53 protein-coding genes (1 of these 53 cut by a window edge) are annotated in these 57,671 nt (G+C 38.3%); 8 read left to right on the top strand and 45 right to left on the bottom strand.

Annotated features, from left to right (window positions below; translation table 11 throughout):
* From DAHG_RS21430 to DAHG_RS12955, 20 genes are all read right to left on the bottom strand, one after another.
* Positions 1-806: hypothetical protein (locus DAHG_RS21430; protein WP_022938757.1), on the bottom strand; the 806-nt coding region annotated here is incomplete at its 3' end.
* A 272-nt stretch (positions 807-1,078) separates the two neighbouring features.
* On the bottom strand, positions 1,079-1,231 hold the full coding sequence (locus DAHG_RS20955) for a FeoB-associated Cys-rich membrane protein (RefSeq protein ID WP_022938758.1): 153 nt from the start codon (positions 1,229-1,231) through the stop codon (positions 1,079-1,081).
* Positions 1,228-3,237: a ferrous iron transport protein B gene (feoB, locus tag DAHG_RS12875; protein WP_022938759.1), complete on the bottom strand. Its 2,010-nt coding sequence runs from the start codon at positions 3,235-3,237 to the stop codon at positions 1,228-1,230. The genes DAHG_RS20955 and feoB overlap by 4 nt, the downstream gene beginning before the upstream one ends.
* On the bottom strand, positions 3,215-3,463 hold the full coding sequence (locus tag DAHG_RS12880) for a FeoA family protein (RefSeq protein WP_022938760.1): 249 nt from the start codon (positions 3,461-3,463) through the stop codon (positions 3,215-3,217). The genes feoB and DAHG_RS12880 overlap by 23 nt, the downstream gene beginning before the upstream one ends.
* Before the next feature lie 191 nt (positions 3,464-3,654).
* Positions 3,655-4,506, bottom strand: coding sequence for a prephenate dehydrogenase (locus tag DAHG_RS12885; protein ID WP_022938761.1), 852 nt, complete (start codon positions 4,504-4,506; stop codon positions 3,655-3,657).
* The gene (gene aroA, locus DAHG_RS12890) at positions 4,499-5,767 is read right to left on the bottom strand and encodes a 3-phosphoshikimate 1-carboxyvinyltransferase (protein ID WP_022938762.1); all 1,269 of its coding nucleotides are present in this window, start codon (positions 5,765-5,767) and stop codon (positions 4,499-4,501) included. Before aroA ends, DAHG_RS12885 begins: the two co-directional genes overlap by 8 nt.
* A gap of 1 nt (position 5,768) precedes the next feature.
* Positions 5,769-6,785: a 3-deoxy-7-phosphoheptulonate synthase gene (aroF, locus tag DAHG_RS12895; RefSeq protein WP_022938763.1), complete on the bottom strand. Its 1,017-nt coding sequence runs from the start codon at positions 6,783-6,785 to the stop codon at positions 5,769-5,771.
* A gap of 13 nt (positions 6,786-6,798) precedes the next feature.
* Positions 6,799-7,815 (bottom strand): 3-deoxy-7-phosphoheptulonate synthase, encoded by a 1,017-nt coding sequence (aroF, locus tag DAHG_RS12900; protein ID WP_022938764.1) that lies wholly within the window; start codon positions 7,813-7,815, stop codon positions 6,799-6,801.
* A complete protein-coding gene (gene aroQ, locus DAHG_RS12905) occupies positions 7,812-8,255 on the bottom strand; it encodes a type II 3-dehydroquinate dehydratase (protein WP_022938765.1) in 444 nt (147 codons plus the stop codon). Before aroQ ends, aroF (DAHG_RS12900) begins: the two co-directional genes overlap by 4 nt.
* Positions 8,236-9,483: a shikimate kinase gene (locus tag DAHG_RS12910; protein WP_022938766.1), complete on the bottom strand. Its 1,248-nt coding sequence runs from the start codon at positions 9,481-9,483 to the stop codon at positions 8,236-8,238. The genes aroQ and DAHG_RS12910 overlap by 20 nt, the downstream gene beginning before the upstream one ends.
* Before the next feature lie 2 nt (positions 9,484-9,485).
* Positions 9,486-10,571 (bottom strand): chorismate synthase, encoded by a 1,086-nt coding sequence (gene aroC, locus DAHG_RS12915; RefSeq protein WP_022938767.1) that lies wholly within the window; start codon positions 10,569-10,571, stop codon positions 9,486-9,488.
* 9 nt (positions 10,572-10,580) lie between these two features.
* A complete protein-coding gene (gene aroB / locus DAHG_RS12920) occupies positions 10,581-11,600 on the bottom strand; it encodes a 3-dehydroquinate synthase (protein ID WP_022938768.1) in 1,020 nt (339 codons plus the stop codon).
* 769 nt (positions 11,601-12,369) lie between these two features.
* Positions 12,370-13,779, bottom strand: a complete 1,410-nt coding sequence (locus DAHG_RS12925) for a glycoside hydrolase family 1 protein (RefSeq protein WP_022938769.1) — start codon at positions 13,777-13,779, stop codon at positions 12,370-12,372.
* Position 13,780: 1 nt separating this feature from the next.
* On the bottom strand, positions 13,781-15,637 hold the full coding sequence (locus tag DAHG_RS12930; protein WP_022938770.1) for a beta-glucoside-specific PTS transporter subunit IIABC: 1,857 nt from the start codon (positions 15,635-15,637) through the stop codon (positions 13,781-13,783).
* 13 nt (positions 15,638-15,650) lie between these two features.
* Positions 15,651-16,484: a BglG family transcription antiterminator LicT gene (gene licT, locus DAHG_RS12935; RefSeq protein WP_022938771.1), complete on the bottom strand. Its 834-nt coding sequence runs from the start codon at positions 16,482-16,484 to the stop codon at positions 15,651-15,653.
* A 184-nt stretch (positions 16,485-16,668) separates the two neighbouring features.
* Complete coding sequence (locus DAHG_RS12940; RefSeq protein WP_022938772.1) at positions 16,669-17,301, bottom strand: epoxyqueuosine reductase QueH; 633 nt, start codon at positions 17,299-17,301, stop codon at positions 16,669-16,671.
* Positions 17,301-18,323: a tRNA preQ1(34) S-adenosylmethionine ribosyltransferase-isomerase QueA gene (gene queA / locus DAHG_RS12945; protein WP_022938773.1), complete on the bottom strand. Its 1,023-nt coding sequence runs from the start codon at positions 18,321-18,323 to the stop codon at positions 17,301-17,303. Before queA ends, DAHG_RS12940 begins: the two co-directional genes overlap by 1 nt.
* Position 18,324: 1 nt before the next feature.
* Positions 18,325-19,464 (bottom strand): tRNA guanosine(34) transglycosylase Tgt, encoded by a 1,140-nt coding sequence (tgt, locus tag DAHG_RS12950; protein WP_022938774.1) that lies wholly within the window; start codon positions 19,462-19,464, stop codon positions 18,325-18,327.
* A gap of 270 nt (positions 19,465-19,734) precedes the next feature.
* Positions 19,735-20,016 (bottom strand): PBECR4 domain-containing protein, encoded by a 282-nt coding sequence (locus DAHG_RS22150; RefSeq protein WP_161650550.1) that lies wholly within the window; start codon positions 20,014-20,016, stop codon positions 19,735-19,737.
* 744 nt (positions 20,017-20,760) lie between these two features.
* Positions 20,761-22,047, bottom strand: a complete 1,287-nt coding sequence (locus DAHG_RS12955; protein ID WP_022938775.1) for a hypothetical protein — start codon at positions 22,045-22,047, stop codon at positions 20,761-20,763.
* A gap of 412 nt (positions 22,048-22,459) precedes the next feature.
* Between DAHG_RS12955 and DAHG_RS12960 the strand changes: the two genes are divergently transcribed.
* From DAHG_RS12960 to DAHG_RS19610, 4 genes are all read left to right on the top strand, one after another.
* Complete coding sequence (locus tag DAHG_RS12960; protein ID WP_022938776.1) at positions 22,460-23,527, top strand: bifunctional chorismate mutase/prephenate dehydratase; 1,068 nt, start codon at positions 22,460-22,462, stop codon at positions 23,525-23,527.
* A 17-nt stretch (positions 23,528-23,544) separates the two neighbouring features.
* On the top strand, positions 23,545-24,780 hold the full coding sequence (locus DAHG_RS12965; RefSeq protein WP_022938777.1) for a pyridoxal phosphate-dependent aminotransferase: 1,236 nt from the start codon (positions 23,545-23,547) through the stop codon (positions 24,778-24,780).
* Positions 24,781-24,822: 42 nt separating this feature from the next.
* Positions 24,823-26,589 (top strand): MutS-related protein, encoded by a 1,767-nt coding sequence (locus DAHG_RS19605; RefSeq protein ID WP_022938778.1) that lies wholly within the window; start codon positions 24,823-24,825, stop codon positions 26,587-26,589.
* Between the two features lie 172 nt (positions 26,590-26,761).
* Positions 26,762-27,799, top strand: a complete 1,038-nt coding sequence (locus DAHG_RS19610; RefSeq protein WP_022938779.1) for a hypothetical protein — start codon at positions 26,762-26,764, stop codon at positions 27,797-27,799.
* A 340-nt stretch (positions 27,800-28,139) separates the two neighbouring features.
* Here the strand turns inward: DAHG_RS19610 and DAHG_RS12980 are convergent, their stop codons facing one another.
* The 6 genes from DAHG_RS12980 to DAHG_RS13005 all read right to left on the bottom strand — a co-directional run bounded on the left by DAHG_RS12980 (position 28,140) and on the right by DAHG_RS13005 (position 34,117).
* Positions 28,140-28,814, bottom strand: a complete 675-nt coding sequence (locus DAHG_RS12980; RefSeq protein WP_022938780.1) for a hypothetical protein — start codon at positions 28,812-28,814, stop codon at positions 28,140-28,142.
* Positions 28,815-28,844: 30 nt separating this feature from the next.
* Positions 28,845-30,107 (bottom strand): hypothetical protein, encoded by a 1,263-nt coding sequence (locus DAHG_RS12985; RefSeq protein ID WP_022938781.1) that lies wholly within the window; start codon positions 30,105-30,107, stop codon positions 28,845-28,847.
* Between the two features lie 425 nt (positions 30,108-30,532).
* Positions 30,533-31,756: a helix-turn-helix domain-containing protein gene (locus DAHG_RS12990; protein ID WP_161650537.1), complete on the bottom strand. Its 1,224-nt coding sequence runs from the start codon at positions 31,754-31,756 to the stop codon at positions 30,533-30,535.
* Between the two features lie 26 nt (positions 31,757-31,782).
* On the bottom strand, positions 31,783-31,953 hold the full coding sequence (locus DAHG_RS21180) for a hypothetical protein (RefSeq protein WP_022938783.1): 171 nt from the start codon (positions 31,951-31,953) through the stop codon (positions 31,783-31,785).
* A 215-nt stretch (positions 31,954-32,168) separates the two neighbouring features.
* On the bottom strand, positions 32,169-32,999 hold the full coding sequence (locus DAHG_RS13000; RefSeq protein ID WP_022938784.1) for a hypothetical protein: 831 nt from the start codon (positions 32,997-32,999) through the stop codon (positions 32,169-32,171).
* Positions 33,000-33,004: 5 nt separating this feature from the next.
* Entirely contained in the window at positions 33,005-34,117 is a 1,113-nt protein-coding gene (locus tag DAHG_RS13005) for an aldo/keto reductase (protein ID WP_022938785.1), read from the bottom strand.
* A 161-nt stretch (positions 34,118-34,278) separates the two neighbouring features.
* Between DAHG_RS13005 and DAHG_RS13010 the strand changes: the two genes are divergently transcribed.
* Positions 34,279-36,942, top strand: a complete 2,664-nt coding sequence (locus DAHG_RS13010) for a PD-(D/E)XK nuclease family protein (RefSeq protein WP_022938786.1) — start codon at positions 34,279-34,281, stop codon at positions 36,940-36,942.
* Positions 36,935-40,159: a UvrD-helicase domain-containing protein gene (locus DAHG_RS13015; protein WP_022938787.1), complete on the top strand. Its 3,225-nt coding sequence runs from the start codon at positions 36,935-36,937 to the stop codon at positions 40,157-40,159. The genes DAHG_RS13010 and DAHG_RS13015 overlap by 8 nt, the downstream gene beginning before the upstream one ends.
* A 163-nt stretch (positions 40,160-40,322) precedes the next feature.
* Here DAHG_RS13015 and DAHG_RS13025 read toward each other — a convergent pair whose 3' ends face one another.
* From DAHG_RS13025 to DAHG_RS13040, 3 genes are all read right to left on the bottom strand, one after another.
* Positions 40,323-41,429 carry a M20/M25/M40 family metallo-hydrolase gene (locus tag DAHG_RS13025; RefSeq protein WP_022938789.1) on the bottom strand — a complete coding sequence of 369 codons (1,107 nt, stop codon included), beginning with the start codon at positions 41,427-41,429 and terminating at the stop codon, positions 40,323-40,325.
* Positions 41,430-41,969: 540 nt separating this feature from the next.
* Positions 41,970-42,827, bottom strand: a complete 858-nt coding sequence (gene dinD / locus DAHG_RS13035) for a DNA damage-inducible protein D (protein WP_022938791.1) — start codon at positions 42,825-42,827, stop codon at positions 41,970-41,972.
* 427 nt (positions 42,828-43,254) lie between these two features.
* Positions 43,255-43,479, bottom strand: coding sequence for a hypothetical protein (locus DAHG_RS13040; RefSeq protein WP_022938792.1), 225 nt, complete (start codon positions 43,477-43,479; stop codon positions 43,255-43,257).
* 164 nt (positions 43,480-43,643) lie between these two features.
* On the opposite strand from DAHG_RS13040, the gene DAHG_RS13045 reads away from it, so the two are divergent.
* A complete protein-coding gene (locus tag DAHG_RS13045; RefSeq protein ID WP_022938793.1) occupies positions 43,644-44,066 on the top strand; it encodes a cupin domain-containing protein in 423 nt (140 codons plus the stop codon).
* Positions 44,067-44,141: 75 nt separating this feature from the next.
* On the opposite strand, the gene DAHG_RS13050 is transcribed toward DAHG_RS13045, so the two are convergent.
* The 13 genes from DAHG_RS13050 to DAHG_RS13110 all read right to left on the bottom strand — a co-directional run bounded on the left by DAHG_RS13050 (position 44,142) and on the right by DAHG_RS13110 (position 54,560).
* Complete coding sequence (locus tag DAHG_RS13050; RefSeq protein ID WP_022938794.1) at positions 44,142-44,675, bottom strand: hypothetical protein; 534 nt, start codon at positions 44,673-44,675, stop codon at positions 44,142-44,144.
* Positions 44,623-45,078 carry a VOC family protein gene (locus DAHG_RS13055; protein ID WP_022938795.1) on the bottom strand — a complete coding sequence of 152 codons (456 nt, stop codon included), beginning with the start codon at positions 45,076-45,078 and terminating at the stop codon, positions 44,623-44,625. The genes DAHG_RS13050 and DAHG_RS13055 overlap by 53 nt, the downstream gene beginning before the upstream one ends.
* A gap of 2 nt (positions 45,079-45,080) precedes the next feature.
* Positions 45,081-45,938: an AraC family transcriptional regulator gene (locus DAHG_RS13060; RefSeq protein WP_022938796.1), complete on the bottom strand. Its 858-nt coding sequence runs from the start codon at positions 45,936-45,938 to the stop codon at positions 45,081-45,083.
* A gap of 182 nt (positions 45,939-46,120) precedes the next feature.
* Positions 46,121-46,918 (bottom strand): tetratricopeptide repeat protein, encoded by a 798-nt coding sequence (locus tag DAHG_RS13065; protein ID WP_022938797.1) that lies wholly within the window; start codon positions 46,916-46,918, stop codon positions 46,121-46,123.
* Positions 46,918-47,289, bottom strand: a complete 372-nt coding sequence (locus tag DAHG_RS19615; RefSeq protein ID WP_084744575.1) for a Rid family hydrolase — start codon at positions 47,287-47,289, stop codon at positions 46,918-46,920. The genes DAHG_RS13065 and DAHG_RS19615 overlap by 1 nt, the downstream gene beginning before the upstream one ends.
* Entirely contained in the window at positions 47,273-47,650 is a 378-nt protein-coding gene (locus DAHG_RS13075) for a Rid family hydrolase (protein WP_022938799.1), read from the bottom strand. The genes DAHG_RS19615 and DAHG_RS13075 overlap by 17 nt, the downstream gene beginning before the upstream one ends.
* An 11-nt stretch (positions 47,651-47,661) precedes the next feature.
* Positions 47,662-49,233, bottom strand: a complete 1,572-nt coding sequence (locus DAHG_RS13080) for an ABC transporter substrate-binding protein (protein WP_022938800.1) — start codon at positions 49,231-49,233, stop codon at positions 47,662-47,664.
* 11 nt (positions 49,234-49,244) lie between these two features.
* Entirely contained in the window at positions 49,245-50,030 is a 786-nt protein-coding gene (locus DAHG_RS13085) for a tetratricopeptide repeat protein (protein WP_022938801.1), read from the bottom strand.
* On the bottom strand, positions 50,023-51,018 hold the full coding sequence (locus tag DAHG_RS13090) for an ABC transporter ATP-binding protein (protein ID WP_022938802.1): 996 nt from the start codon (positions 51,016-51,018) through the stop codon (positions 50,023-50,025). Before DAHG_RS13090 ends, DAHG_RS13085 begins: the two co-directional genes overlap by 8 nt.
* The gene (locus DAHG_RS13095) at positions 51,011-52,006 is read right to left on the bottom strand and encodes an ABC transporter ATP-binding protein (protein ID WP_022938803.1); all 996 of its coding nucleotides are present in this window, start codon (positions 52,004-52,006) and stop codon (positions 51,011-51,013) included. Before DAHG_RS13095 ends, DAHG_RS13090 begins: the two co-directional genes overlap by 8 nt.
* 12 nt (positions 52,007-52,018) lie before the next feature.
* Positions 52,019-52,858, bottom strand: a complete 840-nt coding sequence (locus tag DAHG_RS13100; protein WP_022938804.1) for an ABC transporter permease — start codon at positions 52,856-52,858, stop codon at positions 52,019-52,021.
* An 11-nt stretch (positions 52,859-52,869) separates the two neighbouring features.
* Positions 52,870-53,796: an ABC transporter permease gene (locus DAHG_RS13105; RefSeq protein ID WP_022938805.1), complete on the bottom strand. Its 927-nt coding sequence runs from the start codon at positions 53,794-53,796 to the stop codon at positions 52,870-52,872.
* Between the two features lie 23 nt (positions 53,797-53,819).
* Positions 53,820-54,560: a tetratricopeptide repeat protein gene (locus tag DAHG_RS13110; protein WP_022938806.1), complete on the bottom strand. Its 741-nt coding sequence runs from the start codon at positions 54,558-54,560 to the stop codon at positions 53,820-53,822.
* A 421-nt stretch (positions 54,561-54,981) separates the two neighbouring features.
* Here DAHG_RS13110 and DAHG_RS20620 point away from each other — a divergent pair, with 421 nt between their 5' ends.
* The gene (locus tag DAHG_RS20620; RefSeq protein ID WP_161650539.1) at positions 54,982-55,818 is read left to right on the top strand and encodes a helix-turn-helix transcriptional regulator; all 837 of its coding nucleotides are present in this window, start codon (positions 54,982-54,984) and stop codon (positions 55,816-55,818) included.
* A 57-nt stretch (positions 55,819-55,875) separates the two neighbouring features.
* Here the strand turns inward: DAHG_RS20620 and DAHG_RS13120 are convergent, their stop codons facing one another.
* From DAHG_RS13120 to DAHG_RS13130, 3 genes are all read right to left on the bottom strand, one after another.
* Positions 55,876-56,535, bottom strand: coding sequence for a hypothetical protein (locus DAHG_RS13120; RefSeq protein ID WP_022938808.1), 660 nt, complete (start codon positions 56,533-56,535; stop codon positions 55,876-55,878).
* Between the two features lie 214 nt (positions 56,536-56,749).
* Positions 56,750-57,166: a DUF1622 domain-containing protein gene (locus DAHG_RS13125; RefSeq protein ID WP_022938809.1), complete on the bottom strand. Its 417-nt coding sequence runs from the start codon at positions 57,164-57,166 to the stop codon at positions 56,750-56,752.
* 8 nt (positions 57,167-57,174) lie between these two features.
* Positions 57,175-57,671, bottom strand: the 3' portion of a protein-coding gene (locus tag DAHG_RS13130) for a ribose-phosphate diphosphokinase (RefSeq protein ID WP_022938810.1). Its footprint extends 460 nt past the window's final position; the window shows 497 of its 957 coding nt (coding positions 461-957); its start codon lies off the right edge, out of view; it ends in the stop codon at positions 57,175-57,177.

Consider the following 57,671-nt stretch of genomic DNA (forward strand, 5'->3'; position numbering starts at 1 on the left):
TCATAGAGTTCATAAGCTACGGCTTTACCGGCGGTATTATGCGGTAATCTGACTGCTCTTTCTAATTTCTCTGCATGATGATAAAAACGAATCGGTAAATGAACTTCTTTCTCTGTGCCTCGATAAACCATGATCCCGGATTCAAGATGATATTTGAAGAGATTGTTGCTATATTTTCCCTGTCTTCTGCCAGGTATCAGCATCCGCTTTCTTCTTTCATACCAATAAGCTTCGAGATCATGATGAAGCTTCTTCCTTGAACCAAAGCAAGCGGCTCTCACACCTAAATTCAAATGATTCAGCTTATCCGTTTCTCGGTTTAATTTAAAGGTCAGCAACCCGATTCTATGCTTTAACTGTTTTAGATTTGGATTAACGATCTGTACCTCATACAAATAGTCTGCTTCACTAGTTTCATGTTCTTTGCTTTTTTGAATTAATTGTTCTTTCTTTTTCTGCCAGTTCTGTAAAGTTTTGTTTTCCTTACGGACCTTCTCTTTGATTCTTTCAATCCGTTTAGTACATTCTTTCTTCAATCGCTGATTGATTTCAATATTACTTTTAAGCAGGGCTCTGGCTTCATGTATTGCAGATAAAGGAAAGTAATCATTCGTACCATATTTTGCTTTTAACTGTTTTTGTAAAGAAACTGCATCCTTGACACCATGAAAACAAGTTAAATAGAGTTTCTTATAAGCTGTATGCAGCATAGAGGTATACAGAATCAAATCTTTTTTAATACAATTAGCATCCTCTTCTGATAACTCATTATAATAGAAGCGATTTGAATAAGATAAACACTTCATGGATGTTCCCCTCCCCTTGAACAAAAAAGCATCCACTGAGATTCGATTGATACAAAGGAAACTAGGTGATGCTTAAGTTGAATTTAATGATTAAATAGATTGTTTTTTGTTACTTATAGTATACCATATTCACAAGAAGATTTCATCTGATTTTATCATTTTTTAGATACCTCTTCATAATGAGATATTGGCGCTTTGATGCTTGAAAATGAAATTTCCTATATAATAAAAAAACAAGATGTTACAGCCCTGTGCTATATCATCTTGCATATTTATTTTCTTACTTTACACTTTTTATTACATGCCGCGCAAGCATGATTACAACTGCCATCATGACAGCATGAAGGCTTTTTCCGATAGGCTCTTACTGCAGCAACAACAGCAGCTGCAATAAGCAGAAGCACAATAATATCAATCAGCTTCATAGCATACTCACCATATTCACAAGCTGATAGACAATAAAGGAAAATATCCAGGCTACACCACATTGCGCAAGGACCATAAACAACGCACTTTTCGCACTGCCCATTTCACGCTTGCAAGCCGCGATAGCCGCTACACACGGTGTATATAACAACGTAAAGACTAGGAAAGAAGCTGCGCTTGCGGTTGTAAATAAGGAACCTAACACAGCCGGTAAAGCCGTTGAGGTTGTATTCATCAGCACGGTTAAAGTCGATACTACCGCTTCTTTGGCAGTGAAACCAGTAATCAATGCCGTAGCTGCCCGCCAGTCACCGAAACCAAGCGGTGCGAATATTGGGGCAATCATTCTACCCACATTCGCAAGCATACTTAATGAGCTGTCATCGACAACATTCAGCCGTGTATCAAAGCTTTGTAAGAACCAGATAATGATTGATGCCAAAAAGATAATCGTAAATGCTTTGGTCAAGAAATCCTTAGCCTTATCCCACATCAACAACAATACACTTTTAGCACTTGGCAGCCGATAGTTAGGCAGTTCCATTACGAATGGTACCGGTTCTCCCTGAAACATAGAATTTTTTAAAAGAAAAGCGCAAAGAATGCCAACCAAAATTCCTGTCGCATATAGCAAAATCATTACCAATGCCGCATTATTAGGAAAAAAGGCAGCCGTAAACATCGCATATATCGGCAGTTTTGCACTGCAGCTCATAAAGGGTGTCAAGAGAATGGTCATTCGCCGGTCTCTTTCACTCGACAACGTTCTAGTGGACATGATGGCTGGCACCGAACAGCCAAAGCCAATCAGCATCGGCACAAAGCTTCTGCCTGACAGACCTAAATGACGCAGCGGTTTATCCATAACAAACGCAACACGCGCCATATAACCGCTATCCTCAAGAATTGATAAAAAGAAGAAGAGAATAACAATAACCGGCATAAAGGAAAGCACACTGCTCACACCAGCGAAAATTCCGTCAATGACTAAGGAATGCACGACTGGATTTAAGCCATAATTCAGCAGGAAATCAGAAACAAAAATCGTCAATGCATCAAGAGCACCGCTGAATAAATCGCTTAAGGTTGTGCCAATCACACCAAAGGTCATCCAGAATACGAAAATCATAATCAGCACAAAAGCAGGCAAAGCAAAATATTTAGATGTCAGAACATTATCGATGGCAACACTTCTCAAATATTCTTTACTTTCATGACATTTAATAACTGTATCAGCACATAATTTTTCAATAAAACAGTAACGCATATCCGCCATCGCTGCTTCGCGATCTGTATGCAGTTCACTTTCCATTTCTTTAACACTGTGTTCAATCAATTCAATCTCGTTTTGACTAAGCGCCAGCGACTCCTGCATTGGCATATCTCCCTCAACAAGCTTCGTTGCCGCGAATCTAACCGGTACACCGATACGCTCTGCGTGATCCTCAATCACATGACATACCGCATGAATACAGCGGTGCATCGCGCCCGTACAGAAATCAACCCGAGCCGGCAAAATCTTTTGTTTTGCTACTTTGAAGGCAACCTCAATCAATTCATCGATACCTTCATTTTTACTCGCAGAGATAGGCACACAGGGTACACCTAGTTTTTCTGCGAAAGCCTTTATTTTAATCGTACCGCCATTAGCACTTACTTCATCCATCATATTCAAAGCCAGCACCATCGGGATACGCAGTTCCATCAGCTGCAGACTTAAGTAAAGATTACGTTCAATATTTGTCGCATCCAAGATATTAATAATCGCGTCAGGATGCTGATCAAGCAAAAAATCACGAGTTACGATTTCTTCAGAAGTATAGGGAGATAATGAATAAATACCCGGTAAATCCACCACTGTACTTTCCTTGTGATTACGAATCAAACCATCCTTGCGGTCTACCGTAACACCAGGAAAATTTCCAACATGCTGATTTGAACCTGTCAGCTGATTGAAAAGTGTTGTCTTACCGCAGTTCTGATTACCGGCGAGTGCAAAAATCATCGCTGTCACCTACAACTTCTATTTTCTTCGCATCATCAATACGAATCGTTAAATTATATCCACGCAGCCGTATTTCAATTGGATCACCCATCGGCGCTATTTTATGCAGCTGCACGGTCGTTCCCGGTGTGATACCCATATCAAGCAAATGTCTGCGCAGCGCCCCTTCACCATTTACAGCACCAACAATTGCGCTGCTGCCAACCTCTATCTCATTTAAAGTCATAACTACACCTCTTTTGAATGTTATCTTTATCTAACATGATAATGTTATCGCAGAGTAACCACCATGTCAATAGTAAGCAAAGAATAAACCAATAAAAGCACTTTCATTGTCATCAATGGCGGAGAAAATCGTTTTCAAAGCGTTACACAATAAAAAAGCCATATCCGTCAGGATACAGCCTTGCGTCAAATCTATTTATCGAAATACTTACGGCGCTTTGTCGATTGGATAAATTTCTGTTTCATGCCATCAACATCCTCAGCCATCAGCTTTTGTTTAAAATCATTAATCTCATCGACAAAAGCCGTAATCTCATTTACCAATACATCCTTGTTCATCAAAAACAGCTCAGTCCACAGATTTTCATTGATTTTAGCAATGCGGGTTAAATCACGGAAGCTGTCACCGGTATATTCCTTTAGATGCGAGTTGTCATTGGCATTCATTAATGAAACAGCGATGACATGCGTCAGCTGTGATAAGTAGCCAATCATTTCATCATGTTTTTCCGGTGTAAGAATACAGATATTGTTGAAGCGCAGTTCAATCCCAAATTCATAGAGAAAATCAATCGCTGCCTGTGTGTTCTTTGATGTCGGCGTTATGATGAGATTCGCTGGTAAAAAGATAGAAGGATCTGCAAATTGCACACCGCTGACTTCCTTACCGGCCATTGGATGACTGCCGATAAACTCACAGTCTTCACGCAGCAATTCCTGAATCTTATAGATAATACTGCATTTTACACCTGTTACATCCGTAATCAAGGCATTCTTTTTGAAGTATTGCTGATTCTCGCTGATCCAGCCAACGATGGTTTTGGGATATAATCCAGATATAATCACATCAGCTTGGCTGATTAAATTAGGATCTGCAGTTGCCGCACCCTCATCAATGATGCCTTTTTCTAACGCGTAGTTGATGGAAGCTTCGTTAATATCGATAGCTGAAACGATATGGCCTCTTTTTTTAAGACCCATTGCGTAGCTGCCGCCTAATAAACCAAGTCCGATGATCAAAAATCTTTTCTTTTTATCAATCATGAAACTCACTCACCTTTATCATTACCTTACGGCAGTCATTGAAGAATGCCGGATAACTCTTCTCAATATACTCCGCTTCATCAATAACTACCTCATGATCCGCAATCGCAGCCGCTACTGTCAATGCCATCACAATGCGGTGATCCTTCCAGCCGCTGAGCGCATCAGGCGTCTGTGTCATGCCGCCATTAATGATGATTTCATCTTCACTGCTGCTGATATCGCAGCCAAATTTGCGAAGTTCTGTTTCCATCGCTAAAATCCGATCACTTTCCTTGATTCTCAGCCGACCGGCATTATAAATCTTAGTACAGCCTTGGGACGCCATGGCAAGCGTACAGACAATAGGGCCAAGATCCGGACAATTATGCAGATCAATATCATGGGCATGCGGTTCACCTTTGCATACATGATAACCGCCTTCAATCTCTTTAACAGTGATGCCGAAATCCTTAATAATCTCAAGAATCTGCTTATCTCCCTGCAAAGAATCATGGCGTACACCTAAAATATCTAAATCATGATTGATCGCTGCCATTACCGCAAAGAAAGCAAATTGTGAAAAATCACCTTCCACCGCCGTATCATGGGCATGATAATGCTGATTACCCTTAATATATAATGTATTTTCATCCTCAAAGCTGACTTTCACACCAAACTCTTCCAGCATCTGCATCGTCAGCAGCACATAGCTTTTAGATTCAAATGTATTTTCAATATGAATCCTTGAATCATCCTCAAGCAGCGGCAGAATGAATAACAAGCCGCTGATAAACTGCGAAGATACATTTCCCGGCAAAGTATAATTACCTGGTTTCAGTGCTCCTTCAATGGTGATTGAATGCTCATCCTGTTCATAGAAACAGCCCTGAGCTTTAAATAAGTCCTCGTAAATCTTCTGCGGACGTTTCAAGAGACGATTTTTGCCGGTAAAGCTAACCCTCTGTCCAGTCGCGGCAAAGAGGGGAATAAAGAAACGCAGGGTAGAGCCTGATTCATTGCAGTTTATTACAGACGCATTCAAGTGATTAAAATCCTTAATGCCGTTTATTTTTAAGCTATGCTCATAGCATTCAATTTCTGCGCCTAAAGCGCGCATCCCTTCAATTGTTGTCTGTACATCCACAGAATAAGCAATATTGTCAATGTGTGAAACTCCCGGTGCCAGACAGGCGCAAAGAATCGCGCGGTGACTCATGCTTTTGCTTGGCGGTATCTTTACACTGCCGCTGCAAGCGGAAGGTGTTACCGTCACTTTCATCTTACAGATCCCTGCCGATCACTTGCGCGATCGCACGGCCTTTCTTAATTACATTCGCGAATTTCTCTGGTTTCAATGACTGCGCACCATCACTCCATGCGCATTCAGGGTTATCATGCACCTCAATAATCAAACCATCGGCACCTGCCGCAATTGCAGCTAAGCTCATTGATTCAATTAATTTCCAATTACCAGTCGCATGTGACGGATCAATAATAATTGGCAGATGTGTCTTTTCCTTAATAATAGGCACAACACTTAAATCCAAAGTATTTCTGGTATATTTTTCAAAAGTACGAATACCGCGTTCACATAAGATAACATTTTCATTACCGCCGGCCATGATATATTCGGCTGACATGATCCATTCTTCAATTGTGTTAGCTAAACCGCGCTTTAATAAAATTGGCTTCTTAGTTTTACCTACCGCTTTCAGTAAAGAGAAGTTCTGCATATTTCTCGCACCGATTTGAATAATGTCTACATTTTCCACAAATTCATCGATATGCTCGGCATCCATCAATTCACTGACAATTGGCAGTCCTGTGCGTTTTCTCGCTTCTGCCATAGCCCGGATGCCCTCACTTTCAAGGCCTTGGAACGCATAAGGTGAAGTTCTTGGCTTATAAGCACCGCCGCGCAGCATAGTACCACCGGCATCCTTGACTTCCTGTGCAATGCGGCAGATCTGATCCTCACCCTCAACGGAGCATGGACCGCCGATAATCACAATTTTTTCATTGCCGCCAATCTTAATGCCAGCCGCTTCTACAATTGTATCTTCTGGATGGAAAAGACGGTTTGCTTTTTTATAAGGTGCCGCAATGCGGGTAACATCCTCAATCCATGGATTTGCTTTAATGATTTTTTCATCCAATGAGGTAGTATCTCCAATCAAACCTAAAATATGGTAATTGCTGCCCTGTGAGTTATTAACTTGAAAGCCTCTGTCTTCATAAGACTTAATAATTCGTTCAACTTCATTTTTCGGTGTATCTTTTTTTAATGTAATAATCATAATTTATCCCCCTCTAGATATCACGGCCAATAACTTTGGCAATCGCTCTTCCTTTTTCAACAACCTGTTTAAATTTAGCTGGCTTTAATGACTGCGCGCCATCACTCCATGCGCATTCTGGATTGTCATGAACCTCTATAATCAAGCCGTCAGCACCTGCCGCAATTGCCGCAAGGCTCATTGACTCAACAAGATCCCAGTCACCGGTCGCATGTGATGGATCGATGATGATCGGCAGATGGCTCTTGCGCTTAATGATTGGCACAACACTCAGATCTAATGTATTTCTTGTATATTTTTCAAATGTACGGATACCGCGTTCACATAAGATGACATTCTCATTGCCGCCGGACATAATGTATTCCGCTGACATCAGCCATTCTTCAATCGTATTACTCAAGCCGCGCTTTAATAAGATCGGTTTGCGGATCATACCCAGTGCTTTCAATAAATCAAAGTTCTGCATATTGCGGGCGCCTACTTGAATCAGATCGACATTTTCAACAAATTCATCAATCTTATCCACACCCATAATTTCTGAAACAATTGGCAGACCTGTACGCTTTCTGGCTTCAACCATATCCTGAATGCCCTCACTGCCTAAACCCTGGAACGCGTAAGGCGAAGTTCTTGGCTTATACGCACCGCCTCTTAGCATTACACCGCCGGCATCTTTAACCTCTTGAGCTATACGGCAGATTTGATCCTCACCTTCCACAGAACATGGGCCGCCGATTACAACAATATTTTCCTTGCCGCCGATCTTAATCCCTGCGACATCCACCACTGTATCTTCCGGATGAAACAGGCGGTTTACCTTTTTATAAGGTGCCGCAATGCGGGTAACCTGTTCAATCCATGGATTCGCACGAACAATTTTTTCATCAACAATCGTTGTATCGCCGACAATACCAAATACGTTATAATCAACACCGCGGATCAGATTGACTTCCAATCCCTTATCTTCAAATTCCTTAATAATTTTATCAATTTCTGCCTGTGGGGCGCCCTTTTTACAAGTAATAATCATGATTCTTTCTCCTTTAATTTTTCAATCAATATTTCTATCGCATGCTTATATCCCTGAATTCCTTCACCGGTAATCGTTTTGAAGCAAGCCAATCCCGGATATGAAATCTGTCTGAATGCTTCACGGCTTTCAACTTTAGAAATATGTACCTCTACCGCTGGGATACCCACTGCCTTTAATGCATCAAGAATGGCAATGCTTGTATGCGTATAAGCCGCTGGATTGATTACAATACCATCAATTTTACCATAGGCTTCCTGAATCCTGTCAACCAATGCACCTTCGTGATTGCTCTGATAGAATTCTACCAGCACTTGATGCTCATCGCAAGTTTTCTGACATAAATCAAGCAATGCCTGATAGCTTTCACTTCCATAAATACCCGGTTCTCGGATACCAACCATATTGATATTCGGGCCATTAATTACAAGTAACTTCATCAAATCGCTCCTTTATCTGTTTGAGGGCAGCCTCAATTGTTGAATTATTATCTATTTCAAATTGACTGTATTTCTGATACAGCGGCATTCGTTCCTTTTCCATTGCCATCAGACGTTCTTTACTTGAGGAAAGCGGCCGGCTGTCATCAACTAATAATGCGTCTAAATTACGCCGGATATGGAAGATAATACCATTTTGTGCCAATGAGCGCATATTCTCTTCGTTTTTTATAATGCCGCCGCCGCAGGAGATGATCAGCTTTGTCTGCTTCGCGAGATCTTTACAAATTGCTGTTTCTATTTCCCGAAACCTTGCTTCACCCTCTGTATCAAAGATTTCCCTGATTGTGCGCTGTTCTCGGCGGACAATTTCTTCATCGATGTCAACCAAACGTTTATCACTGATTTTAGCCAATTCCTGTGACAATGTTGTTTTGCCGCTGCTTGGCATACCGATTATAACGATATTTGCCATATCCTTATAGATTTCATCAGTAATCTGATGTATTTTTTCATCATCAAGCGCTATGTCATGAAAGAATTCACACGCTGCCTTTGCCTGTGCCACCAGCATCTTTAAACCATTCACATGCTTCAGCTTCAGTTCTTCCGCCTGTTGGCAGAGTCTGGTTGTCAATGGGTTATAGATTACATCCGCTACTGCCTCCAATTGACCAAAATCAGCAAGATCGATGATTTGATCATCATTATTAGGATACATGCCAACGCTGGTAGCATTGATGAACACTTGAATTTCCTGATGCTGTTTCAAGGCTTCATAGCTGATGATCGGCGCTGGCTTATTGCGGCCGGCAACCAGTATTTCCTTCGCTCCCATCGCTTTTAATACCGCCTGTGCCGTTTTACTTGTACCGCCGGTTCCCAGTACACAGCAGCATTTATCTTTAATGACAATGTTATGCTGCTTCAGCATCAGCATTAAACCAGTAAAGTCGGTATTCGTCGCTATCAAGCGGCCATTGCGGTTGACAATTGCATTCACTGCATGAATTGCTAATGCCTGTTCATCAATTTCATCACAATACTGCATTACTGTTTCCTTATAGGGAATTGTTACATTGATAGCTTTAAAAGCCTTTGTTTCCATGAATTCGACGAGCTGCTGCTCATCAAGTTCAATTAATTCATAGGGCTGATCAATCAGTTTTTCATGTATCATTTTAGAAAAGCTGTGCCCTAGTTTTTTTCCGATTAATCCAATTCGCATAATCAATCCCTCATCCATTTACCGCCATAGGCTTCAACACATAAATCAAGCAGGCATAAAGCGGTCACTGCATCAACTACGACCCTTGCCCGATGGAAGATTGCTGGATCATGGCGTCCTTTCAATTCCAATATGGTTTCCTTTTTCTCATTGTAATCTACCGTCTGCTGCGGCTTGAAGATGCTTGGTGTAGGTTTAATTACCGTTCTGAATAAGATTGGCATACCATTTGCGATACCGCCGTTGATACCGCCATTGTTATTTGTTTTTGAAACGATCTTATCACCGCTCATCAGCCATGCATCATTTGCTTCACTGCCATAATGATTGACAAAATCAAAGCCCATTCCGAATTCAACGCCCTTAACTGCTGGCACTGAGAATAGATACGCGCTTAGATTGCTCTCAATTGAATGGAAATAAGGCTCGCCGATGCCGGCCGGCACATTCAGAATCATTGTTTCAAGAATACCGCCAACACTGTCCTTTTGAGCTGCCGCTGCTTCTATCAGTTTGATCATTGCACTTTGAGCATCATTGTCCAATACGGCAAAGTCCATGGCTGACAAAGCTTTTAAATCCGCGTTCAGATCATCAAATTCACGGTCATGAATATCCATACACTGCTTTATGTGGGTACCAATTAGAATGCCTTTTTTTTCAAGAATTTGTTGGGCGATCGCGCCTGCCGCTACCAACGGAGCAGTGATTCGGCCTGAGAAATGACCGCCGCCTCGGTAATCCTGACAGCCGTGATATTTCACATAGGCCGTGTAATCAGCATGTGAAGGTCTCAGCAGCTGCGGTGTATAATCTCTTGAATGCTGTTCCTTATTCATAATTTGAATATGCAGCGGTGTACCGGTTGTACAGCCATTAAAGAAACCGCTGGTTATATGAAACAAATCCTCCTCATGACGCTGTGTTGATATCTTTCCCTTAGCCCGGCGTTTATCAAGCTGTGCCTGTACCGCATCAAGATTAAGCTTAATACCAGCTTCTAAACCGTCAATGACCACACCGATTGATTCACCGTGGCTTTCACCATAAAGTGAAATCGTAATATTTTTACCGATTGTACTTTTCATGAAAACCTCCTATAAGTATTTTCTTAATGTCTCAATATCAACATCAATTAACTGCGCGTGACCAATTTCTTCAACCTGAACGATGGTAACCTTTTTGCCATCGGCTTTTTTATCATTGAATATTAAATGAATCACTTCATCCGGATCATAAGCCGCATCAATCGGCAGATTCATTTTAGTCAATATCGCCTGTAGACGCTGTTTAATTTCCTCATTCTCGATAATTTTCATCATACCGATGCTGACACATTCTCCATGATAATAATCATGAAGGTGGTACAGACTCTCAACCGCATGACCAATGGTATGACCAAAATTTAATATTTTACGAAGATTGGCTTCCTTTTCATCAGCCTCAACCACTTTCTTCTTGACGATTAAGGAGCGGGTAATGATCTCCTCAAGAACCTCATCCGGTTCATTATTCTGGAAATCGGCGTCATGCTTCTCAAAAAGCTCAAACAATTCAGGATCAGCAATTAAGCCTTCCTTGACCGCTTCCGCCAGACCGTTATAGTAATGCCGGCGCGGCAGTGTTTTTAGGGTTGTTAAGTCGACAATTACCACTTCCGGGTGGTAAAAGGTTCCCAATACATTTTTTACTTCATCAAGATTGATTGCGACCTTGCCGCCGATGCTGGAATCAATCTGTGACAGTGTTGTGGTTGGAATTGAAGAAAAATGGATGCCTCTTTTAAAGGTAGCCGCTACAAATCCGCTTAAGTCTCCGATGACACCGCCGCCCAGCGCAAGTATTAAATCATTTCTTGAGAAGTTCAATTCCAGAAGCTTCATGCAGATCTGTTGATAAACACGAACGCTTTTAGCCCCCTCACCCTGTTCAGTAATAAACAAATGACCGTTAGGGCATTGTGACAAAACAAGCTGCTGATATTCAGCGGGAACTCCCTCATCAGTGATAATCATAACCTTGCGGTTCAGATCAATATAATCTGCCAGCCGTGTTATCGCGTTTCTGACAATTACAATACGGCTGCTTGCTTCACTTAAGTTAACTGATAATTCCATATTCTGATCTCCTTTTCTAATAAAAAAAGCATCCGTCTTACCAGAATGCTTTGTTATGCCCCTCTTTTGATTAAAAGTCAAAATGACCAATCGTATTTCGAATTGGTTTATCGGGGCCTAGCAATAAAAGTAAAAGACTGACGCTTTATTTAACATTGTTTTCATGCTTCAAGTTTAAAACAAATTAAAATGAATTGCAAGTAAAAAATGAAAGAATTTCACTATTCCATGAAAATTCATATCAACACTGTTACATTTATTAGCTATCAGAAAAACATTTATTTTGAAATAGACCTATGATACACTAAAGCAACCTTTCTTCTATCTTCAGTATATCATTCCTATTGACCAAAATCAAAAATATTTCATTTTTGGTCAATAGAAACATCTTTTATAAATAAGGTTCCCATTAATCCACGATTTACTATATTCTTGAAAAAATATTGAGATAATAAACTCTTTAATTTGAAAGATGAACGTTATTATATTCATGGTTGAACATATTGTAAGTTCTTTTAAAGTATTACACTGAGAGATAATACAGAAATACATAGCCCAAAACAAAAAAAGAGTTTACTGAGGTTCTAAAACTCAATTAACTCTTTCATTGTTATAACAGTTTATTAATCTAAATCTTTACTCAATGAAAATATTTCCCAGCTCATAACAGGATGAGATTTCTATTCTCATCAGCTCTAAATGAATAGTTATCCATAATTATGAATAACAGACAATATTTTAGAAAGATTTGGAATGTACTTCATTTAGCTTATTCAATCAAACTTTCACCATTTGTCGCGATGACATTCTTATACCAGTCAAAGCTTTTTTTCTTATAGCGCTGCATACTGCCAATGCCGTCGTTATCTAAATCTACATAGATAAAACCATATCTTTTCTTCATTTCAGCCGTAGAACAGGATACCAAATCGATACATCCCCAAGCTGTATAGCCAAGTACATCCACACCATCTTTGATAGCTTCACTAACTTGAATCAGATGATCATTCATATATTGAATGCGATAATCATCTTCAACGGTATAGCTGCCATCTGCCTGCATGATCAATTCATCAGTCGCTCCTAAGCCATTCTCAACAATAAATAAAGGCTTTTGATATCGATCATAAAAACGGTTAAGCGTATAGCGCAATCCCTGCGGATCTATCTGCCAGCCCCATTCACTTACCTTTGAATATGGGTTGCGTTTTAAGTTGGTAGTCATATTGCTGCCGGTTGGTTCACCTTTGGTTGGGTCCGCACTGGCACAGTTGCTTGAATAATAACTAAATGATACAAAGTCAACCACATTTTTCAAATCCTCTTTATCCTGATTTGTAATGTTTAAATGAATATTGTTCTCTTCAAAAATACGCTTTGCATAAGCCGGATATTCACCTCTGACCTGTACATCCGCAAATAAGTAGGTATTTCTTTCAAGCTTCATTACCTCGATAATATCATCAGGATTAGGTGTCAGCGGATAAATTGTCACAGCCAGAATCATACATCCGATCATTGCTTGCGGCATTAATTCATGCGCCAGCTTTACCGCTCTTGCACTCGCCACTAATTCATGATGAATTGCCTGATAAAGATCCTGCTGAGTCAGCTGTTCCTTCGGTGTCAGTATAGCGCCGCTCATAAATGGCTGATGAATAATCGAATTAATTTCATTAAAGGTTATCCAATATTTAACCTTTTTCTTATAACGTTCAAATAATGTCCTGCAGTATTTGACATATAAATCAATCAGCCGACGGTCTGCCCAGCCGTTATATTTTTTAGCAAGTGCGAGCGGTGTTTCATAATGAGAAATAGTTACCAAAGGTTCAATACCATATTTCAAGCATTCATCGATTACTTCATCATAGAAACGCAGTCCGGCTTCATTTGGCTGTTCCTCTTCACCAGTTGGATAAATTCTTGACCATGCTATTGAAAATCGATAGACTTTAAAGCCCATTTCCGTAAATAAGCGAATATCTTCTTTAAAGCGATGATAATAATCGATGCCCTTAAGCTTTAGGTTATCTGCTGTCGGCTCATCTGTAATCAGTTTAAAGCCCTTTGGCAGTACATCCTGAATTGATAAGCCCTTTCCATCCTCATTATAAGCACCTTCGCATTGATTGGCTGCTGTTGCGCCGCCCCATAAGAATTTTTCTGGAAACCGCATATTACACCTCCTTCAAGATCATTACCGTATCATCGACGGTGACCGCTTTATTCTTCTCACAAGTAAATTCATATTGATCATAATTTGCGACTACCATCGGTGTTACCACATCATAGCCCTCGTTTTTGATTGCATTTATGTCAAATTCCATCAACAAATCTCCTGCTTTTACATGATCACCATCTTTAACCAAAACATTGAAATATTTTCCATCAAGCTTTACCGTATCTAAACCGACATGTAGAATCAAATCCGCTCCTTCTTCAGAAGTCATCGTAATTGCATGTTTAGTCGCAAAGACTGTCTTGACAGTACCGTCAGCCGGCGCATATAATTTACCCTCATCAGGCAGTATAGCGATTCCTTTACCTATTAATTCATTCGCAAAAGTAGGATCATTCACTTCATTTAAGGCAATACATTTACCTTTCAGCGGTGAATGCAGAACTGATTGTCTGCTTGCTGATTGTACTGCGTTTTCTTTCTTTGTCTCCATATCTTTATCTTTAAATAACACAAATGATACAATGAAACTAACTGCAAATGCTATCGCCGCACCGGCACATGCCAGATAAAAATTTGACATGGGCGCATCAATACCGATATAGCTAGGTAATGTAAGCATACCTGGTGAACCGCCTGAGAAATTCTTAATGTTTAATAGTCCCATAAATAAGCCACCGGCACAGCCGCCTGCCATTGCCGCAATCAGGTTTGTACGGATCTTCATTGTAACACCAAACAATACTGGTTCAGTAATGCCGCAGACAGCAGTAATACCGGTTGCTGATGTCAGCTGTTTCAATTCTGAATTCTTTGTTTTCACAGATACGGCCAGTGCAGCGGCTCCCTGAGCAACATTGCTTGCCAGCTGACCTGGATATATGATTGTATCAAAACCCATAGTCATACGATTATTAATACCGATTGGCGTAATTGCATGATGTGTACCCGTCATAACTAAGAATGGCAGGAAGGTTCCCATCAGCGTTGGAACGAGCCAGCCAGCATAGCTGTTAAGAGTATTGATACCGGCAGCAATAAAGGAACTGATAATATAGCCTAAAGGACCTAACACAACCAAGGTAGCAATACCGGTAATCAAAATCGTGATTAATGGTCCTGTGAAGTATTTAATCGCTTTAGGTGATATCTTATCCGCAAAAGGCTCAACGACGGACATCAGCCATACACCTAAAATAATGGGAATTACTGATGAGGTATAAGAAGCGTTATAAATTGGCAGACCAAAGACTGTAATAGCTTCACCAACTTCTTTTGAGGTCGCTACCATACTTATAAAGTTAGGATGAATCAGCATAGCACCCAGCATCATTGCCAGATATTGATTGCAGCCAAACTTCTTTGCCGCTGAGTTAGCGAGTAACACCGGCAGGAAATAGAAGGTAGCATCTGCCATGAAGTTAATCACCTGATAGGTAGAAGCCTGATTATCTACCCACTTAAATGCAACTAATAATGCCAGCACAGCCTTAAGCATACCGGCAGCCGTCAGCGGCGGCAGAATAGGTGTAAAAATACCGGCTATCGTATCAATAATATTATTAATTTTATTACCATTTTTCTTTTCCGGTTTCTTATCCATTTCATTCAGATCAATCATTTTGATTAAATGCTGATACACCTGTGGGACATCTGAACCAATAATAACCTGATATTGTCCTCCTTTTGATACAACACCGACAACCCCTTCAGTATTTTTCAGTGCTTCAGTATCCGCTGTTGCTTCATCAATAAGATTAAAACGCAGACGGGTAGCACAATGACCCACATGGGATATATTTTTTTCACCGCCAACATGCTTTAATATAATGCCGGCTATTTTTTCATAATCCATTTTAATTCTCCTTTTATTTGTTGTTTAATATACGTTTTATGTGAATCGCTAAATAAAGTAATTCAGTATCTGGAATATTGATTCCTTTCTGCTGGAGGAAATAACGTTTAATCTTCTTGCAGCATTTGAACTCTTCGTTAAAGTGATCCTTTAAAGTTTCATATAGTTTTTCATCTTCCGCAAATGCCTGATTCTTTAAAACTCTTTCAATAAAGAATTTTAGGTGAACCATAAACCGATCAAAAGCCAAAGAATTCTCATCAAGATTAATCTGAAAGTGGAACTTAATGATTGAAAGAATTGCTTGAATCATTGTGACGGTTTCACTTACATAGCTTGAATCCTCTACATTCACACTGGCTTCTACAAGATGGATTGCAATATAACCGGCTTCATCTTCAGGCAGTTCAACACCTAACTCACGCTTAATAATGGCCAATGACTCAAGTCCGATGCTGTACTCACTGTGGTAATATTTCTTTATTTCCCATAAGAGTGCGTTTTTAAGCGGCATGCCTTTTTCCATTCTCTCTAGCGCAAAACTGATATGGTCAGTAATTGAAATATAGATGTTATCACTTAACTCCTTATCCAATGTCTGTTTGGCATAATCAATAATGAGATTAGCGATACGAACATGTTCCTGAGGTATTTCAAGCAGCAGATCACTCAGCTTCTGAGCTGTGTTTTCATCTGTGATACGATGTATCTTTTCGACCATCGACATATCGATCTCATCGTCTGCTTTTTTCTTATAACCCAGTCCACATCCCATAATAAGTACTTCATTGCCCTTTTCGTCAAAAGAACGCACCAGATTGTTGTTAATGACCTTATTTACTTTCATAGGTTCCTCCCTGCTACAAAAAAAAGCTACACCACAACATAAAAAACCTAAAAAGTTTCTTATGTGGTATAGCCTGCATTACCAGTAACAATCCATCTTTATGGATAAAGATTAGCACGTTTATTGTTGCTTGTCAACGCTTACAAAAAATAAAATTTAATAATACTTGTTTAAAAAGCCTTATTTAATCATTCCCATGTCTTTTCTCATAAGAGAACTTACATCCGCAGTAATCCTGCCGATAAAGATTATTCTCTCTTGACAGCTCCAGTCCGCGGTCAATCCCGCGCTTCTTTTTAAAATCTGAATAAAAATACTTCACATTAGGATATTTTACTGACAGCTTACGGCCTACATCATTCAATATCTGACTGTTTTTCTGCCGTGATATCGTCATTACGGTTGTGAAATAGTCAAAGGCATGCTCACTTGCATAGGCATAAGCTTCATTCATTCTTAACGTATAACACATAACACAGCGGCTGCCGCCCTCTGGTTCATCCTTCAAAACAGCAATCTTTTCAGTATAAGCCTCACCCATATAAGGCGGTACAATCAGCTTTACCTCATAACCGGTCTTTTCCCGCCAAGTATTTAAATACTGGCGTAGTTCCTGCAGACGGCGTGCATATTCATTTTCCGGATAAATATTGGAATTATTATAATAAATAGTGATATCAAAATAAGGACATAAGAACTCAAGCGGAAAGGCGCTGCATGGTGCACAGCATGCGTGCAGCAGCAGTTTTGGATGCAAGTTATCCCGCTTTATAGCTTCAAGTTCATCAACGCTCTGCTGATAATAATTAATTTTCATTATTCAATAAACATACTGTCACCAAAGGAGAAGAAACGATATTTCTCATCAATGGCTTCTTGGTATGCTTTCATAATTAATTCTTTGCTTGCCAGCGCACTTACCAGCATAACCAGTGTGGACTTTGGCAAATGGAAATTAGTAATCAGCGCGTCGATGGCTTTGAACTCATAACCGGGATAAATGAAAATATCAGTCTCTTCAGCGCATGCCTGAAATTGTCCATATTTCTGCATGATAGCCTCAAGTGTACGACAGCTTGTCGTACCGATTGCGATGATTCTTCTGCCCTCTGACTTCGCTTGATTTAAACGCTGCGCAGTGTCCGCATCCATCATATAAAATTCTGAATGCATGTGATGCTCCAGCACATCTTCCGTATCCATTGGCCGGAAAGTGCCAAGCCCTACATGCAGTGTAACATCTTCAACCTCAACACCCATCGCTTTAATTTTCGCAAACAGCGCGTCAGTGAAATGCAGCCCAGCCGTCGGCGCCGCAGCGGAGCCCTTAACCTTGGCATATACGGTCTGATAACGTTCAGGATCTTCTAGCTTCTCCTTGATATAAGGTGGCAGCGGCACATTGCCGAGATGGTCAAGAATCTCATAGAAGATTCCCTCATAAATCATTTTAAAGGTACGCAAACCTTTTTCACCGATACCAATACATTCTGCCTTTAACTCACCCTCGCCAAAGCTGATCACCGTACCCATTTTCACAACACGGGCATTGCCGACCAAGCACTCCCAAACATCGCCTTCCTGCTTCAAAAGCAATAGTTCAACATGAGCATTTGTCTCTTCTTTAGTCCCAAATAAACGGGCGGGAATAACACGGGTATTATTGCGCACCAAGACATCTCCGGGTTTCAGATAGTCACATAAATCATAGAAATGACGATGTTCAATCTCACCGGTTGAACGATGCAGAACTAAAAGACGCGATTCGCTCCGTTCCTTTAAAGGCGTCTGAGCAATCAGTTCCTCAGGCAGATCAAAATCAAATTCACTTGTTTTCATATTAGAATCCCCTCGAATCTACACTGTTTAAACCATATTTTTTAAACATTTCATCTTTAAAATCACCGAAACGATCTTCTTTGATCGCTTTGCGGGCATCTTCACTCAATTTAAGCAGGAAACGCAGATTATGAATTGACATCAGCCGCGCACCTAAGCCTTCATTGCATTTATTCAAATGACGAAGATAAGCCTTCGTATAATTGCGGCATGTCGGGCAGTCGCATTCCGGATCAAGCGGTGTAAAATCACGCTCATATTCTTTCCGTTTGATATTCACTCGGCCCTGTGAAGTCATTAATGTGCCATGACGGGCGATACGCGTCGGCAGCACACAGTCAAACATATCAACGTTGCGGGCAATACCCTCTAAAATCGCGTCGACAGAACCAACGCCCATCAAATAACGCGGTTTCTCCCAAGGCAGATATTTAACACTGTAATCAATCATCTTATACATCGTTTCCTTTGATTCGCCAACCGACGTACCGCCGATTGAATAACCGGGGAAATCCATCTCCGCCAATGTTTCAGCGCATAATTTACGCAGATCTTCAAATTCACCGCCCTGCACAATTCCAAACAATGCCTGTTCCTCAGGACGCTGATGCGCCTCTTTACCGCGTTTTGCCCAACGCAGTGTACGTTCAACGCTGTTCTTCATATAATCATAAGTTGATGGATATGGCGCGCATTCATCAAAACTCATGATGAAATCAGCACCGATTTTATTTTGAATCTGAATTGATTTTTCAGGACTTAAAAACAAAGTTGAACCATCCAGATGACTCTTAAAAGTTACCCCTTCTTCGTGTATCTTTCTTGAATCCGCAAGCGAGAACACCTGAAAACCACCGCTGTCAGTAAGCATCGGCCCGTTATAATTCATAAATTTCTGAACACCGCCGGCTTCCGCCACAATATCCTCACCAGGACGCAGCCATAGGTGATATGTATTAGACAAAATCACACCGGCACCAATTGCCTTTAATTCTTCCGGAGATACATATTTTACTGTTGCCAATGTTCCTACCGGCATGAACATCGGTGTTTCTACATCACCATGCGGAGTATGCAGGATACCGCAGCGGGCACCTGACTGTTTGCATACATGGGTTATTTCAAATTTTATAGCACTCATATTTTTCACCATTTATTATTTTATCACAAATCAGACTCTGAACACAAACATTCAATCCAATATTACTTCAATTCGTAAAGTAACTTAATGAGATATATTCTCTTAAAGTTCAAAATAATTAATTCTTTATGAATATCTGTATTATCAATTAATGATAATATACTTTTATCAAGATTAACTAAATTATCTTCTTTGCCATAAAGTAATTTGGTATATTCCTTATTCTTTCTCCATTTTTATCAAAAAATTCAGACAAACATAATACAAAATCTAAATTACTAAGAGCCAAATTATAAGTAATTGTACTAGTTCTATAAGATGAATAGATAAAGAATTTGTTATATTTGATATATTTTTTAATTCAGATAATTTTAATCTACATAAATCTTTTGGTTTATTGGTAGTGAATTTATCTTCTTTTTTTAGAATATTTTTATAAAAATCTTTAGGATTTAATTTTGTACTAATTCCTGTTAAATGTTTAAATTCATCTTTTTCAAAAATAATTTCTATATACTGATTATTGTTATAAACATATAAATATGTTTTTATACCAAATTATTATATATTAACGAAGCTTGATGTGCTTCTTCTATAATATTTGTTATATTCGTTTTAGTATTTACCCCACATTTTATCAATGACACCCAGCTGCCTTTCTCGCGGCGCTGTTCCTTCCTGTATTTCAATGTCACTACTTTCTACCTATCGGTATTGGAGTCGCACCCGAGCACTTGTCTTCTAATAGTTAATCTCCTTTCTTTTCGGCCACAAAAAAAGCAGGTACTCTCCTCAATAATAATCCTGCATTTTAATTCATGGTCATAATAGGTCTTATCAACCGTTTTTATATAGGCATAGTCACACACCTCATCACCTTCCTTCAAGGTAAAGAAAAACACCGCCTAATTGAACGGTGTTTAGATGAATAAGGTATTTGGTGGAAGTGCCAATTCCACATTTCTTTTGACCTTACGGTGCGTAGCAGCACATTCTCTACTTCAAATACCTATTCCTATCCTATACATATTATAGCCATTTTATTCTTTTTTATAAAGTAACTTATGCTTGTCGATAAGTTTAATAACCTTCCTATCATTCTAAGAAAAAAGCAGTATTCAAAAAACGTGAAAATCGAAAGTTTCTCAAGGGAAGACTCTTCCAAGATTATAAGATATATATCGAGGAAAATGAAACAGCTGGGATTGTTCAAATGGACACTGTCTATAATGATGGAACAAAGGGGCAAGGTATCACTTTACGAATTGAAGTCCTATATTACTGAAAAAGACAGCTTTAATTTAATATTTCAGGCTTTTTTTCTTCAGGATAAGTCATTTCCTCAACTTTTCCCTGCTTTTTTCCCTTGATACGGCTAAAGACCTCTTCTGCCCATGGCTTATCTTCTTCATTATTAAAACATAAGGTCATTAAATATAAACCATTCTGACAAATTATCTGACCAATCCCCATAAAGTATTTTTCGCCATCTTCTTCAGCTTCATGAATAACATAACGGCATCTTCCCTCACCGCAGATAATTTCAGTATAAGGCTCACTGCCTTCACCAAATACCGGGCCGACAAAATCAGCGTCACCCTCATTCATAAGATAACCGCTCACACGCATATTCTTCCAGTCAGGATAAGCTCCGTCATACCATAAATTATTACCATCCGCTTCACGTTCATAGCGGAAATTACCAGGCATATCAATATCAATCTTTCCAAAATGAATCGTTACCCACCCCTTGCGGTAACCAATCGGTGTTTCCGAATAATAAACGGCCTGTTTTGAGATATCCATCGGTGTCCGCTCATCTAAACGGCAAAGATATTCATAATCCTTAATTGGAATCGGAATCTCATGGCTCATTGTCATCGCCCGCTCAAGATAATCTAAAATTGAAGTATTCAATATCGCATCCTCATCACTGCGGGAACTTGGCATGTAATAACATTTTTCCCACATTAAATGCATTGCGCAGTTACGATAGAAATACGCGTCCTGCTCTTCATTATTCCAAATAAAGAATTCTTGCGCAAAAGGACCAATGCCCTCTTGAGCAACTCTTGAAACAAGCTCCTTAATATTAAAGCGGCCAAAAGGTGACAGCACACAGCCCTCACAGCCTGTTGGCTGATACTGATTCATATCCCAGCAAATACTGAGGTTGGAATAATCACCACCCGCATAATCATGACAGATCTCGATGATATTCTGAAGCCATGAATAAAAATGATCCTTGCGCATTCGTTCAAAATCACGGCGTCCTTCATATTCTGTATCATCCTCAATCAGCATGTGTTTCCCTAAACGTTCCTGAAATGCGTCAATAAACTCAATCGCGTATTTATGAAAACCGGCGCCTACCAGATTCGTTTGACAATCACCCTTAAATATCCACTCATCTCCATCCTGTATAAATTCCACATAAAGATTTCCTAACGGACAGAAATGGATGCCGGAATTATTTTCATCTTCGTCATAACCCAGCTCTCTTTCCTTACATAATTCAGAAAGTATCTGTTTGACCTGCTTTTTATCATGTACACTTGTTTCAAATGAAAATCCAATACTCATAATGTTCTTTCCTTTCAAGTGAAATCACTTCTTCTTATCTATAATTAAAATCATTGCCAGTTACATATTCTACCTTTATATATGCAATAAATTCAATCTTATCTAAAATTAATTAACTGAACCTGCTTGCTTCTCAACCATGACATCCTTTATGTATTTGTTTTAGTCTAAAAGCTATCTGTATCATAACACAACCCTCGATCAGTTAAAACACTATATTCTGAATAATCATAAGGCTATTAATGCTTTGTCCCCATTCGATGAATAAAATGCTTTTAGTAAATGAATTTGTATCAGATAAACTGCTTTCAATCTCCCTGAATGCTTACATTTCTTTTCTGAAAACGTTTTTCCGTCTATCCAAAGGAACAATTTTGTTATAAAATAGATGATAGTGAAAGAGGGTGCCCGCTTGAATCAACTAGATAAGGCAAGAGAAAAAATCAATGCGATTGATGTTCAGATGCGTGAGCTGTTTGAACAGCGCATGAAGGCTGTCGAAGAAGTTGCTGAATATAAATTAAAGAATAATATGAAAATATTCGATCCTGACCGTGAGGCTGAGGTGATTGAAAAAAATAGTATTAAAATGCAGAACGAAAAACTGAAACCCTATTACCGTGAATATATTCAGGCGGTAATGGATATATCAAAAAGCTATCAGGAATCAATTGTCAATTGTGATACATATGGCTATCAAGGTGTGCTTGGCGCATTCTCCCATATTGCGACGCAGCGTTTGTTCCCGCATGGCAAAATGAAAAACTACGCTGCTTTTGAAGGGGCCGTTAAAGGTGTGCTGAATCATGAGATAGCAAAAGCTGTATTGCCTTTTGAAAACAGCTATACAGGTGAAGTCGGCGAAATATTAGATTTATTATTTAAGTATGATGTTGTGATACAATCCATTTATGATTTAAAAATCAATCAGAATCTGCTTGGTTTAAAAGGTGCGACACTCTGCGATATTAAACAGGTATATTCCAAGGATCAGGCAATTAACCAATGTCAGGATTTTCTTAAGAATTTTGATTATGAACTAATACCTTATGCGAATACCGCGCTGGCGGCAAAATTTGTCAGCGAGAGCCAGGATAAAAGCAAAGCCGCGATAGCTTCTATTGAAACAGCTGAATTATATGGCCTTGAAGTCCTTGCAGAGAACATTAACACCAGCAAAGATAATACAACCCGATTTGTCGTTGTCGGCAATGAACTGCCGGAAGATGGCAATCATCTCTCAATTGTATTTACCGTGCATCATGAATCCGGACAGTTAGCTAAAATCATGCAGATTGTAGCAAAATATGGCTTCAACATGGAAAATATCAAATCAAGATCCTTAAAGGATGCTTCTTGGCAGTATTATTTCTATATGGAAATTGAAGGTCATTATCGTGATGAGAAGATGCAGAGTATGCTTGAAGAATGCCGAAACAGCAGTTCTAATTTTAAAGTAATTGGTGTATATAACCATTAAGAAAGCGAGGGTTCAGTATGAATTTCACAAAAAACAGTGCTAATCTGACACCGATTGAGGATACCGTATTTGCCGTAGTATCTAAAGCCAAGGAAGCAAAAGCTAAATTTGGCGCTGATCAGGTCGTTGACGCGACAATTGGATCACTTTATGATGAAGCTGGCAATCTGGTAGCCTTTAAGAGTGTTTTTGATAATTATGATAAAATCAAAAAAGAAGTTAAAGCCGCGTATGCTTCCAGTTTTACGGGAAATCCTACTTTCCGTCAGCGAGTTGCGGAATGGACAATCGGCGCGGCTGATGTAAAGCTGGCGCACAGTGTCATTGCCACACCTGGCGGTACGGGTGCGGTATCCATGACATTCTCCGATATCTTAGAACCGGGAGAAACTGTAATTCTGCCGGATATTGCTTGGGGTTCCTATGCTTTAATGGCAACTGACAAACAGCTGAAGGCCAAAAAGTATAAAATGTTTGATGGTGATAAATTTAATCTTACGTCTTTCAAGGAAACTGTATTGAGTGTGATTAATGATCAGAACCGCATTTGTGTCGTAATCAATGATCCATGTCACAATCCTACCGGTTATACAATGACACGCGGTGAATGGGATGAAGTTATTGCCTTTATGAATGAATGCAGCAAACAGGTACCTTGTGTAATCCTGAATGATATTGCCTATATTGATTATGCCTATGATTTAGAGAATTCAAGAAAGTATATGGAAGCTTTCAATAACATTTCAGAACAAGTCATGGTAGTAGTGGCATTCAGCTGTTCTAAAACGATGACTTCTTATGGTCTGCGCTGCGGTGCGGCTATTCTGTTGGCACAAAGTGCTGAGAGTGTACGTCAGGCAGAAATAGTTTTTGAAAAATCAGCCCGTGCTATCTGGAGTAATATTCCTAACGCTGCTATGGATAACTTCTATCAGGTTACAACTGAGCATTATGATGATTTCATGAATGAAAAAGCTGTTTATATTGACTATCTTAAACAGCGCAGTGAAATCTTTAAAACTGAAGCTGAGGCATGCTCTCTGCCATGTTATCCATATAAGGAAGGTTTCTTTGTAACGATACAGATTGAGGATAATGACCGCCGTGACCGTTATCATGAGCTGCTGCTGGCAAATAACATATTTACCGTAAAGGTAAATCACGGTATCCGCGTTGCGGTGTGCAGTCTGAGCATTGATAAATGTAAAGGTTTAGCAGCCAGAATGAAACAATATTTAGATGAAACAAAGTAAGCGATATGACAACATATCGCTTTTTGCGGAAAGGAAGATTTTATGATTGATGAATCTAAGTGGTTATATCGAATAAAACGATTGGAAAATTACTTGGTAGCCTTGAAGAAAAAGTCAGGGTTTTACTCGATCCTGCGTTTTAGTTTTTTCATTGTGATACTTGCCGGTATCGTGATGGCTGGTAATATGGGGCAAAGCATAGGCGGCTGGCTGGCTTTAGCCGCTTTGATTGCTTTTATCTTCGCAGTGATGGGACATGGCAAGATTAAAGCTAAAATCAAAGATTGTGAGCATGAAATTCTTGTATGCCGGCAATATTTAGACCGTATACACGGCGGCTGGCGAAATTTCCCTGAAAAGGGGGATGAATTTATTAAGAATGCGGATGCTACCTTGCTGGATCTTGATTTAATAGGCAAAGCTTCGCTTTATCAATTGATATCGATTGCCCGCACATGCTTTGGCAAACAGGCATTTTATGACATACTATGCGGAAAATTACCGCTGTATCAACTAGCTGGACAGCAGGCTGCGGTTTCTGAATTAAGCAATCATGAATTTTCCATACAATTTCAAAAATTATTAATTAATCAAAAGATTCAAAACGGAACTGACTGTCAGGCCACTAAAGATCGATTAAATAGTTTTAAACAATATACCTCCTATAAGTATTTACCATTTTTATGTCTGATGCCGTTATTATTACTTTTAATTGGTTTACTGGCGGCATTTGATAAACTGCCCGGCATTGTATTTGCCCTTGCCTTCTTTATTCAATTATTCTTATCCATCGGCATCTCTTTACGCAGCGGTGAAAAAATTGATGGTTATGGTCAATTAAAGGATCAGATATCGGCATCTATGGAATTATTCAAATGCATAGAAGCCGCCGAGTTTAAAAGCGAACGCCTGAAAGGGATTCAGCAAATTTTAAATAGCAATGGTTCCGCAAGCTCTGCCTGTCAGCGTTTAGACATTATCCTATCATTATTTTCATTGCGTAATAACCCTATCCTCTACCTTGCTTTTAACGGTTTGTTTATGATTGATCTGCAGTGTCTGTATATTTTGGAACACTGGAAAAATAAATATGGAGATAAGCTGGAGCAATGGCTTGAAACAGCCGGTGAAATGGAAGCTTTAGTATCTTGTTCAATTCTAGCTGCAGTGCGCAATACATGCACACCGTTAGTACATAAAGAAGAGCTGCCAAGCATTGACGCGCAGGCATGTGCCCATCCGCTGATTGATCCTGATAAGGTAGTAGCTAATGATTTTAATCTTAAAGGCAGCAATATTATTACTGGCAGCAATATGTCCGGTAAGTCCACCTTTATGCGCTGCGTAGGCATTAATACCGTATTAGCCTTGATGGGCTGTGAAGTATGTGCCAAAAGCTTCAGCTGTACACCCATGCGTGTAATCTCATCAATGCGTCTGCATGATGAATTATCAGAAGGTATATCCACATTCTATGCAGAAATCCTGCGTATTAAAGATATTATGGAAGCCAGTAAAACACAAAATTTTAATTTAATTTTGATTGATGAGATTTTTAAAGGTACCAACAGCGCTGACCGTATTGTTGGTGCTAAGGAAGCGATTCAGCGTCTGAATCAGCCATGGCTGATCACAATCGTGACCACCCACGACTTTGAATTATGCACAGCACTGCCAACCTTAACGAATTATCATTTCTCAGAAACCTACGAGAATAATGAAATTCATTTTGACTATCAGATCAAGGACGGTCAGTGTAAAACAACCAACGCGAAAGAGTTAATGCGTATGGCTGGCATTATTGATTAATTTAACTAATTACTGATGATAAAAACATCAGTTTTTTTAAAATATTTTCTAAATTTTCACCACATTGTTCTAAATATAAACAGTATTTATCCACACATGATAATTAATGAGCAAACGTGTGGAATTCTACATATAATCAGTCTATAATCTTAATTAGGAGGTACATTAATTTATGCCAAAGAAAATTATAGGATTATTTACTGCGCTTTTATGTGCGGTAACCGTAGCAGGCTGTTCAACAAAACCAACTGAACCTGAAAAGCCTGTGGACGATAATAAGGTGGTTGAGCCAGCCGCTAAAGCCGAGCTTCAGATCGGACAAGTTGAAGCTGCTGCTCATGGCACTAAATGCTTCACAACAGCGACTGTTGTTGTTGAAGGAGACAAGATTCTGCTTGCCTACATTGATGATTATCAGTATTTGTCAGCGGCAGATGCTACTGGTATTCCAAACAGTGAAACCTTAGCTGATTACTGGAATGAGGGTTTGGTACTAGGTTCTAAACGTGTTAATGCTGAAATGTACAGTGCAAACATGGCTAAGAGCGGATCAACAGTAGCAATTGATGTCAATTACAATACAATGCAAGACTATGTAGCTGGCAAAACAATTGCTGAAGTTGAAGAATTAGCTGGTAAAACAAGTGATGAATTAATTGATACAATTTCAGGAGCTACTTTGGTCGATATGCCAGGCTACTTGAATGCAATCGTAGAAGCTGCTAAAGCTGCTCAGGGCAATCCTAAGGTTACTTACGAAGGTGATGTTGCTGCTCTGAAAATCGGACAAGTTGAAGCTGCTGCTCACGGCACAAAGTGCTTCACACTTGCTACAGCTGTAACTGATGGTGATAAAGTTGTCCTTGCTTACATCGATGATTTCCAATATCTTGACGGTGCAGAAGCAACTGGTGTTCCTAACAGTGAAACTTTGAAAGATAACTTAACTGATCCTACAAAAGTATTAGGTTCTAAACGTGTAAATGCTGAAATGTACAGTGCTAATATGGCTAAGAGCGGTGCTACTATCGCTATCGACGAAAACTTCAATATGGTACAAGATTATGTAGCAGGCAAGACAATTGCTGAGTTGAAGGAATTAGGCGGTAAATCAAGTGAAGAAGTTCTTGATACAATTTCAAGCACAACTTTAGTTGATGCTCCGGGATATGTAAATGCCATCGTTATGGCAGCTACTGCTTCTAAGTAATTAAGAATATATTAAAAGTCATCGCCGCTCATGGTGATGACTTTTTTCTTATTTATATTATGTTCAATAATATCTTTTATATTAATAATTCCATTGTTATTATTTGAATATTTCGTCATAATTTCATTCTTTTTTATGCCATCACCTTATCACCATACTACATATCATGATTAAATGTAGTATCAATGTCAATAAATTCAGCTTTTCATTAAGTCATACTTCTGCCAGTCGGCTTGGATATAAATAATTTGTTTATTGTCATCCTCTCACATCATCGTGCGTGATGTAAGGTACATGGCACAAGTTAGAAACTGATTAATCATATAACAACACACAAAGCTTATTCATTACTATCCCTAAGAAGTTCTGCATAGAAAAATGCCATTTCATTATATAATTCATCCATCTTAGTTAATTCATAATTATTATTTATCTCATCAATCATGAGCATCAATACTTCATGAACTAACCACGGATAGGCTATATAAAAGGTTCCTGTAAATTTAACAGCAGCAATCATGGCATTGATAGCTGAATCCAAATCATTTTCTAATCTAGCATAATCAGCCAATCTTAGTTTGAATTGATCAACATACAAATCATTTATGCCTTTTTGTATTTCAAAATAACTTACAGTAACTTCCTCCTCCTTAGTTAATTTAGCAAGACAAGTTAACGCAACAAAATCCTCTTCCTCACGATCCAAAATACTCCAGCCATCATCAGATTCATAATATTCTTTATATGAATCTTCAAATGGGTGATTAAGACGTTTTTCATAGATCTTCCTTGTTTCACTTTTAATTAGTCTTGAATTTTTAAACAATTCAAAAGTGAAATCACCTTTACCATTACTTCTAATAATTGTATGCAAACCCTTTCCGTCATTGATATTCAGGTAAAAATTATAATTGCTTGTAAAATTATCAATTTTATAACTTGCCATAACTTTTTTATTTCCACATAAAGAAACAGCTAGGAATAAGGAAAGTATAGTTTTAATGATTGATTTCATGATATTTCCCCCTTATATTATATATAAATTCTAATTCATCTTTTGATAAGCAAGCTGTGAATTTTCATTGATTGAAAGCTGCCCTTTCGCAATCTCATTATCCGGCTTTTTCAAATCTATCCAAGCAATGCCAGTATTGGATAACAATAAGTCGCTGTCTGCAAACAAATAATGAATATCTGTGTTCAGATCCAACAAATAATTTTGAGGCCGACTTCTGTTTTCAATAGTTTTTGTTCCAGACCAAGTCATTATACCATTTTTGATATTGACTGCTTCAATCCATTCACTTTCAAAATAATAAAAGATTTTATCCTTTTCGACATCTATCTCGTAAACTTTTGTCAGCGAATTGTTATTCATCATAAGAATTAGGTTATTCTCGTCTCCATACAAGCCCATCATACAATTCTCTAATCCAGTAGTTTCATAGATTATTGTTTTAGCTTTAGTTCTCATATCATATTGAATTAGTTGAGTAATCATATTTTCTTTATCTTCCCGTAAATAATACCATTTATTTTTATGATAAACAGGGTGTCCGCTATTTTCTTCTTCAACCACTTCAAATTCATTTATTGCGAATGAGTAATATGTAATAATGTATTTGTTGTCTTCGGTTGATAAATCATCATACCAATTAAACATGAGTCCATTTTTATCCATATCTGCAATATTATAATGTGGAGGGACATTTTCACTCTGTTTAATTACTTTATACATGTCTGTATCTAAATCATACATATAATAATATGCTATACCATTGGCTTGATTATATTCTTCAAATATTAAATTATTCTCATAAACTATAAGGATTTTGAACGAAGCATATATTGAATCTCCATCCATATTTTTCAGTTCTTTAAATTCACCAGTATTACAGTTATAAGAAGCTAAAAATAATGCACTCCTGTTTTCGGATCTATCAGCTTCACCATAGACAACACCGTCATCACTTAGATAAAGCGGCGAGAAATAAACATCGGCTGGCCACTCTAAAGTTACAAAATCATTCAATAAGGCTTCACTATCCACCGTTTCAAAATCTAAAATTTGCTTTTGTGTTGTCTCCACAATCCCGAAATAATTATTAACATCATTTATTTCTTGAGGATAATTATTCAAATTTTCAGCGTGAGCTTCATTATCTGTTTGATCATCAACTTTATTTTCATCTGAAATAATTTGTTGATCATTATCTTGAGAGTTTGGACTCAACTTTTCAAATATCTTTAAACCAATAAAAGCAAAACAAATTAATAATACTAAGCAGCAAATTGCTTTTTTAATCATAATGCATTTCCCCCTTACTCAAAATTGTTTGACAATTTTTGATTAATGAATAATTCTAAGTATATAAATAACTATATCTTAATTTTATAGTACACTATTTACATCTTCTGTTCAAACCCAAATGTGAAAATACAAATTAAAGCAATAAATTAAAAGTTTTATCCTTAATTATCAACGCAAAAACCATTATCAAGAGCATATTTATAAAATTAACGATAATTTCGATTATAAACACACAAAAATTATTGATTTTAATCAAATTTTCATTATATATTTTTAATACAATATTCGAGATATAAATATTTATAGAACAAATCATGCCTTAATAACAACATTAGTAAACATTTTGCTCCTCAAATTAACCATTATTTACAAAAATAAAAATAGCAGCTAATAGTTGCTATTTCTTAACGGTAATTAATAGTTCATTTCCCCAAATGCCCTTTAATTTTTAAGTAATGGATTAATTCATCCTTATCACCAGCTCTATCCAGTAAATCAATAAGAATATCGAGATAGAAGTACATGTTTTCATAAACTTCTTTTTCTGCTAAATTTTCATATACTTCTTTAGCTTTATTGATTAGTTTCTTACTAGGCTTTTGATTTCCATTTATGACTAGATATTCAAATAATTTGAATCGATCTTTATAAATAGATACATCATGTAAATATTGATTATCATCTATTATTTTTCTTGCGTCATCATATCTACCTAAACTATAATAACACCAAATTTTGTATAAAATTAGGTTACCATTTTTTGGTTCTAGTATCTCAGCCTCATCTAAAATTTTCAATGATTTTTCATATTCAGTCATTAAAATATGTACCCAAGCTGTATTTCTCAATGTGAGAGCTCTCATACTATCATTTACTTCCATATAATGAAAAACTTCTAAACAAGCAATTTGTAATTCTATAGCTTTCTTATAGCATCCTATTCTAGTATAAATGTTAGCCATCTGAATATCACAATTTATTGCTCTTTTATAAGAACAACCATCAAGAAACATCTGTTTGGCTTGCATTAAATACTTTCTAGCATCTTCATACTGACCACAGTCATGATGCAATAAGCTATAATGGAAATTAATCATTGCAGTATTCTTATTGTAATTAGAAATAGATAATGCCTTTTCAGCATAAACAAAAGCTTCGTTAAAATGTCTCAATGAATGCATCTTTACTGCTTTATATTCTAAATATAGTTGTTGATAAAGAGTATTAGGTTCTACTGTAGAATTTAAGGTTTTTTCTAATTTATTAGATACTTCTATTTCACTTTTCAAAACTGAAATAATATATTCAATCAAATTAATTTTATAATAATTTTGATTAATCATATAAACTTCTCTTTTCTCATTAATAATATCAATGAAATAGTCAAAATTCATTCTCATATAGAAAAGAGTGTCAATAAAATCGAAAATCAATGCCTCTATTTCTTCATCAACTATTTTAAGATCATCAAATTTCACATCAAGAGCAATTTCAATTCTCTCCAGCATTTGCTGATTCGGAATTTCAACACCTCTTTCGAATTTGCTTAATCTCGCATAATGTATGCCAGTCAATGCATTTAATTGTTCCAAAGTAAGATGCCTATAATTTCTCCATAACTTTATTTTATTCCCTAGCTCATTCATGCCGCCACCCATTTTTTGTTCCTAGATTAATAAGGTACGTGTTCATCTCCCAATGGTTGTACAGTAACACATTCATGCGTGCAGTTCACACCATCAGGTCCGCAATCCTCGTTGTGTACATGTGTGCAATGTCCAGGGAAGCACAATGACATGCTAGTAACCCCAGCCAGTAATAAAGTAAATAACATTTTTTTCATAAATAATTCCTCCTTTTCTACTCCATTATAATTAATTATTACTTTTTGTCTATAAGACTTTTATCGTTAAAAACGAGTAATAAATTTCCATTTTTTACCATTTCAGCCCTTTTTTTTAACAATTTGCACAAAAAAGTGTACATTTTATAAAAATTATAACATAGCATACCATAACAAGACAAAACCCAATCAACAAAAGATTGGGTTTCTATTACTCATTTAGAAGTATGCTGCCAGCATTCGCTGTAAGACACATACTTAATGGCATCAGCATTTTGTTTCGCAGCTTGGCGTTGTTTCTTAGGATTACCGCCATATAAGCTGTTTAATCTGCTTTTATCCATCATCGTCTGCACATAAACAAACTTTTTCAGATAGAACCAGCGTTCAATCAGCTTATAAATCGCCTGCCGCGGTTCAGCTTCCTCTTTCAAAGCCTCAACACCCTCCGTACATAATTCTTGTGCGATTGCTGTTGCTGTTTCAACCATTTCATCAAGATTCTTAAATATAATCATATCCAGACCGCGTTGAATGTAACCGGCCTTATCACTGCCCATAACGAAACGTTTCAGCAAATCCATCTGATGTGTCAGCACTTCATCATCAAAGGCAACTGACACAAGGTCATTACGAATTGCTTCATATTGATTACCAGGTTCACTTAATACAAGGTAAGCCCCTTTGGCATAAATTGTTTCATCCTTACCGCCAAACGAGCAAAGGATACCAGTAGCTTTTTCATTAACTTTGGTGTAGAGAATATAAGGTGCTTTTAACTGACCTTCCGGAAGTTTGAATGCATCTTTGTAGCGTATGATCTGATTAGCAATCGTTTCTTTACTGCATGTAAGCTGCAGATTAACGATTATGCGGTAGCTTTCATTGATTTCCATGAATTTCTTAAACAGGTCTAACTGCTTTTCGCAGCCCTCACGCTCCTCAAGAATTGTGATATAATCCTCTAAATAGCCGTTGAATTCACAGCAGCCATTATCGGTTCTCTGATCAGCACACGCTCCCAGAACTTCCAGTATTTCACTCATCGTTCTCACTCCTTTGTCATTTCTTTATTGCATTTCTTTAACATATCAATAATCTGAATATGCTGTGGACATAAGCTTTCGCATCGCCCGCAAGCCTGACAATTGACTGGACTTTCAGCTGGTAACTGGATAGCCTTTTGCTCTTCTGTGTAGCGTGCCTTAGCACGATCATTCCAAGCTTTGAAGCTGCCCGGTATATCAACGCCAAACGGACAAGGCATACAATAACGACAGCCGGTACAAGGTACCTTCTGTTTTGTCATTAGCTCATCCCTTACCTGATTTACCGCTTCTAGCTCTTCTTTACTCACAGGGGTTTCATCGTTGAAGGTTTTGATATTATCCAAAAGCTGATCCATTTCATTCATACCTGACAGGATCGTCATAATATTTGGATAATTCAACAGCCAGCGAAAACTGTATGAAGCATAAGACCTCGCCGCATCAAATTTCTTAAAAGGTTCAGCGATAAAATCTGGTATATTCGCTAATGAACCTCCGCGCAGCGGCTCCATAATAATTACCGGTACATTGGCTTTTGTAAGCTTTTCATAACCAACCATACCCGGCTCATGAACAACATCCATATAATTCAGCATAATCTGCGCAAAATCAAATGGATAGTAAGAAAGTAATTCATCAATCAATGTATCTTTCTCATGGATGGAAAAGCCAGCATAACGAATTTTACCTTCCGCTTTCTTTCGATCCAGCCATTCACCAATATGATACAGCTTAACCTTTTCAAACCGCTCAAAGCTCATAGCATGAAGCAGAAAAAAGTCAATATAAGTAGTATTCAGCCGTTCAAGCATTCGATCAAGATAACCATCAAGCTCATCTTCACTTTTTACCAAATGAACCGGCAGCTTATCCGCTAATGTATAACTCTCTCTGGGGTAAGGCTTCAAGCCTTCAGCAAGTGCTTTTTCAGAATGCTCATCATGATATACATATGCCGTATCATAATAAGTAATTCCGGATTCCATTGCAGTTTTGATTAATTCGTTTACCTTTTCCTGAATGATATTTCCATCTTTATCAGTAAGGAAACGCATTGAACCAAAGCCAAGACAGGACACTCTGTCTTTGATATTACCTAGCGTTCTATATTTCATGTTTAATCCCTCTTTTTCTTATTGTACTATTTTATTGAATAAAATAAAATGATTACACATCAATTTTATGACAAAAATTTGCTTTTTTTGCAATAAAAAAGGTCAATCCTTTTATGAAAAGTCATCTTGCTTTATAATATAGGAAGAAAGGAAGGTACTATATGAATTTATTCACGAAAAGCCTCGAAAACAGAACAATTTTATGCCCTGAAAATGCTGCTGTTCTCATTCATAAACAGCTGGCGGAGAAACAAATAAGAGGCGTAAGGGTGCTCTCCTTAAACAGTTGGCTGATGAGTTTTGATTTTAATGAAGATCGTTCAGAGATTGAGATTAAGCTTTCAATTCACCAACAGATGAAGCAGATTGCTGAGGAGTTAAAACAGCTTAAACATATTTGCACTACACCTTCTTTTGAAAAGGAATGTCTTACTTTCTTGGAAAAATTTAGGGGTTTTAGTTTGGACTTTGATATGCTGCCTGAAAATAATGAGCTGCAGAAGGAGTTAAAACATATCTTAAAGACACTGCAATATCCTTCAAAAAATGAACGCCGTTTAGAAATCTTAAACAATATCAGCGAAGATGAAATTAAAAAATTGATTCTTGTATACCGTCAAAGTGATTCATTTACAGATTTGTGTCTGCGTAAACTGATTGATAAGGGTGCTGAAGTCTATGCGTTTGAACAATTTGATGCAGAGGTATCCTTTTATCATGCAGCCAATAAGCGTCAGGAAATAGAAGCTGCAATTCAAAAAATCATCCTTGATCAGATGGATTGCTCACAAGTACAACTTTGTCTGCTTGATCAAAGTTATCACCCGCTGGTGCGTCAGCTTTTAGAGCGTTATCAGCTGCCGTATACCTTTTTATCTGAATCAGGTATTAATAACCTCGCATTGAAGAGTGCGAATATGCTGCGTTTTGCCCTTGATGATAATCAGGAAAACTGTCTGAACTGTTTAAATACAAATTGTTTTTCAACCTTTCAGACGCCTTTTTTAATTCAGGCTTATCAGATTTTTAACTGCCAATGGGATGATGCTTTCCCTGATTTGAATCAAGCATTTACATATAATCTAATGTCGGAGCGGGATGTGGAAACGGTAGCGGCACTGATTCAAAAAGCAGAAGAGGAACGTGCAAAAATCATGCCGATGATGCAATCCTTGACTAAGTATCAATCTTATCGTGAGTTATTCACTAATATTGATGCTATCTTGAATCAGCAAGCTAAAACCGATATCAAGGCATATAAAAAGATTCAGCGTTTATTTGCGGATGCCCTTGAAGCCATTCATGATGAATCTGACTGCCGTTTAGTTCTTGAAGAGCTGGAAGCTATGGGCAGCAATAAAAAAGCAGATACAATCGGCGGGATTCTGGTGCTTGATCCTGATGATCTTTTGTTTTGTGATGGAACGTGCTTTGTTTTAGGCTGTACACAAAAAAGCTTTCCTGGATTTAGTTCAGAGAGCGGGATTTTCGATGAAAACTATCTCGCTTTAATTCCTGGCTATCCTACGCTTGATGAACGCTATGGACACTTTATTAAGAATCGCTTTGTGCTGATGAACTATGCACCAAAGCTCATATTCTCTTATCCTTTGAATGACTTTGAGGGGAAGAATCATGAAGCATCTTTGGAAATAGAAAACTTCGTTGCCGAAAAAGGCCAGAGTAATAGTATCCTCTATCCGTTAATCCAAAAGGAAGAAACACGCACCGTCCGCTATCAAATCTCTGAACAAACAGCCCATGCTTTATATCTTAATGAACTGCGTGAGCTTCATGGCTCTGTATCATCGTTAGAGCGTTATACAGGCTGTCCCTATGCATATTTCTTAAAATTTGGATTGAGGATTCAGGAACCTATCGATGCCAGTTTTAATGATCAGAAAATCGGCACCCTCTCACATTATGTATTAGAAACACTAGTTCATCGTTATGGTAAAGATTATGCCAACGTTAGTGAACAAGAACTGCGCAGCCTGATTAATGAGCAATGTGCAGAGCTGAACAAGATTTATCCACAGCTTAATTTTAATCTGATTGCGGAAAAAGAATTGCTTTCCCTGATGAATAATTGCAGTCAGCTGGCAAAAATGGAGGAACATTCTTCACTGACACCCATGAAGTGTGAAGAGGAATTCTATCATGAATATCCGGTTGGCGGCGGTATTACCTTAAAATTAAAAGGCTATATTGACCGCATTGATGAGAATGATCGCTTCTTTAGAATTGTTGATTATAAGAGTTCAAAGAAACGTTTAGTTAAAGATAAGGTGTTCTCCGGTCAGCAGCTGCAGCTGATTACTTATGCGATGCATTGCCGTGAAGCTTTAAATAAAGAAGCACTGGGAGCCTTTTATTATTCATTTAAAAATGAAAATCTTTCGCTGCCTTATGGGAAACTGAAACGGCGAGGTGCTGGTGAGTTTATCGAAACCGATGCGGAAGCTTTGCTGAATGAACAAAAGAAAGCTCATCGTCTTCAGGGGTGGATTTTTAGTGAATTTGTTGAGGAAATGGACAATGAGGGTAATTATACAGCTGGTATTAAAAATTCCGCAAAGAGCGGCATAACCGCCAGTGATGTGATTGATCCACGTGTTCTCACACATTTACTTGATCAGATGATGCGTTCATTAGCCACACAGATTTTATCAGGCAGAATTGAATGCAGGCCGGCCGAAGATGCGTGCTTATTCTGTAAATATAAGCCAATCTGCCGTTTTAACGGCAATACGCGCAAGCCGGATATGCTTGTGGATATTCCTGATAATCTAATGAAGAACCATGGAGGTGAAGACGATGAGTAAGTCATGGAATCCTGATCAGCAGCGGGCAATTGATGTACGCAATAAGAACATATTGGTTTCTGCCTCGGCGGGAAGCGGCAAAACAGGTGTATTAATTCAGCGTCTTGTGGAACTGGTGACAAAAGACGGCGTTCAGTTAAATGAAATCTTAGCAATGACATTTACCAATGCTGCCGCTGCCGAAATGAAAAAACGTCTTTCCTCTGAAATTACTCGGCTGATTGCGGAATGTAATGATGAAAAAGAAAAACGCTACCTAAACAGTCAGTTAACTCAATTAACAACGGCGCATATCTCAACTATTCACTCTTTCTGCTTATCAATCATTCAAAACTATTATTACATCATTAATTGTTCACCTAAAAGGGCGGGCAATATTCTTGATTCTGCTACTCAGGGACTTTATCAGCAGCAGGCGCTGGATCAGCTGTTTGATGCGGAAACAAGACAGTGCGATGATGCTTTCTTAAAGCTTAACCTGCTGCTTTCACCCCGCCCTGAAGCTGACGGTGAACTGCGGTCATTGATTTTAAAAATAGCTGCCTTGGCAGATGCACAGCCTGATCCACAGGCTTGGCTGATCCAATGTGCGCAGGCTTATGATAAGATTCATTCAATCCATGATTTGCCGTCAACGATCAAAGAAGCTTTTTTTGATTATCTTGAAACACAGATCAGCGCCTATCTTGACGCACTGTCTGAAATTAAACATTATTATGAATTTGATTATGTTAATGAAGCGAAAAAAAGTACCGTCTTTTTTAATAAGCTCGCAGGCATTGATAATATAAAAAAAGCCCTTGATGAATATGATTATGATGGTTTAAGAGAAGCTGTTATCGCCATGGCTAAGATTGCTATTCCAACTACACCGGATAAGGAAAATCTAAACTATACCGCTCTGCGAAAGCAATGTGTAGAGATTGAAGATCTATTTGCTGCTTTTTATCCAGAAGCCGTTATGGTATCTGATGTGGCAGCCATGCTGCCGCTTGTTCAAAAGCTGGTCAATTGTGTTCTTGCCTATATGGAAATCTATGAAAAAATCAAAGAAGCGCATGAAGCGATTGACTTTTCTGACATGGAACACATGGCTTTAAAGATTCTCCATGCGAATAACGGCTATGTTGCCTCACTTTACCGAAATCAATTTAAGGAAATCATGGTTGATGAATTTCAGGACAGCAATGATGTACAGGATGAGCTTGTGCTGTCTATCACCCGCGGCAATAACGTGTTCAGAGTAGGTGATGTTAAGCAATCAATTTATGGCTTCCGTTATGCATCACCAGCCATTATGCAGGGATACAAGGAGTTGAATGATGAGCTGAATGAGCTGATTGTATTTAAAAAGAATTATCGTTCCAGTGAGACTATCGTTCGTTTTAATAATGTGTTATATGAGAAATTAATGAATGTGGACGGCTTCAAATCACTGCCTTTCCTCAATGAAGATTTAGCTTCGATTGGCGGCCCATGGCAGCAGAAGGTATTAAAGCCCATCTGTTTTCATGCGCTGAATTATAAGGATATTACTGAAGGCATGGAAGCAGATACTAACAAAGATGAATTAAAAGCAAGCTATATCGCCAATCAGATACTGGAAATTAAAGAACGCGAAGGTTATCAATTTAAAGATTTTGTTGTCTTAGTGCGCGGTAACGCGAAAATGGATGTGCTGAAAAAAGTATTTGATGAAATTAATCTGCCATGTACTATGAACAGCAAGCATGGCTTCTATGAAAGCTATGGCATACAGATTCTGCTTTCAGCCCTGACTTGCTTTATCAATCCCCGTGATGACTTAAACTTCACAGCTATTCTGACCAGTCCTTTTTTCAATATGTCGAGTGAAGCGTTAGCTAATTTGAAGCTGTCCCGGCAAAATCAAGAACACTTTTATGATACACTGAAGCGGCTTAAGCCTGACGCACTAATCAAGTTTGAAGAAATCAGGCAGCATCATACAGACAGTATCAGCGAATGTATTAACGCGTGTCTTAATTGGAATGATTTCTATCAAAGTGCCTGCACAATCCGCGATAAAACCAATATTGATTTACTATTTGAAAAAATCACGAATTATGAAAAAGAGCATGGCAGCGGCATCGCTGGTTTTCTGAATTCCATCGCACAGATCAGAGATCTTGAAGCTGCCGAAGCAAATGCGGTTTCCAAAGAAGATGATGTTGTACGCTTTATGAGTATTCATCAGTCGAAAGGCTTGGAATTTCCTGTTGTTTTCCTTTGGGCAAGCTCAACAATGCCAAGTATTGAGAGCCGTGAACTGGTGAATGCTGACCGTGAACTTGGTATTGGTATAAAAGCCATGACTTTTCCACAGCGTACCGTGCGGCCTACCTTCCATCGTATCGCCATCGACCATAAGAAAAACCGCAGCGAGCTTGAAGAGGAAATGCGCATCCTTTATGTAGCGACAACCAGAGCCAAGGATCAGATGCATATAGTTGATTATGTCAAGGATGTCAATGTCTACATGGAAGGTCTATCGCGTTCTAAAATATATGCCAGAAAAGGAACCAGCTCTTGGATTCTTCAGGCTTTATTGGAAGAAACTCAAATACAGGATCTGTTTGCTTTGAAATCAGTAAACGCGCCGTGGTCAAACAAGACACAGCCAAGACTTAGTTTTAATAACCAAGAGCTGCCTGTCTATCAGCATCAAGCCTATAAGCTCAGCATTCATTCACCTTCAGAAATTGGCGGCAGCGCTGAAATTAAGCCTATTAATTTTGATCATAAGACAAAGGCAAGTGATACCGGTAATCTTTACCATAAACTGACAGAACTGCTGCCTAGTGCTGACTGGACCGCTGAGCTGATTCAAGAGACAGGAAAACGTTTAAATGTAACTATACCAAGCGGTATTATTAAAAATTTGATAGCATTAAACGGCAATGAAATATTCCGTTCCACCTTTGCTATGACGGTTCATCATGAAATGCCTTTCCAAGTGCTGATTGAGAATCAGCTGATGCATGGTTACATGGACTATGTGGCAATGGATGATAGTAAAATTATTCTGATTGATTTTAAATCTGATCAAAAGCTGACAGATCACCAGCTCCATTTGCGTTATGATGAGCAATTGGCAGCCTATGTGAAGGCTTTGAACCATCTTTATCCTAATCATCATGTGGATGCCTATCTCTATTCATTCAGCAATCAATCTATGAGTATGATTGAGAAAAATTGATTAAACAGTTTAATTAAGAGAATATGAATGTATATCAATGCGGATAATCTAAATGATTATCTGCATTTTCTTTTATTTTTTACCTTTACTGTATCGATTGTAACTCTAAATAAAAAGTTATGATTTTTAGTGAATTTCACGTACTCATCATAACTTTTATAAATTATTTATATTCTTCCATCAACGCTGTTATTAATTCAGTTGTTTTAACTAAATCTTCAATTCTCAGATACTCCTGAACCGTATGCACTTCACTCATTCCGCAAGCCAGATTCAGTGACTTGATACCTTTAGAGTTATAGATATTAGCATCTGATGCACCACCGCTTGTTTTAAATTCAGCCTGCAGTCCGATTTTCTCACAAGCATTTACAACCGCTCTTGAAATTTCATCATCTTCATCAATCATGAATCCCGGTGTTTGTATTTTGACTGTCGATTCAAAACGAGCGTTCAACTCACTGCATGTTTCTTTGAAAACAAGATGCACCTGATTCAGTAAATTTTCTAATTTATCATGATTCAGACTTCTGGCTTCAAATACAATTTCAACCGAAGGCATAACGATATTATATGCAAGCCCGCCCTTTACTTCACCTAAATTACACGTTGTTTCTTCATCTACACGGCCAATATGCAGCTGCGTTATAGCCTGCGCGGCGACACATAAAGCATTAACACCCTTTTCCGGACAAATGCCTGCATGAGCTTCCTTACCAATTACTTTAAGTACACCGTTGGCAAAATAAGGAGCTCCTTTCACAATTTCACCAGGTCTGCCGCTGGAGTCAAGAATATACGCGCCGTCAATTTTGCCAAGCTGTTGAGTATCCATATATTTTGGCCCATTTAAGCCATTTTCTTCACCGAATGAGAAAACGAAGATCAGTTCTGGCCGATCCGTTAATGATTTTACATTCAGCATCATTTCAAGCATTGCCGCGATTCCGCATTTGTCATCGCCGCCCAAAATACTTGTACCATCACTGTGAATCACTTCATCCTCAATAATTGGATTAATTTCATCACATGGCAATACAGTATCCATGTGTGCCGAAAACATCAGACGTTTTTTATTCTCCGCGCGCAGGATTGCGACAATATTTCCAGCATTACCGCCATATTCAATATTGGCATCATCCTCATAAACTTCAATACCATTAGCATTGCAGAAATTCAGAATATAATCCGCTACCCGCCGTTCATTTCTCGAAGGTGATGGAATTCTCACTAAATCAAGAAACGTATTGACTAATCGTTCTTTATTCATAAGCACACACTCCTTTTCTGATTACCCGACCATTATAGCACAATTCTTAATATTATTAAATTATTAACGCTAATCGGTGATGCTTGAAAGCAGTAGCTTAATAATTGAAAATTCAGCATATTTGAATTCACATCAACATGATATAATGAATTAAAAGGGGGTATCTTAATGTTTACTGACGGAACTCTTATGGCCATTTTTTTATTCGAAACGCTGATGTTTCTGTTAATCCCAGCATTGATAATTTTATTGATTTATTGTATTTTTCTAGCTATTAAAGCATTAAAAATATATATTCGGAAAAATCAATAGATGCACTTAAGGGGCAATTTCCCCCTTTTGTTTATAGTGTGATGATGTGATTTTAGTTTTACCGCTGCATCAAAATAATATAAAAAATATTCACCATGTGTTTATAATCATATTCAATTAAAACTACCTACCCTAATAAAAACCGCCTGTATCTCTACAAGCGGTCTTTTCGCATTTCTTATTGAGTTGCAGCTATTTTGCTGACCTCAGCAAAATCATAAATACGTCTTATTCATCAAGGATAAGAGGTTCTTTTTTTTCTTTCAGTTTTTTAAGCTGTTCCTTACCGATTTCAGCAATGCTCTTTTCGGGTGTCGGTAAATCTTCCGGCATCGTACCCTCATTTTTGGCTATTGCCTCTCGGACAGTTTGTCCAACTTGATAGTGGATACCGCTGGCCATTTCCAATCCCTGCGGCTGTTCACGACGAAGTTTTGCCTCGGTTTGTGTAATGCGAAACAGGTTTGCACCAAGTTCCTCGCTGCCCATATGGTCGAGGATTTTCTCGCTTTTTTTGAGTTTTTTCCTCTTGTGAATATCTGCGGCAGTTAAACCACCATACAGTCCCATATAGCCTGCGTTTTGAAATTGGGCATATTCCAACTGGTCTGTAATGCCTGCTTGATTCGCTGCCTCTGCAAGCATGGCGTTCCAACTCGTAACCTCGCCGCGGATGACGAGGCGTTTTTTGTCCTCGTCCAGTTCATTAAAGGCGTCGGCTATTTCCTGCCTGCGGGTCTGAATAGCAAAATAGGTCTGACCAAGAGCAATTGTCTCTTTACGTGGATCACCATTCTGCACGATTAGATAGCAGGCATATCGTGAAAGCTCATAATCCTTGACCTTTCGCTCGCTGCCGCTGCCAAGCTGAACCATTTTCCTGACCTCAAGAAAATGGTCAGCACACTCAAAACCGCTGTTTTGGCAGGAAAGCATTGCTTTATCAATAACCTTATTAAAGTTCTCCCACTTAGTATAGTCCAAAACAGGCGAAAGCTCACGGGCGTACCAAAACTCAATACCGTTTTCATCAGTGTGCTTTATATCCTCAAACTGTTTGTATTCTGTTGCAATCAGTGTTGCCAATTTACTCACCACCTTGCATCTTTTTTTCTATTATATCATTTTTTTGACAGATAAAAATCAATAACTTTTAAGGAGCAATCTTATTCCATTTAGTATTTCCAAGTTCAAAAACACTTTATACATTCTACAAATAATCATTGACTTTGAGTGAACTCCAGGTTTTATAATAACTGTCAAAGGAGGTAACGTAAGAAAAATTATCCGCTTTCCTTTTTGATACCTTTACAAAAGTAGGCATCAAAAAAGTAGATTTTCCTATCATGGCCAAGAAAGCCTGTAACGACGATGTAATTTTAGGTTTTAAACCGCTGCATCAAAATGATATTGAAAAAATATTTAACATGTGTTTATAATCATATTCAATTAAAACTACCTACCCTAATAAATAACCGGCAGCCTTCTATTTCAAAGACTGCCGGTATTTTAATTATTTAGATTCATCATCAACGTGAATCGTGTACGTTTCATGAATTTTTTTATCAAATTCACGAATCTGCTCCTGTTTTTCTTCAGAAACCAGTATATCTGCCGCTTCTAAATCCAAACTGAATATTACCTCTTCCCCATCTTTAGTTGTTGTCTTAAAAACAGGATCTTTCCCTTCAAAAAACATACCATCGCCATCGTCATTCATTTTCCGTGATAAAGCCATAAATTTGCCTCCTGTTCATGAGATTATTATAGCACTTCATGATTAAAAGGAAAATAAGCATAATTATCTAAATTATAATCATTTTTAAAATTCAGCTTATTGACTTAGAGTTAACTCTAGGTTATATCCTTATTGTGTACCCAAACAGAAATGGAGGTTTATGTATGGATAAACAACAGATGGATAAAGATTTAGGAGACGGCAGTGCTTTTCCTATTGGAGAAGAAAATACAGCCTTTGCGCAATATTTTACCGGTGAATGTTACCTCAATATGCTGACTGCAAAAGGAGTTGGGATTGGCAATGTAACTTTTGCGCCTAAGACGATCAATAACTGGCACATTCACCATAAAGGCGGCCAGATTCTATTAGTAACCGGCGGCCGTGGTTATTATCAGGAATGGGGTAAGGAGGCACTGGAGCTGCATCCCGGTGATGTTGTTAATATTCCGCCTGAAGTTAAACATTGGCATGGTGCTGCCGCTGACAGCTGGTTTCAGCATCTTGCTATTGAGGTACCTGCTGAAGGCGCGTCAAATGAATGGCTTGAAAAAGTATCAGAAGCCGATTATCAAAAACTAAAATAACGATTTAAAATTTACAATTAGCAAAACTAAAACGTATCTGTTCCTGAGAAGCAGATACGTTTTTAGTTCAATAAATTATTTCAATCGTGAATGCTCATAATTATATGGGATACTGCTGCCTTTTACGACATCCTCAATTTGTTTCAGAATCAGCCAGTCATCCATATTACCCTGATGGTCAAACTCCATTGGTTCAATCGCCTGTACAACATTAAATTCCACAAGACATAAGAATTTACGGTGCCAGCGAACGCGCTGTTTATCATTCAGCTTCAGCTTATCCTGGCAACGGTCTAATGTCTGAGTAATTTCATCATCGCTTAACCGCATCAGGTTTTCCACATGCGTCACATTCGCACATGCATTAATCAGCCCCGTTCCCTTTTCCATAAAGTAGAGCTTTTCACCTTCAAATACTCGACTGTGCGGAATTTTACGGCCTGCCGCACCGCGGACAACCATCGTCTTACTGCCATTTAAAATTTTATCCAGCTCATGTTCACCTTTTTTGCCTGTATTATCACAATAAACTAAATGTACCGTATTTACCTCATTTTTAACGCAGATAGGCCCTGACTGCCTTAAGCGGCAGACTCGTCTTCTTTGCAATCTGCATCTCATCAAGCCCGGCATCTAAAAAACGCCGGCAAACGATTTTCATACTTTCACCCACTTCAAGAATATGATAGTCAGGATCATAAAAGCGTACCACACGCTGACCCCATTCATGAGTATAAGGCGGATGAACATATTCTATATCCATCTTTGTCAGTTTCTCAATGAACGGTTCAAAATCATCCTCTTCAAAGTAAATTTCGGCATCATTTCCTTTATAAGAGGTTTCTTGCTCAATAAAACCTTGCCAGCTTGCTTCTGTCTGCAAACCAAGGCCGCCGGTCAGCACTGCATGAATTTGTAAATCAACCAATGTACGAAGTCCCATTACCTCCCAGTAAAATTTCTTAGATCGTTCCATATCCTTGACAACTAACATCGTATTTTTCATTTTCATGATTATTCCTCCTCTATGATTGGTATCCATATTTGACTTAAATAGTCTTTTGAATAAACATTACCTTCACTGTACCATTCCAGTTCCGGACAGTCCTCATGTTTAAATGGATACTTCACCAGCCATTCATTATGCAGAAAATCCCAGCCCCTCTGAATCGCATCCGGCTGTGTGCCGTAACAATCAAATACTGCCCAAGTCTGCGCTGGCAATGTGACCTCACACCAATCTGCCTGCAGCGCCGCGTTCGACGCACTCATTATCTTGTAGCTTATTGAATGCTCATCATACTGATCAAATAAGCCAAAGATACCAGGAGGGTTTCCCTCACTCTTCTGCATAAGCTGAAATGTAGTACCATCCTGCTGACATTGGTTCCAAAAAGCAGGAATCAGCTGATAATTCTGTTCATCCTCTGCCCGCAGCTTAAGACTTTTGCCAATCAGACGGAAAGCTGACTTTTTTTCCAATCGCCAAGCAATTGTACTTGCTTTAGTGAAACTCATTTTAGGATAAATTTTCAGTTGGGCATCCATCATTCTGGCTGCCTTGGGAGTAACGCCATGGAATTGCTGAAAAGCTTTTGTAAATGAAGTTGGTGAATCATAACCATATTTATAGCTTAGTTCTATTACCTTTATATTACTGCTCTTCAAATCATAACCAGCGAGGGTCAATTTACGGTTTCTGACATATTCCGCAAAGCTGATCTCATTCATGTAGGCAAAGATTTTTTGAAATAAAGCATAGGAACAGCCTGCCATCTCAGCAATTTCATTCTTATTAATCGGTTCCTCACGCCTTTGCAGATGTTCTTCAACATAATCAAGAATTGTCTGCAGCTTCTCATTCCAATTCATAATTCAACCTCATTTCTATCGTTATTCTATCATAACCTATCCCGTATTACCTCTTATTTTGTATCTATTATGAAGAGGAAATTATAACCAAAAAAAGCTGGAACAGTGTCCAGCTAAATGGATATCCCAAATATAATCATGGTGATTGATTATAAATTATTGATAAGTGGGAATTCAATAAATTAGTAAGAGATACCCAAAGCATCTGCATCTACCATTGAAGCAAGGTAAGCAAATGCCATATACATATCATCCTTTCCTTTTTCAAGAACAAGATGCAGTACTTCTTTATATTTATCCTGATTATCTAATTCACGGTAGTAATTAGCTAAACCAAAACCCATCGTTATTACATTCAGTGATGTCGCGGTTGTTAAGTCTGCCGGCATTAATTCATCAGGTTGAAGCTTACCCTGATACATTCTTAAGCGTTGGAAATAAGCATAATTATCTCCATAATCCATGTCATCATGAATTCGATCCAGTAAAACAGCAGCTTCTTCCTTTCTTCCTAAACGATTTAATGTAATCCAGTACCAATCAGTAACTGCAATCAGTGAGCCATCATCATATGAAAGATCATAACACTGCTGATAAGCCTCAGCCGCTTTTTCATAATCGTTTAATAAAAAATACGATAAGCCCAAATGGTACCATACATCCCAGTTCTCTGGAATTAGTCTTGAGGCTGTTACAAAATCCGCACAGGCATCCTCAAAACGCCAGCAAGACAAATAACGATGGGCACGATGACGATGATAGATACCACAAAACGGATTAATTGCAATTGCCATTGAATATGCGTCACAGGCATCTCGATAGAGTTTTTGGTCAGCATAGGCAAGGCCGAGTTTCATCCATAATTCATCATTATATGGTTCAGTCTGTACCTGTTGCTTCAACGCTGCCGCAGCTTCGTTTAATTCAAGATCACTGCGCTTGCGACTCGCTACCTCATATTCTTTTATTATTGTTCCCATTATGCTTCCTCACTTTCATCATAAGCTACATTAAACTGCAGCTCCAACAAATTATTTTCACCCATAGGTTTAGCTTCCACAGCAACACCAGCTGGCGCATATACACCATCAATCCATGCCTCATAGACTTCATTAAATTCATCAATCATTTTAATATCCGCAAGATATGCATTCATTACAATGATGTTTTCTTTCTTTAAGCCATGCTGTGCAAATAATTCATCATAACGAGCCAATACAGCTGCGGTTTGTTCCTTCAGTGTTTTGAAGCCAGGACGCGCACTATGCCCTGTAAAATATGCAATACCATTATACTTAACAATACGGCTCGCGCCTTTACTACTGTCAATTCTGTCAATTTTCAACATCATTTTCCTCCATGGCTACAATTAAAGAAAGCTCTAGCTGAACATTATCCCCATAAGGGAGGGATTGATTAGGAACCGCCTGCACAATAATTCCGGCTGGCTCATGATGTCTAATCACCCATGTGTTCCACACATCATTAAACTCATCTGCCTTACTGATATCCTTTAGATATGCAGTATAGTAAATAATGTTTTCCTTCTTTAAATTGAATTTACTCATCAATTCTTCATATCGATACAATATATCCTCACTCTGGCCGCGCAGATCATCAGCGAAGGGTGATATATGTCCAGTAAATACCGCTAATCCTTGATGGATTACAAATCGGCTGGATTCACGCTTTGTATCAATTTTTCTAATCATAGGATTACCGCTTATTTCTTACAAGTAAAGTTCATCATGTCTGGTGTATTGCCAGGATTTACATGGAACCCTTCAACCTTTGTTGATAAGCCATAGATATTGTTGCGATAATTCATAAATACACCAACTGGATCATCTTCCCAGATAATCTGCATGGCTTTTTTATATATCTCCTTACGTGCTTCAGAATCGGTTGTTACAGCACCCTCATCAAGCAGCGCATCAACTTCTTTATTTGAATACCAACCATAATTATTTACATTCTTACCGCCTTCTTCAGTATGCCATACACGTGTCAGGGCATTACCAACATCAGATGAACCTCCGGCTCCCATGATAAACATATCCCACTTAAACTGATCGGGTGTTACACCCCATGAAGCAGTAAATACAGCTTTCTCTACTGTTTCAATATTTACGGTAATACCAATCTGTTTCAGCTGTTCAGAAATGATTTCAGCCATTTCGATACCCTTATTATAAACAGCCGTTGTCATTACATTAATTGTTAAACCATCTTCATAACCAGCTTCTTTCAATAATTCTTTCGCTCTTTCTGGATCATATTCAATCATACCAAGTTCTGAATAACCAACGACATTTGGTGTTACAGGCGCCAATGCCGGTGTTTCACCAATAGCAGCATACAACGTATCTACGATAGTCTGGCGATCAATGCCATAACTGATTGCTTGTCTTAACTTAACATCTTGTAATACACCTGCACAATTAAATTGGAATAAATGCATACCATTACTGGCATTCATCGATACTGTAACGCCATCTACTTCACCATTATTAAAACGAACAACATCATCTGGCGCTAAGCCTGATACAATATCCATCTGACCAGTTTCAACGGCAATTGCTCTTGAATTTTGTTCAGGTATTACCTGCATGATGATATTCTTTGTCTTAGGTTTACCTCCGAAATAATCATCAAAAGCTTCAAATACCATTTGCTCACCCATACTCCAATCTGTTACCTTGTAAGGACCTGAGCCATTTACCGATTCCGGTGTTTTACCTAAATCATGACCATATTGTTCAATATAATCACTGTCCAGTATACCGGTAGCTACTGAAGCCATTTTAGCTTCAAATGCACCATATGGAGTCTTTGTTTTAACTACAACGGTATATTCATCAGGTGCAGTGACCGATTCAACAAAGGATGTATATTCGCTTGTATAACGATAAGGATCGTCCTCATTCAGCAGGCGGTCAAAGGTTGCAACGACGTCGGCACTGGTTAACTGTTTGCCGTTTTGAAACTTTACATCCTCCCGAAGATTGAATGTCCATGTTAATCCATCTTCACCAACACTCCATTCAGTTGCCAGATCAGGCGCAATAGCACCATTTTGATCAATTTTAATCAATGTGGAATAAATTTGCGGTAATACAACATTATTAGAAACATTCGTTGCCGGATCAAGACTGTCCTGATCATTTGAAATTCCCCAAAGAATCGTATCCTTGTATTCAGAATCATTATTATCACTTGGTGTGTCATTACCGCCGCAGGCTGTCAGTGAAAGTGCCAGCATTACAGCTCCTAAACTTTTTAATAACTTATTCATAAGTCATCCTCCTATTTGTTATCCCAATGATAAAGCCGTTCATAAGCTGCGTGTTCCGCAAAACCTGCCCATAACTCATCACGCTCTACGATTTTATGATAAATATTCATAGCTTTATCTATTTCATTGTGTGTTTCATAGTAAACAGCAATGCCATAGGCATAGGTTGCAAACATATGGTCATCCTTTGTTGCTGCCACTTCTAAAACATGCTCTGGTGTATCGAGACCTTTATAAACCATAACACGATCTTTATAACCACCACTGTAATCAGTCGTTTCAATTGCCGGATCAACAAGATCAATCATTTTCTGAGCAGCTTCAGGATCGTTCATCCGCATACATGTAATCCAATACCAGTCGGTTACAGCGATAATACTATCCCCGTCATAAGAAACCTTACGACAGCCTTCATATACTTTCTTTGCTCGTTTAAAGTCCTTCATTAAATGATAAGCTAGACCTAAATGATACCAGCAGTCCCAATTTTCCGGATCAATTCTCAAACCCATTTCAAAATCAGCAGCCGCTTCAGCATAACGTGAAATATTCACATAAGCATGACCACGATGACGGTATAGCAGCATATTAAATGGATCATAAGTCAATCCCATTGAATATGCTTCAATTGCTTCCCTAAAACACATTTGTTTCTTATAAGCTAAACCCTTTTTCATCCATAATTCGGGATTATTTGGATCTGCTTCTAATGCCTTAGATAATGTCTTTACTTCATCACTGTAAGCAATAGTATAAGGCAATTGAATTTGATTTTCTTTCTTTGCTAATTCACTCATAGTTCTTTTCACTTTCTTCATCAAAGAGATGACAGGCCACAAAATGCCCAGATTCTTTTTCAAATAGCTTTGGCTTAACCTCGCTGCAGATCTTCATACATCGAGGACAGCGGGTATGGAAACAGCAGCCATTAGGTGGATTCAACGGACTTGGTACATCACCGCTCAGCGCATCTGTAGCTGACTGTATCTGTGGGTCAGGAATTGGTATTGCCTTCATTAAAGCTAAGGTATATGGATGATATGGATGGTCAAATAAACCATTGCGATCAGCAACTTCAACAATATTACCAAGATACATGACGGCAATACGGCTGCATACATGCTTCACAACACTCAAATTGTGCGATATGAAGATATATGTCAGATTATGCTTTTTCTGCAAATCATCCATTAGATTCAGAATCTGTGCCTGTATTGAAACATCCAGCGCTGACACTGGTTCATCACAGACGATTAATTTTGGATTAGAAGCTAAGGCACGGGCAACCCCGATGCGCTGACGCTGACCACCGCTGAATTCATGGGGATATTTGCTGCATTGATCCTCACGCAAACCAACATCCTTCATTAACGCCAATACTCGCTCATGACGTTCCTGCTTATTTCCCATATCATGAACAAGCATGGGTTCTTCAATGATCTGTGTTACAGTAAAACGTGGATCTAATGAGGAATAGGGATCTTGAAAGATAATCTGAATCGCTTTTGAGAATTCTTTTTGCTTCTGCTTATCCTTGGTAAATAAATCTTCACCGTTAAATTCAATCGTACCTTCAGTTGGAGTATTCAACCGTACTATTGTTTTGCCAGTCGTAGATTTACCGCAACCGCTTTCTCCTACAATGCCAAAGGTTTCACCCTCATTAACATCAAAGCTGATGCCATCCACAGCTTTTAAATAAGCTGTCTTATTAAAGAAACCATTTTTAATTTTTACTGGATAATAAACCTTTAAATCACACACACTCAGCAAGGGTTTACTCATGATGATCACCTCCTGCATAAAGCCAGCATCTTACCATATGACCATTTTCTTTAAATATAGGACGCGGTGATTCATTGATACAGCGCTCCATGCATTTTTCACAGCGGGGAGCAAAACGACAACCCTTAGCATATTCCATTGGATTTGGTACAGTACCTGGAATATTATATAGGCTCTCCTTATCCTCTTTCAGATTAGGTATCGATTTCAGCAAGCCTAATGTATATGGATGCAGCGGCTCACCATACAATGATTTAACATCTGCCTTTTCAACTGCTTCACCAGCATACATTACCATCACATTTTCCGCAATTTGCGCAACAACGCCAAGGTCATGCGTAATCAGAATGATGGCTGTATCCATTTCCTTCTTTAAATCCTTTAATAGATTTAAAATCTGTGCCTGTATCGTTACATCAAGCGCCGTTGTCGGTTCATCGGCAATCAGAATTTTAGGGTTGCAGGCCAATGCCATCGCAATCATGACACGCTGACGCATACCACCTGACAGCTGATGCGGATATTCATTTACCACTTCTTCCGCATCAGGGATGCCAACCTTTCTTAATAGTTCAACAGCCTTTTTTAAACCAGTTTTTTTATCAGCATTTTCATGATATTTTAATGATTCATAAATCTGATGTCCAATCGTAAATACAGGGTTCAATGAAGTCATTGGTTCCTGAAATATCATTGAAATATCCTTACCTCGAATCTTCATCATTTCTCTCTCTGATTTTTTTACCAGATCTTCGCCATTATATTTAATAGACCCTGTCACAATTTTCCCTGGGTTAGCAATCAGACGCAAAATTGAAAGTGAAGTGACACTCTTGCCGCAGCCTGATTCACCTACAATTGCTAAAGTTTCATTTTTATGCAAATCAAAACTTAAACCATCAACAGAAGGTACCACACCTTCTTCTGTATAAAAATAAGTCTTCAAATCCTTCACTTCGAGGAGTTTGTCATTGCTTTTCTCTGTCATGTGACTATCCTCCTAACTGTTCTTCAGCTTTGGATCGAGTGCATCCCTCAGACCATCGCCTACCAGACTGAAGCTCAATACAACAAAGGTAATCGCCAAACCAGGTACAAAGACGCCGATTGGATAAGATCGAATCACCTCACGCATTTGTGATAACATTGCTCCCCATTCTGGATTCGGTGCCTGTACACCCAATCCTAAAAAAGAGAGGGAGGAAGCGGTCAGAATCGATGTTCCTAAATCTAAGGTTATATTTACAATAATCAATGAGATTGAATTAGGTAAAACGTGACGAATGATGATTTTAAAATCAGACTCACCCATTACTCTGGCCGCCTGTACATATTCAGAGCCTTTAAGTGAAATAACAGTACCCCTGACGATACGGGCAATACCTGGAATGCAGAAGATGCCGATTGCCATGATTGTATTGATTGTGCCATTGCCGAGGATTGCAACAATGGTAATTGCCAGCAGCAAGCCAGGGAAAGCAAGCATAACATCGAGGACTCTGGAAATAATTGAATCAATCTTACCACCGAAATAACCAGCGCAGACACCCAGCATAATGCCGATTGCACTGCCTGATAAAACGCCACAAAAGGCTATGGTCAATGATATGCGTGCTCCATATACCATACGGGTAAAAGTATCACGGCCTAAATTATCTGTGCCAAGCCAATGCTCTGCTGAAATACCTGAATATTTATTTGCCAGATCCTGCGCTAATGGATCATGGGAGCACAAGAATGGTCCTATTAAAGCAATACCAAGAAAAATCAGCAGGACGATCAATGCGACAACCGAAACCTTGCGTCTCATAAAACGTTTAACTTTAGGATTTTTAAACATATCATCGCCTCCTAATCGTACTTGATCCGCGGATCAACAAATGCATAAATCAAATCAACCGCAGTATTTACGACCACAAAGGTTACAGCCAGAACGAGTACTGTACCTTGTATGACGGGATAATCACGGTTGCCGACCCCATCAACTAAATAACGGCCGATACCAGGGATAGAGAATACTGTTTCAACTAATGTAGCGCCTGCCAGCAAGCCGCCAAAGCGAAGACCTATTGCTGTAATAATTGGAATAAGGGCATTCTTCAATGCATGGGAATAGACAACAATCTTATTAGGAATTCCTCTTGATTTAGAAGTCCGGATATAATCCTGATTAATGACATCAAGCATTGCGGATCGCGTCGTTCTAGTCATAAAGCCTATGGCTTGTGTTCCCAATGTCATAATAGGCAGCACCATACTTTTCCAACTGAAGGTACCCATCCATACACTAGGAAACCAGCCAAGCCAAACCGTAAAAATAAGCATTAATATTAAAGCTAGGAAGAATGATGGGGTGGATACTGAGGTCAGCGAAATAACCATAATAAAATTATCAAGGAATTTATTATGATGTGTTGCAGCAATAATACCAAATATAACACCAATAACAGCAGCTACCAAAGTACCGCCAAGCGCCAAGATAAAGGTAGGCACAAAGCGTTTCTTGATTTCTGCCCCGACATCTTTGCCGGATACGATGGACGTGCCAAGATCCCCATGCAACGCATCAACGACAAAATTGACATACTGTTCAGGCAGCGGGTCATTCAAACCAAGACGCTCACGTTCAACCTCTATATGTGATCGGTCAACGGATGTACCTAGCATAATTTCTACTGGATCACCTGGGATCAGCCGTACCATAAAGAAAATAATGAACGTCAATACGAACAATGTTGGTATCAGCTGCAGTAATCGTTTTATCGTATATTTAATCATCTCTTACACCCCTTTTAGCGGCGTTATTCAGCGCCCCATTCTTTCAGATTCTGTTTTGCCTGCGCATAAGCAAATAAATTATGATGATCAGGAATTGCAGCTATCATCTGACAGATTTTCACTGCCTCCTCCTGATTTCCCAGATAATGATGATAATTGGCAAGTCCGTAACTCAGCATCAGATAATAAATACGGGTACGCTCTTCACTCAAACCCGTACACATATGCTCCTCAACAAAATTTTCAGGCTTATAGATACCTTTATACAATAAAGTGCGGGCTAAATAATCGCCGTCTTCAGAGGGCATACCCTCATAAACATTATCCAATACCTTTTCAGCTTCCTCTTTCTGTCCCAGCTTCATGCAGGCCATCCAATACCAATCAACAGTTGCCGGTATTGCTTCTATATTGTATTTGATCATCAGCTCACGGCTGTTTTTATGGCAATCCTTTGCCAGCTCATACTTACCACCGAGATAGGCAGCTACTCCCATGTAATACCAATGCTCCCAATCATTTGGATTCAGCCGAGTTGCCAAAGAAAGATCGGCAATCGATGCCATATAATTAAAAGCCCCAATATATTTACGGCCGCGTGAACCTCTTAATTTCTCATCGAAGGGAAACATACACAGCCCTTCACCTAATAAATCAATCGCATCCTCATAAAATCCTTCTGCCGCTAATTCAATGCCAGTTTGATTAATGACAGCAGCATCCTTTGTATCCATTGCTTTCTGCATTCTTAATTGATTACTCATACCCTGTCTCCTTTTCATTATTAATTGTCTTTACTATATTAAAAAAAACCGATGCCTGTCAAAAAAAGATGGACAAAACAACAGTTAAAAGTTTTAAAATCAGGCTTTTTTCACACTTTCAAGACTGAAACGCATCGTTTTTCAAGACAAATTTTGTGCGTTTCAAATACTTTTTTTCGATAAAAACGCAAATAAAAAGAAGATTGCTAGTTATAAAAATGAAAGATTTAGCCGATATTCATTGATTTTTCACATATTTTTCATTACTGAAAATTATTTCATAAAATTATGATAACAAATGGACAAAAATTGCGAATTTTTGAAAAACAAGTGTCTTTTATATTCGGACACCTGTTATAATATTATTATAATTAAGGAGGGATGTCTTATTAAAGACTATATACCTTTGCAGGTTCGAAATGTGAACCCCTTCTTTCTGAATGTCTTTGATGATCTTAAATACATACCGAACGCCCATCGGCAAGTTGAAGTGATTGTAATACTTGAAGGCTCACTTGTTATATCACTTCATAATGATATTCAGGTACTTGAGACTGGTGATATGTGTCTGATTTTAGATTATGTAACTCACAGCTACTATACAAAAGTACATTCTAAAGTGCTGGTAATCACTTTTACGAAAGAGGAATTTCATCGTTTCAAAATTATGGCTGCCAAGGAGCAGCTGACTTCGTCATGCCTGAAAGCAGCTAATGATGAACAGCGTAAACAAATTTTAAATATTGCCAATGAGTTAATTCATCTGCCTAAAGGCAGGGGATTAGAATTTCAGCAATTTGGTTATCTTGCCGTGCTTATTGGTTATTTCTTAAATGAATGTGAAATGAAAAAAGATGATAATGCTTCTATGATACTTGCCGACAGAATCATGGCTTATCTATCTGAGAATTGTCATCAGCCAATCACCTTAGAAAAGGCTAGTCACGATATTGGTATATCTAAATATCATCTTTCGCATATTTGTTCTGAACAAATTGGCATTAATTTTAAAACTTATGTTAATTCACTTAGGTTAAGTGGTGCTAAACGCTTGTTGGTTCAATCTGATCTTTCCATTAGTGAAATATCAAAGCAATGTGGTTTTGAAAGTATACGTACCTTTAATCGTTTGTTTGCTGAAAATTTCAATATTACACCGGCTGAATTCAGAGAACAAAATAGACGTAATAATTACATTGATGTAAACAGTCCGCATGTAAAAGAGTTGCAGCCTAAGAAACAGAACCATGATGTATAACACTAAAAACAAAAAAGTCATGCTTTAAAGCATAACACTATCTTCAACATAAATTTATTAATCCCCTTTAATTTCCCCAATATCAACCATCAATATGTCATACTCGACATGTTTTTCTACGAATATGATTGTACTTTGATCATTAATCACAATATCATACGTATCAGCATACTTGCCCAAAGGTTTATAATAATCCACATAAGTATAGGATTCAACTTCACCGAGGGCACTGCCTATAACCTCCATCATTTTCTTAACAGTAGGCTGTTTCTTCAACATATAAATATCGTAATACACAGCTCTATGTCCAGTTGGCTTCCATTCAAGTAGTTTGGGGCTGATAAATACTATATCTTCCTGTTTTAAGACAACGCATTGAGTGAAGGCATAGGCTACTCTTAAATAATCTTCACTGCCAGCCCAGAAATAGGTACATGTTGGGATTACTATATTGAATGCCATAACAATTATAAACAATGTTTTTTTTAATTTAACGACATAGTAATATTCGAAAATATATAATGTAACAAAATATGCAGTTAATATAGAAATTGAAATGAAAAATGATAACGTAAAAGACATAACACCGCTGATAATACAAACAAAATATACTACATAAATAGCAATGAAAACGTAGGCCCACATGCGATTATAAACTTTTTCACCAAACTTCTCTTTCAGATATTTGTCAACATTATGCCAGAAAAAGTAATCCATAAGTGTCCCACCACCTTCGTTCATAGTTTCCTATACTTACAATGTATATGCCATATACAGACTTGTCAAGCAATTCACATAAATGGAACTTAGAATTATATATTCCCACAACAAAAGCAGGCATTTACCATGCATTGATGGAACCGCCTGCTCTTTGAAGATTTACTTTCATGAGATAGTGGATTTAACCCTAACTCCTTTTTAACGTCTGTTTTTAATAATCCGATGCCGTTACTTCCTCAGAACCGCCGTGTTCTTTTTCTGATTTTACCTCAAAGTGAATCAGAACAGATAACAGTGCTCGCAGGACAATGATACAGCCAAGCATATAAATTTCATCTGTACTTCTGATGATAACTGTTTTCAGGATCTCTGCACCCATCTTAAATTCAAGACCTAATGCCAATGAGTTACCTAAAGCCAGCTTCACTGGGAAATGATTCTTATAAAGCAATGAGCGAACATAGAGAACAAAAGCTCTTAATGAACCCACCGTAATTACAAAGATACCAATCAATTCGATTAAACCGATGATTTCAGGTACGATATCATTAACAATGCCTTCAATATATGAAGTATGTTCAACAACTTCGCCTGCCATCATGGTAATAGTTAATAATAAATGATTCATAAGCCAGCCTATTGTGCTTCAAGCTGAGTAAGAATCTCACTTACTGACTTGTTTTCTTCCATTTGTTTAATCGTTTGACCAAGAATCAATCCTACTGACAATACCTTCATCTTAGGCAGCAATGCCTGTTTAGATTTTTGAGGGATTGTATTTGTACAAATAAATTCTACAATTCTTGAATTGTCCAGACGTTCAATCGCTGGGCCGGATAATACACCGTGAACACAGCTTGCATATACTTCTTTTGCACCCATACGATACAGCATATCGACACCAGAAATTAAAGTACCGGCTGTATCAACAATATCATCAACGATGATTGCTGTCTTTCCGTCAACCTCACCAATTAAATTCATTGCTTCCGCAACATTTGGTTTAGGACGGCGCTTATCAATAATAGCGATTGGCGCATGCAGCATTTCAGCTAATTTACGCGCGCGAGTCGTACCGCCGTGATCCGGTGATACAACGACAATATCATCGAGGTTCTTTTCTTTAAAATATT

Origin of the sequence: Dielma fastidiosa, from assembly GCF_000313565.1 — a bacterium.
Classification (GTDB): domain Bacteria; phylum Bacillota_I; class Bacilli_A; order Erysipelotrichales; family Erysipelotrichaceae; genus Dielma; species Dielma fastidiosa.

What these genes read in the sequence shown, in the direction of transcription:
- DAHG_RS20955 (WP_022938758.1), bottom strand. Translation starts at nt 1,231, where the DNA reads ATGAAGCTGATTGATATTATTGTGCTTCTGCTTATTGCAGCTGCTGTT.
- feoB (WP_022938759.1), bottom strand. Translation starts at nt 3,237, where the DNA reads ATGATTTTTGCACTCGCCGGTAATCAGAACTGCGGTAAGACAACACTT.
- DAHG_RS12880 (WP_022938760.1), bottom strand. Translation starts at nt 3,463, where the DNA reads ATGACTTTAAATGAGATAGAGGTTGGCAGCAGCGCAATTGTTGGTGCT.
- DAHG_RS12885 (WP_022938761.1), bottom strand. Translation starts at nt 4,506, where the DNA reads ATGATTGATAAAAAGAAAAGATTTTTGATCATCGGACTTGGTTTATTA.
- aroA (WP_022938762.1), bottom strand. Translation starts at nt 5,767, where the DNA reads ATGAAAGTGACGGTAACACCTTCCGCTTGCAGCGGCAGTGTAAAGATA.
- aroF (WP_022938763.1), bottom strand. Translation starts at nt 6,785, where the DNA reads ATGATTATTACATTAAAAAAAGATACACCGAAAAATGAAGTTGAACGA.
- aroF (WP_022938764.1), bottom strand. Translation starts at nt 7,815, where the DNA reads ATGATTATTACTTGTAAAAAGGGCGCCCCACAGGCAGAAATTGATAAA.
- aroQ (WP_022938765.1), bottom strand. Translation starts at nt 8,255, where the DNA reads ATGAAGTTACTTGTAATTAATGGCCCGAATATCAATATGGTTGGTATC.
- DAHG_RS12910 (WP_022938766.1), bottom strand. Translation starts at nt 9,483, where the DNA reads ATGCGAATTGGATTAATCGGAAAAAAACTAGGGCACAGCTTTTCTAAA.
- aroC (WP_022938767.1), bottom strand. Translation starts at nt 10,571, where the DNA reads ATGAAAAGTACAATCGGTAAAAATATTACGATTTCACTTTATGGTGAA.
- aroB (WP_022938768.1), bottom strand. Translation starts at nt 11,600, where the DNA reads ATGGAATTATCAGTTAACTTAAGTGAAGCAAGCAGCCGTATTGTAATT.
- DAHG_RS12925 (WP_022938769.1), bottom strand. Translation starts at nt 13,779, where the DNA reads ATGCGGTTTCCAGAAAAATTCTTATGGGGCGGCGCAACAGCAGCCAAT.
- DAHG_RS12930 (WP_022938770.1), bottom strand. Translation starts at nt 15,637, where the DNA reads ATGGATTATGAAAAAATAGCCGGCATTATATTAAAGCATGTTGGCGGT.
- licT (WP_022938771.1), bottom strand. Translation starts at nt 16,484, where the DNA reads ATGAAAGTAAATAAGGTCATTAACAACAATCTGGTGCGTTCTTTTGAC.
- DAHG_RS12940 (WP_022938772.1), bottom strand. Translation starts at nt 17,301, where the DNA reads ATGAAAATTAATTATTATCAGCAGAGCGTTGATGAACTTGAAGCTATA.
- queA (WP_022938773.1), bottom strand. Translation starts at nt 18,323, where the DNA reads ATGAAAACAAGTGAATTTGATTTTGATCTGCCTGAGGAACTGATTGCT.
- tgt (WP_022938774.1), bottom strand. Translation starts at nt 19,464, where the DNA reads ATGAGTGCTATAAAATTTGAAATAACCCATGTATGCAAACAGTCAGGT.
- DAHG_RS12955 (WP_022938775.1), bottom strand. Translation starts at nt 22,047, where the DNA reads ATGAGTATTGGATTTTCATTTGAAACAAGTGTACATGATAAAAAGCAG.
- DAHG_RS12965 (WP_022938777.1), top strand. Translation starts at nt 23,545, where the DNA reads ATGAATTTCACAAAAAACAGTGCTAATCTGACACCGATTGAGGATACC.
- DAHG_RS19605 (WP_022938778.1), top strand. Translation starts at nt 24,823, where the DNA reads ATGATTGATGAATCTAAGTGGTTATATCGAATAAAACGATTGGAAAAT.
- DAHG_RS19610 (WP_022938779.1), top strand. Translation starts at nt 26,762, where the DNA reads ATGCCAAAGAAAATTATAGGATTATTTACTGCGCTTTTATGTGCGGTA.
- DAHG_RS12980 (WP_022938780.1), bottom strand. Translation starts at nt 28,814, where the DNA reads ATGAAATCAATCATTAAAACTATACTTTCCTTATTCCTAGCTGTTTCT.
- DAHG_RS12985 (WP_022938781.1), bottom strand. Translation starts at nt 30,107, where the DNA reads ATGATTAAAAAAGCAATTTGCTGCTTAGTATTATTAATTTGTTTTGCT.
- DAHG_RS12990 (WP_161650537.1), bottom strand. Translation starts at nt 31,756, where the DNA reads ATGAATGAGCTAGGGAATAAAATAAAGTTATGGAGAAATTATAGGCAT.
- DAHG_RS21180 (WP_022938783.1), bottom strand. Translation starts at nt 31,953, where the DNA reads ATGAAAAAAATGTTATTTACTTTATTACTGGCTGGGGTTACTAGCATG.
- DAHG_RS13000 (WP_022938784.1), bottom strand. Translation starts at nt 32,999, where the DNA reads ATGAGTGAAATACTGGAAGTTCTGGGAGCGTGTGCTGATCAGAGAACC.
- DAHG_RS13005 (WP_022938785.1), bottom strand. Translation starts at nt 34,117, where the DNA reads ATGAAATATAGAACGCTAGGTAATATCAAAGACAGAGTGTCCTGTCTT.
- DAHG_RS13010 (WP_022938786.1), top strand. Translation starts at nt 34,279, where the DNA reads ATGAATTTATTCACGAAAAGCCTCGAAAACAGAACAATTTTATGCCCT.
- DAHG_RS13015 (WP_022938787.1), top strand. Translation starts at nt 36,935, where the DNA reads ATGAGTAAGTCATGGAATCCTGATCAGCAGCGGGCAATTGATGTACGC.
- DAHG_RS13025 (WP_022938789.1), bottom strand. Translation starts at nt 41,429, where the DNA reads ATGAATAAAGAACGATTAGTCAATACGTTTCTTGATTTAGTGAGAATT.
- DAHG_RS13040 (WP_022938792.1), bottom strand. Translation starts at nt 43,479, where the DNA reads ATGGCTTTATCACGGAAAATGAATGACGATGGCGATGGTATGTTTTTT.
- DAHG_RS13045 (WP_022938793.1), top strand. Translation starts at nt 43,644, where the DNA reads ATGGATAAACAACAGATGGATAAAGATTTAGGAGACGGCAGTGCTTTT.
- DAHG_RS13055 (WP_022938795.1), bottom strand. Translation starts at nt 45,078, where the DNA reads ATGAAAATGAAAAATACGATGTTAGTTGTCAAGGATATGGAACGATCT.
- DAHG_RS13060 (WP_022938796.1), bottom strand. Translation starts at nt 45,938, where the DNA reads ATGAATTGGAATGAGAAGCTGCAGACAATTCTTGATTATGTTGAAGAA.
- DAHG_RS13065 (WP_022938797.1), bottom strand. Translation starts at nt 46,918, where the DNA reads ATGGGAACAATAATAAAAGAATATGAGGTAGCGAGTCGCAAGCGCAGT.
- DAHG_RS19615 (WP_084744575.1), bottom strand. Translation starts at nt 47,289, where the DNA reads ATGATGTTGAAAATTGACAGAATTGACAGTAGTAAAGGCGCGAGCCGT.
- DAHG_RS13075 (WP_022938799.1), bottom strand. Translation starts at nt 47,650, where the DNA reads ATGATTAGAAAAATTGATACAAAGCGTGAATCCAGCCGATTTGTAATC.
- DAHG_RS13080 (WP_022938800.1), bottom strand. Translation starts at nt 49,233, where the DNA reads ATGAATAAGTTATTAAAAAGTTTAGGAGCTGTAATGCTGGCACTTTCA.
- DAHG_RS13085 (WP_022938801.1), bottom strand. Translation starts at nt 50,030, where the DNA reads ATGAGTGAATTAGCAAAGAAAGAAAATCAAATTCAATTGCCTTATACT.
- DAHG_RS13090 (WP_022938802.1), bottom strand. Translation starts at nt 51,018, where the DNA reads ATGAGTAAACCCTTGCTGAGTGTGTGTGATTTAAAGGTTTATTATCCA.
- DAHG_RS13095 (WP_022938803.1), bottom strand. Translation starts at nt 52,006, where the DNA reads ATGACAGAGAAAAGCAATGACAAACTCCTCGAAGTGAAGGATTTGAAG.
- DAHG_RS13100 (WP_022938804.1), bottom strand. Translation starts at nt 52,858, where the DNA reads ATGTTTAAAAATCCTAAAGTTAAACGTTTTATGAGACGCAAGGTTTCG.
- DAHG_RS13105 (WP_022938805.1), bottom strand. Translation starts at nt 53,796, where the DNA reads ATGATTAAATATACGATAAAACGATTACTGCAGCTGATACCAACATTG.
- DAHG_RS13110 (WP_022938806.1), bottom strand. Translation starts at nt 54,560, where the DNA reads ATGAGTAATCAATTAAGAATGCAGAAAGCAATGGATACAAAGGATGCT.
- DAHG_RS13120 (WP_022938808.1), bottom strand. Translation starts at nt 56,535, where the DNA reads ATGGATTACTTTTTCTGGCATAATGTTGACAAATATCTGAAAGAGAAG.
- DAHG_RS13125 (WP_022938809.1), bottom strand. Translation starts at nt 57,166, where the DNA reads ATGAATCATTTATTATTAACTATTACCATGATGGCAGGCGAAGTTGTT.